This window comes from Cronobacter sp. HA18003 (genome assembly GCF_011605905.1).
GTDB lineage: Bacteria > Pseudomonadota > Gammaproteobacteria > Enterobacterales > Enterobacteriaceae > Cronobacter > Cronobacter sakazakii.
In genome coordinates, this window is the sequence record NZ_JAANQO010000024.1 from 173,015 (window position 1) to 230,685 (window position 57,671).

Sequence of the window (57,671 nt, forward strand, 5' to 3'; positions counted from 1 at the left end):
GACCAATCTGCGCGACGGTGCCTGGCAGGTGGATCGTTTCGCGGTCACGCTGCCGGTGGCGGAACGGGCGTTTGAAGTGATGGCGTTTCATGGCCGCTGGATACGTGAGTTCCAGCCGCACCGCGTAACGTTAAGCCACGACGGCTTTGTGCTGGAAAACCGCCGCGGGCGCACCTCGCACGAGCATTTTCCGGCGCTTATCGCCGGTACGCCGGGTTTTGGCGAGCAGCACGGCGATGTCTGGGGCGTGCATCTTGGGTGGAGCGGCAACCACCGGCTGAAGTGCGAAGCGAAAACCGACGGGCGGCGCTATCTCCAGGCCGAGGCGCTCTATCTGCCGGGTGAAATGGCGCTGGCGACCGGCGAGACGCTGCACACGCCGTGGCTCTACGCGAGCCACTCCACGCGCGGTCTGAACGGTATGAGCCAGCAGTTTCACCGCTTTCTGCGTAAGGAAATCATCCGTTTTCCTGGCAACAAACCGCGCCCGGTGCACCTCAACACCTGGGAGGGGATCTACTTCGACCATCAGCCGGAATACATCATGCAGATGGCGACCAGAGCTGCGGCGCTCGGTGTGGAGCGCTTTATCATTGACGACGGCTGGTTTAAGGGCCGCAACGACGACCACGCGGCGCTCGGCGACTGGTATCTCGATGAGCAGAAATACCCGGACGGCCTGATGCCGGTGATTAATCACGTGAAAAGTCTCGGGATGGAGTTCGGCATCTGGGTGGAGCCGGAGATGATCAACCCCGATTCCGATCTTTACCGCGCGCACCCGGACTGGGTGCTGGCGCTGCCGGGCTACCCGAAAACCACCGGACGCCATCAGTGGGTGCTTAATCTCAACATTTCTGCCGCCTTCGATTACCTGCTGGAACGCATGAGCTGGCTTCTGGGCGAGCATCCGGTTGATTACGTGAAGTGGGACATGAACCGCGAGCTGGTGCAGCCGGGCCACGCGGGCAAAGCGGCGGCAGACGCCCAGACGCGTCAGTTCTATCGCCTGCTGGATGTGCTGCGCGCGCGTTTCCCGCACGTTGAATTTGAGTCCTGCGCGTCCGGCGGCGGGCGTATCGATTTCGAAGTGCTGACGCGCACGCACCGCTTCTGGGCCTCCGACAACAACGACGCGCTGGAGCGCAACACCATCCAGCGCGGCATGAGCTACTTCTTCCCGCCGGAAGTGATGGGCGCGCATATCGGCAACCCGCGCTGCCACGCGACGTTCCGCCAGCACAGCATTGAATTTCGCGGCCTGACGGCGCTGTTCGGTCATATGGGCCTGGAGCTGGACCCGGTCAGCGCTGGCGAGCAGGAGGCGGCGGGCTATCAGCGCTATGCCGCGCTTTATAAGGAATGGCGTGAGCTGATCCACACCGGAGACCTGTGGCGCGTAGAGATGCCGGACGCCGCCACGCAGGTGCAGGGCGTCGTCAGTCAGGATAAGACGCAGGGGCTGTTTCTGGTAAGCCAGCTGGCGATGCCGGATTACACGCTGCCAGGCGCGCTGCGCGTGCCGGGGCTCGATCCGCAGGCCCGTTACCAGGTGCGGCTGGTGGATCATCCGAATATTCAGTTGACCGGCGAAGGCGGCCACACCATGCGCAAACTGCCGGGCTGGATGAGCGAGCCTGTCAGCGCCAGCGGCGAATGGCTGGCGCAGGCGGGGCTGCAACTGCCGGTGCTCGACCCCGAAACTGCGATGCTTATCGCGTTTGAGCGCGTGTAACAGGCGGGTGCCGTGAAAGCGGCACCTCGATGGTCTGGTCTTCTAAGGGCGACAATAATGAAAAATACCGTCTGTACCCCAAAACATAACCCGAACTTCTGGATCTTTGGTCTCTTCTTCTTTTTCTACTTCTTCATCATGGCCACCTGCTTTCCGTTTCTGCCTATCTGGCTGTCGGATGTGATTGGCCTGAACAAAACCGATACCGGCATTGTGTTCTCCTGTATGTCGCTGTTTGCTATTGCGTTTCAGCCGGTGCTGGGCGTGATTTCCGACAAGCTGGGCTTAAAAAAACATCTGCTGTGGATTATCACCACCTTGCTGGTGCTGTTCGCGCCGTTCTTCCTGTGGGTGTTCGGGCCGTTGCTGAAGGTGAATATCTGGCTCGGCGCGCTGATGGGCGGGCTGTATATCGGCTTTTGCTTCTCCTCCGGTGCCGGGGCGATTGAGGCATACATTGAGCGCGTGAGCCGCAGCAGCGGTTTTGAATATGGCAAGGCGCGCATGTTTGGCTGCCTCGGCTGGGGGCTGTGCGCCTCGACGGCGGGGATGCTGTTTAACGTCAACCCGGCCATCGTGTTCTGGATGGGTTCCAGCGCGGCGCTGGTGCTGATGGGGCTGCTGCTGTTCGCGCGCCCTCGCGCGAATCAGACGGCGCAGGTGATGAACGCGCTCGGTGCCAACCAGCCGCAGGTGACGGCGAAAATGGCGCTGGGCCTGTTCCGCCTGCCGAAGCTGTGGATGTTTATTCTCTATGTGGTCGGCGTGGCGTGCGTGTATGACGTGTTCGACCAGCAGTTCGCCACGTTTTTTAAATCGTTCTTCCCAACGCCGCAGGCGGGCACGCAGGCGTTTGGTTTCGCCACCACAGCCGGTGAGTTGTGTAACGCCATCATTATGTTCTGCTCACCGTGGATCATTAACCGCATCGGCGCGAAGAACACGCTGCTGATTGCGGGCACGATTATGGCCACGCGTATTATCGGCTCGGCGTTTGCCACGAACGTTTATGAAATCGTGGCGCTGAAAATGCTGCACGCGCTGGAAGTGCCGTTCCTGCTGGTGGGCGCGTTTAAATACATTACCGGCGTGTTCGACACGCGCCTGTCGGCGACCATTTATCTGATTGGTTTTCAGTTTGCCAAGCAGATGGCGGCGATTTTTCTCTCCGCCTTCGCCGGTACGATGTATGACCGGATAGGGTTTCAGGATACGTATCTGATTCTCGGCAGCTTTGTGCTGGCGATAACGGTGGTGTCGGCGTTTACGCTCACAAACACGCGGCAGGCGATGGTGTCAGAAGAGACGGTGAAGGCGTAAGGTTGGCGTTTATCATTTATAACCGTAATGACGGCGGGTGCGCGTTGCTTACCCGCCCTACATCACACACGGCATTGCATTAACCGTAGGGCGGGTAAGCGCCAGCGCACCCGCCAGTTCCCAAATTAAATCTCTCGCAGGGCGGGTAAGCGAAGCGCACCCGCCATTCCCCCGCTTAAATCTCTCGTAGGGCGGGTAAGCGAAGCGCACCCGCCATTCATACACACCCACGCTCACTCCAGATAAAACACGTTTTTCAACTCCTGGCTCACCGGGCTGTTATCCGGGTTGGAAGGCATAATCTCGCGCATATGCTTCCACCAGCGCTGGCACACCTCGGTTTGCGCCACGGCGTTCCAGCGCGCCTCGCTCTCTATCTCGACCGTCGCGAAGAGCAAATGACGCTGCGCATCAAGCCAGATGGCGTAATGGTGCGCGCCATGCTGTTTCAGCACCGCCTCCAGCTCCGGCCAGATGGGGGAATGGCGGCGCTGATACTCCTCGTGCGCGTCGGGGTTGACCTGCATTACAAACGCTTTGCGGATCATAACGCCTCCAGATAGAGCTCGCGGACCTCGTCGCGTGAAGCGACACGCGGGTTGCACGGCGCGCAAGGGTCAGCCAGCGCGTTATCAAGCCAGCCTTCGATATCCGCTTTCGTCACACCAAGCTGGCTGAAGCCGGAAGGAATGCCGACACGCGCCGACAGCGCGCGGATCGCGTTGATGGCTTCATGGCTCGCCTGTTCATCGCTCATGTCACGGGTATCGACGCCCATCGCCTGCGCCACGCGCGCAAACCGCTTCACGGCGCGCGGGCGGTTAAAATTTTCAATAACGGGTAGCAAAATCGCGTTGCAGACGCCGTGCGGCAGGTTGTGCGTCGCGCCCGGCTGGTGCGCCAGCGCATGTACCAGGCCTAAGCCCGCGCTGTTAAACGCCATGCCCGCCAGATACTGACCGCACGCCATCTGCTCGCGCGCCTCCAGATTGTGCCCGTCCTCCACCGCCTTTGGCAGCCACTCGTTAATCAGGCGAATCGCCTCCAGCGCGTTGGCGTCGGTCAGCGGGTGCGCACCCACCGAGACAAACGCCTCGACCGCGTGGGTCAGCGCGTCCATGCCGGTCGCGGCGGTGATGGCGGGCGGAATATCCAGCATCACGCTTGCGTCATCCACGGCGATATCGGGGATCAGATTCGGGTCGATAATCACCTCTTTGACCCGTCGCGCCTCGTTGGTGATCACCGCATTGCTGGTCATTTCCGCCGCCGTTCCGGCCGTGGTGTTAATCGCCACCAGCGGTGCGCCAGGGTTTTTGACATGACCTACGCCCGCGTAATCGATGGATGCGCCTGGATTGGCGGTGAGAATTTTGATGGCTTTAGCGGTGTCGATGGGGCTGCCGCCGCCGAAGGCAATCAGGTAGTCGCATTGCGCATTGCGCCAGATTGCGAAGCCGCGCTGCACCAGCGCTTCGGTGGGGTTCGGAAAAACGTCATCAAACAGCTCGTATGAAAGCTGATGCGTATCCAGTGCGGCAAAGAGGCTATCGAGCAGGCCGAGTTTAACCAGTTGTCCGTCGGTGACGATAAGCGCCTTGCCCCAGGCTTTATTCGCCACCAGTTTCACCATGTCTTCGATAGCGCCTGCGCCATGCAGGCTAATTTTGGGCAGTGCCAACATAAAGCTCATGCAGCTTCTCCTTGCTTTTACGGTAATGGCGGGTGCGCGTTGCTTACCCGCCCTACGGGTGTATTCACGCTGGCGGGTGCGCGTTGCTTACCCGCCCTACGGGTGTATTCACGGCGGCGGGTACGCGTTGCTTACCCGCTTTACGGTTGTATTCACGGCTGCGGGTGCGCGTTGCTTACCCGCCCTACGGGTGTATTCACGGCTGCGGGTGCGCGTTGCTTACCCGCCCTACATTGAGGATGGGTAGGGTGGGTAAGCGCAGCGCACCCACCGTTCAACCGGCTAACGCCCGCCCGGTTACAACGCGATGGCACCCGCGTGCGGCGTCACGCCAAAACGCTCGCCGAGCGCAATCAACTCCTCGCGCGTGATGGTCTGCTTCATGCCGCCCATCGACAACACCTTGACCAGGATCTCGGCGGATTTCTCGGCGGTATCGATAAGCCCGAACGCCTCATCAAGCGTCGGCCCGGTGCCGAAAATCCCGTGATGCGGCCACAGCACCAGCGTGTGGGTTTTCATCTGCTCCGAGGTGGCGCTGCCGATGCCATCGGTGCCCGGCACCATCCACGGCACAATGCCGATGCCGTCCGGGAACACCACCAGGCATTCGGTGCTGCCTTCCCACAACAGGCGCGTAAAGCGCGCTTCATCCAGCTCCAGCACAAAGCTCAGCGCAATCAGGTTCGTGGCGTGGCAGTGCATAATCACGCGGTCCTTGCCGCCGGAGACCGCTTTGCGCACCGCGTGCGACTGAAAATGCGACGCCAGCTCCGATGTCGGCAGGCCGCCGTTACTGAGCCCCCAGTGAATGTGATACGCCATACCGTCATCGGTGATTTGCAGCAGCACCAGCGTGTCTGCCGGGTCGAGCTGCACGTTACGGAAAAACTTCCCGGAGCCGGTCACGAGAAACCAGCAGCCCGCGAGTTCCGTGCGCGGCTGGCTCAGCTCCACGCAGCGTGGCGCGGGGTAAAACTCGTCGCGGTAAGGCTCCACGTCGGCTGCGTCAAGGCGCAGGCTCACGTTGCCGCCGTTGCGTTCGTCCCAGCCTTTCAGCCACATATCGCTGGTGGCTTTAACCATTCCCTGAACAAACCAGGAAGAGAGAATGCGTTGCATGAGTGCTCCTTAGCGCGTGCTTAATACGTGTTGTTCAAAGTGGCGGACGGCGGAGAGCCACGCGGCATCGGCTGGCGTGTCGTGGCGCTCGCAATACATCTCCCATACGGCCTGCCACGGCAGCGATTTTTGCTCTTCGAGCAGCGCCAGACGCGCGGTGTAATCGCCGTCAAGCTCCAGCTGACGCAGTTGCGCGGTCGGCTCCAGCAGCGCGCGCAGCAGCGCTTTCTTCATATTGCGGGTGCCAATCACCCATGCCGCGATGCGGTTGATGGAGGCGTCGAAGAAATCGAGGCCGATATGCACGCGGTCAAACAGGTCATGGCGAATAATTTCACCGGCGATAGCCTGGGTTTCGTCATCCAGCAGCACGACATGATCGCTGTCCCAGCGCACCGGGCGGCTCACGTGCAGCAGCAGGCGCGGCACGTAGAGTATCGCGGCGGAGATTTTGTCGGAGATCACTTCCGTCGGGTGGAAATGGCCGGCGTCGAGGCACAGCGCGGTCTGGCGGCTTGCGGCATAGCCCAGGTAAAACTCGTTCGAGCCGACGGTGTAGCTCTCCGCACCGATGCCGAACAGCTTGCTCTCTACCGCGTCGATGTGGTGCGCCGGGTTGAGTTTTTCGCGGATAACCTCATCCAGCGCGGCGAGCAGGCGGCGTCGCGGCGCCAGGCGGTCCACCGGCGTATCTTTCATGCCGTCCGGGATCCAGATGTTCATTACCGACGGCGTGCCGAGCTGTTCGCCAAACGACGCCGACACGCGGCGGCTCGCCTGGCAGTGCTCAATCCAGAACTGGCGAATTTCCGGGTTAGGGTGCGAGAGCGTAAAGCCGTCGGCGCTCAGCGGGTGAGAGAAGCACGACGGGTTGAAATCCAGCCCCAGCTGGCGCTCGCGCGCCCACGCCACCCAGTTTGCGAAGTGTGCCGGTTTAATTTCATTGCGGGCGACCGGCGTGTCGGATTCCAGATAGATGGCGTGCAGGTTAAGGCGTTTGGGGCCGGGGATCAGGCGCAGCGCCTGGTCGAGATCGGCGCGCAGCTCTTCGGCGTTACGCGCCTTGCCCGGATAGTTGCCGGTCGCCTGAATGCCGCCGGTGAGCTGCCCCTGCGGATTTTCAAACCCGGCCACGTCGTCGCCCTGCCAGCAGTGCATGGAAACCGGCAGGCGGTCGAGCTGGTTTAGCGCGGCTTCGGCATCGACGCCAACGGCGGCGAAGCGCTGCTTCGCCAGTTCCCAGGCCTGATGAATGTGAGTGGTCATGCGTAAAGCTCCTTCCTGATTTGACGGGACGGCGATACCCGCGCCGCGTGGCGCGCTATTTCGCTGTCCGTCTGAGGGTGAAATGGGGTCAGCGTCTGGCTGGCTATGACAACGCGGCGAAACGCATCGACATCGGCGATATCATCCAGCGCCATCAACTGGCAGCCGATATTGCCGAGCGTGGAGGCTTCCACCGGGCCTGCCAGCACCGGAATGCCGCAGGCATCGGCGCAGAGCTGATTCAGCAGCGGGTTCTGGCTGCCGCCGCCGACAATGTGCAGCACCGTGAACGGCCGCCCGCGCAGGGCGGTGAGCTCGTCCAGCACGCGGGCGTAGAGCAGCGCCAGGCTGTCAAAAACACAGCGCGCCAGCTCTGCCGCGCTTTGCGGCGCAGGCTCGCCGCGCTCAAGGCAGGCGGCCTGAATTTCGCGGCTCATGTTTTCCGGATTGATAAAGCGGTCGTCATTGGGGTTCACGACAAAGCGGCAGGGCGCAAGCGCGCGCGCCTCGTCGATAAGCGCGGGCAGATCGGTAATCTGTTGCTCCTGACAGACGCGCTGCAACAGCCACAGCCCCATGATGTTTTTCAGCACCCGGTAGCGCCCTTCGGCACCGCCTTCGTTGGTGATATTGGCTGCGAGCGCGCGGTCATCGGTGTACGGCGTTTTACTCTCAAAGCCCATCAGCGACCAGGTGCCGGAGGAAAGGTACGCCGCGTCCGGCGTCGCCAGCGGCGCGGCGATCACGGCGCTGGCGGTGTCGTGCGTCGCCACAGAAACCACCGGCACTTCGACGCCCTGCGCGCTGCGCCAGTGGCCGATCACGTTGCCCGGATGCGTCGGCGCGCCGAGCCAGTGGTGCGGCACACCCGCCCAGTCGAGCAGCGTCTCATCCCAGTTATCGGTGTTGATATTGATAAGCTGCGTGGTGGTGGCGTTGGTGTAATCCCAGTTCAGCGCGCCGGTGAGCCGGTAGCAGAGGTAATCCGGGATGAGCAGCGCATGCGCCACGCGGTCAACCAGCTCCGGCTGCTGCTCCACCAGCGCACGAAACTGATACAGCGTGTTAAACGGCAGAAACTGAATGCCGGTGCGGCGGTAAATCGCCTCGCGGCCCATTTGCTGCTCCGCGCGGGCCATGATGCCGTCGGTGCGGCTGTCGCGATACGACACCGGCAGGCCGACGCGCTCGCCGCGCGCATCCAGCAGCACATAATCGACGCCCCAGGTGTCGATGCCGATGCTGTCCATAGCGACGCCGCGCGCGCAGGCTTTCTCCAGACCCGCGCGCACTTCGCACTCCAGCGCATCCACATCCCAGGTGTCGAAGCCGTCCACGCGGCGCAGGCCGTTGGCGAAGCGGTGTATTTCCTCAAGCGTCAGGCGCTGTCCGTGGCTATCGTAGCGGGCCAGCATCACGCGGCCGCTGGACGCCCCCAGATCGACCGCGACGCTATGGCGAATAGTCATGGTTGGGGTCCTTGTTGGAATCTCTGACGCCAGTCTAGGGAGCGGCGCGGCGGCGCACCTTCACTCCACGGACAGTGCGTTAAACGCGCTGGCAAGGAGGCAAAGATGAACGTGAGGGAGTTCACAAAATGGCGTCTGGCCGCCTGGCTGACCGGGGTGTGAGCCGCGCCGCATTTCCAGAAATTTCACGGTGTTTCTTAAAAAACCGACAGGCTTTGCGCGTTTTGGCGTCGAAAATTTAAGGTGTCAGTGAGAACCGTTATCTACTATCAGGCAGGTTTCACAGAATGCGGGGGCAATGATGACGGTACTACAGAGCGTTGATTTTTTCCCATCCGGCGCGGCGTCGGTGACCATTGAACCGCGTCTTCCGCAGGCGGCTTTTCCTGAACATCATCATGATTTCTATGAAATTGTCATCGTTGAGCACGGCACCGGCACGCATGTGTTTAATGGTCAGCCGTATACGCTCAGCGGCGGCTCCGTCTGCTTTGTGCGCGACCACGATCGTCATCTCTACGAGCACACCGAAAACCTCTGCCTGACCAATGTGCTGTATCGCTCGCCGCAGGCGTTCAGTTTCCTGTCGGGGCTTGAAAAGCTTCTGCCGCAGGAGCAGGACGGCCACTACCCGTCGCACTGGCGCGTCAGCCAGCAGACGCTGCATCAGGCCCGCCCGCTGGTCGGGCAATTGGAAGCGCTGCGAGAAAGCAGCGACGTCCACGCCATCGCCAGCATGGAGATGCTCTTTATGCAGCTGCTGATTTTGCTGCGTAGCGGCGCGCATGCGCAGGGCGACGGCCGCCCTGATGAACGGCTGAACCAGCTTATCGCCTGGCTTGAGGAACATTACGCGGAAGAGATTTGCTGGGAGCAGCTCGCCGACCATCACCGGCTGTCGCTGCGCACGCTGCACCGCCAGCTTAAGCAGCGCACCGGGCTGACGCCGCAGCGCTACCTTAACCGTCTGCGCCTGATGAAAGCGCGCTATCTGTTGCGCCACAGCGAAGAGAGCGTCACGGATATCGCCTATCAGTGCGGCTTTGGCGACAGCAACCACTTCTCCACGCTCTTCCGGCGCGAGTTTTCGTGGTCGCCGCGTGAGATTCGTCAGGGGCGCGACGGGCAAATCCAGTAACGCGAAGGAAATCACCGTTTTCCGCGGCGAAAAAACGCATACTTTGCAGCCATTTGCCCCGGAGATACGCTGTGGCCTCTCAGTTAGTGCTCAGGAAAGCGGATTTCTTCGCGACACCCACCCAGCCGGTCGTCGTGGCTGACCGCTACCCGCAAAACGTTTTTGCCGAGCATACCCACGAGTTCTGCGAACTGGTGCTGGTGTGGCGCGGCAACGGGTTGCATGTGCTGAATGACAGGCCTTACCGCATCACCTGCGGCGATCTCTTTTATATCCGCGCAGAAGACCGCCACAGCTACCAGTCGGTTAACGATCTGGTGCTACATAACATCATCTATTGCCCCGAACGGTTGCAACTGAACGTCAACTGGCGCGATCTACTGGAAAACCCGCGCGGCGTGAACGGCGACCCGCGCTGGCGGCTCAGCAGCCAGGGCATGGTGCAGGCGCGCCAGGTGATTGATCAGCTTGAGCATGAAAGCCCGAAGCAAGACGCGCTCTCGCACTGCCTGGCCGAAAGCCTCTTTTTACAGCTGGCGATTACGCTGCGCCGTCATCGTTACCAGCCATCGGGCGGTACGGGGCCGGGCGAGGGCGAAACGCTGGATCTGCTGATGGCCGCACTCGGCAACAGCCTCGACGTGCCGTTCGATTTACAGCACTTTTGCAGTCATTATCAGATTGCCGAACGTCCGCTGCGCCAGCTGTTCCGCCAGCAGACGGGCATGACCATCAGCCAGTACCTGCGCCAGTTACGCATTTGCCAGGCGCAGTATCTGCTGCGCCACTCCTCGTTGCTGATAAGCGAGATCGCCGCGCGCTGCGGCTTTGAAGACAGTAACTATTTCTCGGTGGTGTTTACCCGTGAAACGGGCGTGACGCCACGGGTGTGGCGTCAGCAGTGGGGTGCTCTGGCCGGTTAGTTGGTCGCCATGCCCAGCCCGACGATATTCGCCGCCACAATAATTACCACGCAGCCCAGGCTCAGCACGCTGACCGGGCGACGCCCGGCGGTTTTCCACTCGCGCAGCAGCAGCCCGACGATGCCGCCGCACAGCACGTAAAAACTCATGTGCAGCATCCAGCTGATGTAGTCATACTGCGCCGGGATGCGCGCATGGCCCCAGGCGTAGAAAAAGAACTGCAAATACCACATCAGCCCGCCCAGCGCCGAGAGCAGCACATTGCTGATAAGCAGCGGTTTCGCCAGCGAGAAATCGGCTTTAATCGACAGATTTTTCACCTTCGCGAGGCGGATAAAACAGAAGCCGAGGTTAATCAGCGCGCCGCCGCCCATGATAACGACATAGCTTGGCAGCGCGACGTAGAGCGGATCGACGCCCAGCGCGGCAGCGGCTTCATGCATCGGCTTCGCGGCGTCCATCGCAAACGACATGCCTGCGGAGAACACGCCGCACAGCACCGCCAGCACCAGGCCTTTCTTCAGGTTAAACTCTTCGGCTTTGATGCCCATCTGGCGCTCTTTCAGCTGGCCTGCGCGGGTGACAATGGCGACGCCAACGAGCGCGACGAACACGCCAAGCAGCGTCATCCGCCCGCCGGCGGTGCCGACGAGCACACCGAATTTACCGTTCAACAGCGGCGTCATCAGCGTACCGACAATCAGCGTGATACCAATCGCGATGCCGATGCCCATCGACATACCGAGATAGCGCATGGTCAGGCCGTAGTTAATGTTGCCGATGCCCCACATCGCGCCAAACAGAAACACCGGCAGCAGCGTGGCGGCGCTGAACGAGCGGTAGTAGGCCCAGAAATCGGGCAGCAGCAGCGCGCTGACCACCCAGGGTAAAATCAGCCAGGACACCACGCCGCCCACTGACCACATGGTCTCCCAGGACCAGTGCCGTACCTTCTTAAACGGCGCATAAAAGCAGGCGGCGCTCGCCGCGCCAATCAAGTGCCACAGTATGCCCATGGTTATTGCGTTACTCATGCTGTCGTCCTCGTTTCCGTCATAGCACCAGACAGGAGCGAAAGCCGCCCCCTAACCGAATCGAGTCTATTGAGGCGCTCACGCTTTCACCTTCGGGGCGCTGCCGCGAAGCGTTAACGGGTGGCAAAAAACAGCGAGTAAGCCGAACGGGGATCACACTTTATGGTGAATTCAGACGATGCCTAAGCGTTGGAAATATGTGCGAAAAACGGCGCAGGGTGTCCATTTTTGGCTAATATTGCGTTAAGTTATAACCATATAAAAACTGCGGCATTGATAAACATTTTCAATATCATTTAATTAACTATAATGAACCCACTGCTTACGCGGCGTTAACACCTATGCCGCCCGACAATAATGGAGATGATGAATATGAGTTACACACTGCCATCCCTGCCGTACGCATACGACGCCCTGGAACCGCATTTCGACAAGCAGACGATGGAAATCCATCACACCAAACACCACCAGACCTACGTCAACAACGCTAACGCGGCGCTGGAAAGCCTGCCGGAGCTGGCGAATCTGCCGGTTGAAGAGCTGATCACCAAACTGGATCAGGTTCCGGCGGACAAGAAAACCGTTCTGCGTAACAACGCGGGCGGCCACGCGAACCACAGCCTGTTCTGGAAAGGCCTGAAAAAAGGCACCACCCTGCAGGGCGACCTGAAAGCGGCTATCGAGCGTGATTTCGGCTCCGTTGAGAAATTCAAAGAAGAGTTCGAGAAAGCAGCAGCGACCCGTTTCGGCTCTGGCTGGGCGTGGCTGGTGCTGAAAGGCGACAAACTGGCTGTTGTTTCCACCGCAAACCAGGATTCCCCGCTGATGGGCGAAGCTATCTCCGGCGCTTCCGGCTACCCGATCCTGGGCTTGGACGTGTGGGAGCACGCGTACTACCTGAAATTCCAGAACCGCCGTCCGGACTACATCAAAGAGTTCTGGAACGTGGTTAACTGGGACGAAGCCGCAGCGCGTTTCGCTTCTCAGAAATAAGGTTGCAACCTGACCTGTAAAAAGCGAGCCTGATGGCTCGCTTTTTTTATATCCGCAAAAGGAGGCGCGTATGTATTTCCCGGTGCAGGTGTATCTCGGCAAAATCCGCGACTATGAAGGCAGCAGGCCCAGCGCCATCGGCAAAGTGCAGGTGGAGGGCGAGTTGTCGCTCACCAGTCGCGGGCTGGTTGGCGATCAGCAGGCGGAGAAGAAAATTCACGGCGGGGTGGACCGCGCGCTGTGCCACTACCCGCGCGAGCATTACGCCGTCTGGGCGCGTGAATACCCGGAACAGGCGGAGTGGTTCGCGCCGCCCGCGTTTGGCGAGAATCTCTCCACGCTGGGGCTTACGGAAGAGAACGCGTTTATCGGCGATATCTTTCGCTGGGGCGAGGCGCTGATACAGATCACCCAGCCGCGTTCGCCGTGCTTTAAGGTTAATTTTCACTCGGGGATTAGCGAGCTTTCCGGCCGGATGCAGGATACCGCGCGCTGCGGCTGGCTCTACCGGGTGATCGGCGAAGGGAAGGTGTTTAGCGACGCGCCGCTGGAGCTGGTGTCGCGGGTGAGCGCCATTTCCGTGCGCGAGGCCGCCGCGATTGCGTGGCATACGCCATTCGATGACGAGCAGTATCACCGGCTTCTGAGCGCAGGTGGCCTTTCCGCCAGTTGGGCGAAAACGCTGCAAAACCGGCGTCTTAATGGGAAGATCGAGAGTTTTTCGCGCAGGTTGTGGGGTAGAGGGTAGCAGGCGGGTTATCCGAAAATCGTTGGTGGGTGCGCTTCGCTTACCCCCCCTACAGGAAACACTTCTCTATGGGGGGAGCGTGGTAGGGCGGGTAAGCGAAGCGCACCCGCCGCCGCCACTTACCCGATACTACTTACCCCGCCACCCTCACATCACCAACTTTTACGCCGCGTCATCCTGCTTAGGCTTCGCGCTGGCGGCGGGCAGATCCGCTAAAACGGACGTAAATTCCGGCGACGGCACCAGCGATTCACGGGTGATCTCCTTAATCGACTTCGCGCCGGTCAGCGTCATCGCCACCCGCATCTCCTTCTCAATCAGATTCAGCAGGTTCGCCACGCCTTTCTCGCCGTGGGTCGCGAGCGCGTAAAGGTACGCGCGGCCCAGCAGCACGCTGTCGGCACCGAGCGCAATCATGCGCACCACATCCAGCCCGTTACGGATGCCGCTGTCGGCGAGAATGGTGATGTCACCCTTCACCGCATCGGCGATGGCGGGCAGCGCGCGGGCGGACGAGAGCACGCCGTCAAGCTGGCGGCCGCCGTGGTTGGAGACCACAATCCCGTCGGCACCGAAGCGCACCGCGTCGCGGGCATCTTCCGGGTCGAGGATCCCCTTGATCACCATCGGGCCGTCCCAGAATTCGCGGATCCACTCCAGGTCTTTCCACGAGATAGACGGGTCGAAATTGTTCGCCAGCCAGCCGATGTAATCCTCAAGCCCGGTCGGCTTGCCAAGGTACGCGGAAATATTGCCGAGATCGTGCGGGCGGCCATTCAGGCCCACGTCCCACGCCCACTGCGGGTGCGTCACTGCCTGCCAGTAGCGGCGCATGGCGGCATTGGTGCCGCTCATACCGGAATGGGCGTCGCGGTAACGCGCGCCGGGTGTGGGCATATCAACGGTAAACACCAGCGTTGAACAGCCCGCCGCCTTGGCGCGCTCCAGCGCGTTACGCATAAACCCGCGGTCGCGCAGCACGTAGAGCTGAAACCACATCGGGCGATTCATCACTGGCGCGACTTCCTCAATGGGGCAGACGGACACCGTCGAGAGCGTAAAGGGAATGCCTTTCGCCGAGGCCGCGCGCGCCGCCTGAACTTCGCCGCGACGCGCGTACATGCCGCACAAGCCGACCGGCCCCAGCGCGACGGGCATCGAGAGCGTTTCGTTAAACAGCGTCGTCTCAAGGCTCAAATCCGACATATTTTTCAGCACGCGCTGGCGCAGCGCTACCTGCGAGAGATCTTCCACGTTGCGCTTAAGGGTATATTCCGCGTAGGCCCCGCCGTCGATATAGTGAAACAGAAACGGCGGCAGGATACGCTGCGCCGCTGCGCGATAGTCGCTGGCTGCGGAAATAATCATTCTTTATTCTCCCTGGAAGGTTGCATTACGTCGTCGGGCAGGCGGGTGACACGCGCCTGGCGGGCGACATCTTCATCAAGCTGTTTAATCGTGGAGTGGACAAAGCCGAGGTGGCGCAGCGTCGCGTTGCGCGCCCGTTCGGCATCGCCGGTTTCGATCGCCTCCAGCATCTCGCGGTGCTGACCGGTGAGCTGCGCGAAAATCGGCTGCTGCTGATACATCCGCTGACGGCTCTCCATCACCGACGATTGCAGCAGATCGAAAAAGCCGCGCATGGTCTGGAGCAGCACCACGTTGTGCGACGCCTCGGCAATCGCCAGGTGAAAGCGCACGTCGGCCTGCGAGGCGAGATCCGGGTCGTCGCGCTCGGTAAACTGCAGCATCGCGTCGAAGCAGTAGCGCAGCTTTTCTTTATCCTGCGCGGTGGCGCGCAGCGCCGCATACCACGCGGTGCTGGCCTCAATGGCGTGGCGTGCTTCTAAAATGTCGTAGCGATAACCCGGATCGTCCGCCATCAGGTTACGGATGGGCTGGACGATGCGCTGTTCAGACCACGGCTCCAGCTGATAGCGCACAAAAGTGCCGCCGCCGCGACGGCTTATCAGCAGCCCGTCGCGAATCAAAATCTGTAACGCTTCGCGCAGTGAATTACGCGAGACGCCAAGCTCCTGCGCGAGCTGTCGCTCAGAGGGCAGGCGCATTCCGGCTTCCAGCCCGCGCTCGGTAATGAGCGCACGAATGCGCTCCACCAGATGGTCGGCCAGTCGCCGGGTCATCAATGTCATGGGATCATCCAGGTAAAGTAATAAGCCTGAAGCAGCGTGATAAGCCCCACCATGCAGGTGAACGCCAGGCTGTGCTTCACGGTAAAACGGAAAAGATCGGACTCTTTGCCCACCAGCCCCACCGCCGCGCAGGCGATAGCAATGGACTGCGGCGAAATCATCTTGCCGGTCACGCCGCCGGTGGTGTTCGCCGCCACCATCAGAATATCTGAGACGCCGGTCTGCTGCGCCGCCGTGGCCTGGAGCGCCGCAAAGAGCGCGTTCGACGAGGTATCTGAGCCGGTCAGGAACACACCAAGCCAGCCGAGGAACGGCGAGAAGAACGGAAACGCGCTGCCGGTGTGCGCGAGTGCGAGCGCCAGCGTCGAGGAGAGCCCGGAGTAGTTAGAGATAAACGCGAACGCCAGCACCATGCCGATGGAGTAAATCGGCAACGCCAGCTCTTTCATGGTCTGGCCGAAGGTTTCTACAGCGGCTTTCGGCTTCATGCGCAGCCAGATAATCGAAATGATAGCCGCCACGAAAATCGCGGTGCCGGTGGCGGAGAGCCAGTCGAATTTATAGACCGCGGCATAGGACGTGGCTTTTGCGACGACCGGCGGCATGCGGGCCACGAGACCATCGAGATACGGCACGGAGACGTTAAACACCAGGTCTGAGAGCGGGCCGCCTTTGGCGAACAGCGCTTTAAACGGCGGAATGCTCCAGAGCGTCACCGTGGCGGTCAGGAACAGGAACGGCGTCCAGGCGCGTACCACCTGGCCTGCGGTGTAATGCTTGCGCGCCAGCGTCTGATCGACCACCGAGGCGCCCATATCGCCGAAGCGGAAAATACGCACCGGCTGCCAGCGTTTAAGAAACAGCGTCAGGCAGACCAGCGACACCAGCGAGGAGATAATGTCCGGCAGCTCCGGCCCGATAAAGTTCGAGCTTAAATACTGGGCGATGGCGAACGAGCCGCCTGCCACCAGCACCGCGGGCCAGGTCTCTTTAATGCCGCGCCAGCCGTCCATAATCGCCATGATCCAGAACAGTACGATAATGGTCAGGAACGGCAACTGACGGCCGACCATCTGGCCAATCTGGAAGCTGTCGAGGCCGGTCACCTGGCCTGCCACCAGAATCGGAATGCCCATCGCGCCAAACGCTACCGGCGCGGTATTCACAATCAGGCACAGGCCCGCGGCGTAAAGGGGGTTAAAGCCCAGCCCCACCAGTAACGCGGCGGTGATCGCCACCGGCGCGCCGAAGCCTGCGGCCCCTTCCAGAAACGCGCCGAAGGAGAAACCGACAATCAGCATTTGCAGACGCTGGTCCGGCGTGATGGAGAGTATCGAGGAACGGATGATGTCAAACTGCCCGGTTTTCACCGAAATTTTATAAACGAACACCGCGGCGATGATAATCCACGCGATAGGCCACAGGCCGTAGAAGAAGCCGTAAATCACCGACGCGAACGCGCGCTCCGCCGGCATTTTGTAGAAAAAGAGCGCCACCAGCAGCGCGATGGCGACGGTAATGGTCGCCGCCATGTAGCCTTTCAGCTTGAGCTTAATCAGCGCGAAAAAGAAAAACAGGATCGGCAAAGCGGCAATCAGGCTCGAAAGCCAGAGATTCCCTGCCGGGTCGTAATTCTGCTGCCAGAGGTGCATAGCGAATCTCCTGCGGGCCTTCATTCGTGCCGGAAGTCTGTGCTTCTGTTAGCGCGGATTTGTAAAAGTGGCCCAACCAATGTGTTGTTATAGGGTGAATGACAACAAAAGGTTAACTATTTGTTAGGTGTCGGCAACACGTTGGTTGCGCTTTTTTGGGGTTTTGTGAGTGGGTGGTAAGTTTGCGAGGGAATTGGTTGGGCCAATTCAGGCGGTGTCTGGCGAGTTATCATCACTCGCGCCGGGAAACGAGAAAACGTGGAAGACGTCTCGCAATACCTACACATAAACCGCTTCGCTCTCGTTGATAGCAGTAAAAACATCTTCGATTCCAGCGGCGGGAAGCCCGGAAGGTATGACAGAGAATGATGCCGGAGTGTGACTATGTGCAGGGAAGCGCGTCATGTTTGAATTAATTTTTCATCCGGTCGCGGCGGAAGAACTTTACGCGCTTGATCCCGTCATGCAGGCGAAAGTATTGAGAGGGCTGGAAAAGCTTGAACGAGAAGGCTTCCGGCTGCGTTATCCTGATTCGCGTGCGCTGAGCGGGGGCTTGTACGAACTACGGGTTGGCGGTAAAGATATTGCTCGTACGTTTTTTGCTTATGCAGCCGGCCAGCGTATTTTTATTTTGCGTACTTTTATAAAAAAGACGCAAAAAACGCCGCTACGTGAATTCGAAATTGCACTCAAACGATTGGAGGAGCTCAGCCATGACGGTTAAAGGTATCACCTTTGCACAGGTGAAAGCGCGCGCCTTTGAAAACGCAGCGGTTCAGGCAGCTTACGAGCAGCAAATACGTGAAGAAGAGCTAAGCGCCCTGCTTATTGCGATGCGTACACAGGCAGGCCTCACAAAAAACGATGTGGCTGAAAAAATGGGTGTTTCACTGCCGGAGGTCAGCCAGCTTGAAGATAATGCGCATGGGGCAAGCGTCGACACGCTTCGGAATTATGCTCAGGCTTGTGGCGTTACGTTAAAACTTTCTCCTGGTTAAACACGGCCGCCAGGTGGCGGCCCGCCGATCAAAACTCGCTTTTCGCAAAGCCGGTCATCTCTTTCAGGCCCATTTCACGGCCCAGCGCGGTCATCGGGTGAACGACGACCAGCCCGCGCACGCTTTTCTTCAGCTTGCCCATATCGGCCTGCTCTTTTTTGGTGATGGGGCGTTTAAACGGCATCGCCATCAGCTTCTGCGCTTCTTTGCTGAGCTTGTCAGTACGCACGTCTTTCAGGCGCGCGATTTCCGTTTCCAGCGTGGCGATCTCCTGCTCCAGCTCCGCGTATTTATCGGCGGCTTCCGTCAGGGAAACGGCGGCCTGCTGGTGACGCAGGGCATCAAGGCGGTCGCTCAGGCGTTTAATTTCAGCTTTTTCGATCTCTTTCATTCACACAAACCATCAGAAAAGGGGGATTGCTGCAAAGGATACACTAATTGCGGGGGACGAATGAAAAAAGCGGGAAAAGTCTCCCGCCCGAAGGCGGGAGAAAAGGGAGATTCCAATGAGGTTAACGCTTACTCTTTGTCGTGCTCTTCCCAGGCCATAGCGCGTTTAACCGCCTTGCGCCAGCCTTCGTAGCGGTAGTTACGCTCGGTGGTTTCAATACCCGGGCGGAATTCACGCTCAATTACCGCTTTTTCCTGCAGTTCGTCCAGATTCTGCCAGTAGCCGACCGCAAGACCCGCCAGATAGGCTGCGCCCAGCGCGGTGACTTCACGGACTTCCGGGCGCTCCACGCGGGTGCCGAGAATGTCAGACTGGAACTGCATCAGGAAGTTGTTCGCCACCGCGCCGCCATCCACGCGCAGGGCGTGCAGACGAATGCCGGAGTCGGCCTGCATCGCTTCCAGCACGTCGCGGGTCTGGTAGGCGATGGATTCCAGCGTGGCGCGAATGATGTGATTCGAGTTCACGCCGCGGGTGAGGCCGAAAATCGCGCCGCGGGCATACGGATCCCAGTACGGTGCGCCGAGGCCGGTAAACGCCGGTACCACATAGACGCCGTTGGTGTCTTTCACTTTGGTGGCGAAATATTCGGAGTCAAACGCGTCGCTGATGAGCTTCATCTCGTCGCGCAGCCACTGAATTGACGCGCCCGCCATAAACACCGCGCCTTCCAGCGCATAGTTCACTTCACCGCGCGGGCCGCAGGCGATGGTGGTCAGCAGACCGTGGGTGGAGGCCACCGCTTTTTCGCCGGTGTTCATCAGCATAAAGCAGCCGGTGCCGTAGGTGTTTTTCGCCATGCCTTCTTTCACGCAGAGCTGGCCAAACAGCGCCGCCTGCTGGTCGCCCGCGATACCGGCGATAGGAATACGGGTGCCGCCTTTACCGCCGATGTTAGTCTGGCCGTACACTTCAGACGACTTACGCACCTGCGGCAGCATGGCGCGCGGAATATCCAGCGCCTCCAGCATTCTGTCATCCCAGTCAAGCTCATGGATGTTGAACAGCATGGTGCGCGAGGCGTTGGTGTAGTCGGTCACATGCACGCGGCCCTGGGTCATTTTCCAGATAAGCCAGGTGTCGACGGTGCCGAACAGCAGTTCACCGCGCTTCGCGCGCTCGCGGGCACCTTCGACGTGATCAAGAATCCACTTCACTTTGGTGCCGGAGAAGTACGGGTCAATGACGAGGCCGGTCGCCTGGCGCACGTAATCTTCCATGCCGTCGCGTTTCAGTTTTTCGCAAATCTCTGAGGTACGGCGGCACTGCCAGACAATAGCGTTATGAATCGGTTTGCCGGTTTCACGCTCCCAGACCACCGCCGTTTCGCGCTGGTTGGTAATGCCGATAGCGGCAATCTGATCGGAACTGATATCCGCTTTCGCGAGGGCTTCTACCAGCGTGGAGCTCTGGGAGGCCCAGATTTCCATCGGGTCGTGTTCTACCCAGCCTGGACGCGGGTAGATTTGTTCAAATTCACGCTGGGAGACGCTGACGATGTTGGCGTCATGATCCAGCACAACGGCGCGGGAGCTGGTCGTGCCCTGGTCGAGCGCAACGATATATTTTTTTTCTGTAGTCATCATTTTTATCCCGTAAATCGGTTACAGCGAAGCTTTCTGTTGTGCGCTGCTGGCAGAAGGTTTATCCGCTTCTGGCTCGCAGGTGTCGCACGGTAAATGGCGGCCAATCAGTTTGCGGTAGCCAAACGCGCCAAGCGCCGCGCCGACGACCGGGCCCAGGGCCGGCACCAGGAAGTAAGGAATGTCACGCCCGCCGGTAAAGGCCACGTTACCCCAGCCAGCGAGCCACGCGAACGCCTTCGGTCCTAAATCGCGCGCCGGGTTCATGGCGAAGCCGGTGAGCGGGCCCATTGACGCGCCAATAACCGCAATCAGCAGGCCAATCAGCAGCGGCGCCAGCGGACCACGCGGAATGCCGTTGCCGTCGTCGGTCAGCGCCAGGATAACGCCCATCAGAATGGCGGTAATGATCATTTCAACCGCAAACGCCTGAACCAGGTTGATGTGCGGGTTTGGATAAGTCGAGAAAATACCGGCCAGATCGAGACTTTCGACGCTGCCGCGAACCATGTGGTGAGTCTGTTCGTAATCGAGGAAAAGATTGTAGTAAAGCCCGTAAACTAACGCCGCTGCGCAAAAGGCGCCGGCAAACTGAGAAATAATAAAAGGAACCACTTTGCGCCCGTCGAAACAGGCAAACAGCCACAACGCGATGGTTACCGCCGGGTTAAGATGCGCGCCGGAAACGCCTGCGGTCAGGTAGATGGCCATCGCCACGCCCAGACCCCAGATGATGCTGATTTCCCACTGACCGAAACTGGCTCCTGCCACTTTCAGCGCCGCCACGCAGCCCACACCGAAGAAAATCAACAACCCGGTACCGAGGAATTCGGCGATGCACTCGCCTTTTAAGGTTGATGTTTGACTCATAATCGGGTCCTGAAGGCTAATTGATGATTATTGTAAGCATGGTGTCGAAGACGACCACGATGTCATGTAGACATGGTGTTAACTTATCGTTAACGAACAAAAACGAGAAATATCGAAATTAAAATGTGTGTGTCACGTCAAGAAAATGAGCGTTTTCGCGCTCGATAGCGTGTTTTTCGGACAGGGTGAAGTGAGAGCTGAATCATTTCATTAACGCATATGTTAACAATTTACCGTAGCGTGTCGCGAATACACTCGGTTTAGACTGAAAAAGCGCGCAAACCGCAATCCGTGCGGGTTGTCGCTGGACAGGGGCACAAGGGCTTCATACAATCGGGACTAGTGTTGTGCGCACAGATTAATTTAAGGCGTCGCCGGGCACCGGGACGAGGATAGTTATCCATCAACGCCTTGCAATTCAGGAGAGGTAGGACGATGTCATTTGAAGTGTTTGAGAAACTGGAAGCCAAAGTACAGCAGGCTGTTGATACTATCACCCTGCTGCAGATGGAAATCGAAGAGCTGAAAGACAAGAACAACCAACTTGCTCAGGAAGTTCAGAACGCCCAGGGCAGCCGCGAAGCGCTGGAGCACGAAAACCACCAGTTGCGCGAACAGCAGCATGTCTGGCAGGAGCGCCTGCAGGCGCTGCTGGGAAAAATGGAAGAAGTGTGATTACCGCACTTTGAACCAAAAAGAACGGGCGCTCAGGGCGCCCGTTTTTGTTACTCGATATCCAGCGGATCTTCAGAAAGAATAATACCGGTATTGTCGGCGTAAAGATGGTCGCCGGAGAAGAAGGTCACGCCGCCGAAATTGACGCGCACGTCGCTTTCGCCGATGCCTTCGCCCGCAGCACCCACCGGGATCGCCGCCAGCGCCTGGATGCCGACATCCAGCTCCGCCAGATCGTCCACCTGACGCACCGCGCCGTAGACGACAAGCCCTTCCCATTCATTCTGCACCGCAAGGCGCGCCAGTTCCGCATCGATCAGGGCGCGGCGTACCGAACCGCCGCCATCAACCAGTAAAACGCGTCCGCGGCCATTTTCTTCGAGCAGCTCATACAGCAACCCGTTGTCCTCGAAACATTTCACCGTGATGATTTGCCCGCCAAAAGAAGAGCGACCGCCGAAGTTGGAGAACAGAGGCTCCACAACGTTGACCTCTTCCTGGTAGATGTCACAAAGCTCAGAAGTATCGTATTTCATAGGTTTAACGTTCAGTTGCTGCAAGAACTGTCAGTATATCGCTTAACGCGCGCTGTTGGCAAAATCATCAATTGTTAATTGATGCGGGTCAGTTAACGCAGCTGCTGACTGATGATAAGCCCGATGATAAACAGCAGATTCACCAGCAGCGCCGCTTTCAACGTGCGCTCAAGCATTGGGCGCATCGCCGCAGGCTCGGTTTCGCGCAGCACAAAGCGCGCCTGACGCGCCAGCAGCGGGCTAGCGAGCAGGAACAGCCAGCCCCACAGGCTGTGCAGCCACAGCAGATTAAACACGGCGAGACAGACCAGCGCGCCCGCCAGAAGCCCCACGTGGTAACGGCGGGCGACGACGGGCCCGAGGCGCACCGCCAGCGTGTTTTTGCCGTTGCGGCGGTCACTGTCGATATCGCGCAGGTTGTTGATATTAAGCACTGCCGCGGCCAGCAGTCCGCAGGCGGTCGCAGGCAGCCAGACCGGCGCAATCAGCGTGTGAGCCTGGAGATACCAGCTGCCGAGCACGCTCAGCCAGCCGAAGAAAATCAGCACCGAGACATCGCCAAGCCCCATATAACCGTAAGGACGCGTGCCGACGGTGTAGGTAATGGCGGCGAGGATAGAGAGCGCGCCAAGCGCCAGAAAGCCGAGCACGTCCGCCATGCTGCGGCAGGCGACATAGACCAGCGCCAGCCCGGACACGCAAATCAGCGCCACGGTGAGCTGAATGGCGCGCTTCATCTGCGGTGCGGTAATCGCGCCTTTCTGCATGCCGCGCAGCGGGCCGAGGCGGTCCGGCTGGTCGCTGCCTTTGACGGCGTCGCCATAATCGTTGGCCAGGTTGGAGAGAATTTGCAGCAGCCCGGCGGTCAGCAGCGCCAGCAGCGTAATCACGGGGTCGAAATAGCCCTGCCAGCTGGCGAGTGCGCTGCCGACGAGAATGGCGGAAAATGCCAGCGGCAGCGTGCGTGGCCGCAGGCTTTCAAGCCAGGCCTGAGTGCGATTTACTGCGTGTGTCGATGTATTCATAAGCGGATCTGAGCCAATAAAAATGAGGGCTTGCCTGCCTGACGAAGCTGCGGATGGCTGGCGTCGTCTGCATAACCCGGCGCAAACGCCGGGAACAGACTGACCGCCTTACCGCACCTCACATCGGCGGGCAAAAGCCCTCACCAAAAGTGATGAAAATGCGTTGAGCGCGATTATAAGATAAAACGGCTCAGATCTTCATCTGCGACCAGCGCATCCAGGTGTTTGCTCACATAATCCGCGTCGATAGTAATCGTCTGGCCGCCCAGATCGCTCGCGTCATAGGAGATATCTTCCATCAGACGCTCAAGCACCGTATGCAGACGGCGCGCGCCGATGTTTTCCGTGGTTTCGTTCACCTGCCACGCTGCCTGCGCGATGCGCTTGATGCCGTCGTCGGTGAATTCAATATGCACGCCTTCGGTTTCCATCAGCGCTTTGTACTGCACGGTGACAGAAGCGTTCGGCTCGGTCAGGATGCGCTCGAAATCTTCCGCGGTCAGCGCCTGCAGCTCAACGCGGATCGGCAGACGGCCCTGGAGTTCCGGGATCAGATCGGACGGGCTCGCCACCTGGAACGCGCCGGAGGCGATAAACAGGATGTGGTCGGTTTTCACCATGCCGTGTTTGGTAGAGACGGTGCAGCCTTCCACCAGCGGCAGCAGGTCGCGCTGTACACCTTCGCGGGAAACGTCCGGGCCGGAGACATTGCCGCGCTTACAGATTTTATCGATCTCATCGATAAACACGATGCCGTGCTGCTCAACGGCTTCGATAGCCTGCTCTTTCAGCTCCTCCGGGTTCACCAGTTTGGCGGCTTCTTCTTCCACCAGCAGTTTCATCGCATCTTTGATTTTCAGCTTGCGCGGTTTTTGCTTCTGGCCGCCCAGGTTCTGAAACATAGACTGCAACTGGCTGGTCATCTCTTCCATGCCCGGAGGCGCCATGATTTCAACGCCCATCGGCGCTGCGGCGAGATTGATTTCAATCTCTTTGTCGTCGAGCTCGCCTTCACGCAGTTTTTTACGGAACGCCTGACGCGCGGCGGACGGCTCCTGCTGCTGCTCCGGCTGGCCCCAGTTGTTTTTAGCCGGCGGGATAAGCACGTCGAGAATGCGCTCTTCGGCCATCTCTTCGGCGCGGTAGCGGTTTTTCTCGATCGACTGCATGCGCACCATTTTGATGGCGGAATCGGTCAGATCGCGGATGATGGAATCCACTTCTTTACCGACATAGCCCACTTCGGTAAATTTCGTCGCTTCCACTTTGATGAACGGCGCGTTGGCGAGTTTCGCCAGACGACGGGCGATTTCGGTTTTACCGACGCCGGTCGGGCCAATCATCAGGATGTTTTTCGGGGTCACTTCATGACGCAGCTCTTCGTTAAGCTGCATACGGCGCCAGCGGTTACGCAGCGCGATAGCGACAGAACGCTTCGCCGCGTCCTGGCCGATAATGTGTTTGTCGAGTTCGCTGACAATCTCGCGTGGGGTCATTTCAGACATGTGAGGTCCTTACGCTTTGGAGTTCAATTCTTCGATAGTGAGGAAGTGGTTGGTGTAGATGCAGATATCGCCTGCAATCCCCAGCGACTTCTCGACGATATCACGAGCGCCAAGCTCGGTGTTTTCCAGCAGCGCGCGTGCCGCAGCCTGCGCGTAAGGCCCGCCGGAGCCAATGGCGATCAGATCGTTTTCCGGCTGCACGACGTCGCCGTTGCCGGTAATAATCAGCGAGGCGTTTTCGTCGGCCACCGCCAGCAGCGCTTCGAGGCGGCGCAGCATACGGTCGGTACGCCAGTCTTTCGCCAGTTCCACGGCGGCTTTCACCAGATGGCCCTGGTGCATTTCGAGTTTACGTTCGAAGAGTTCAAAGAGGGTAAAGGCGTCGGCGGTGCCGCCCGCGAAGCCCGCGATAACTTTATCGTTATACAGACGGCGGACTTTTTTCACGTTGCCTTTCATTACGGTGTTGCCCAGGGTGGCCTGGCCGTCGCCACCGATCACTACCTGGCCGTTGCGGCGCACACTTACTATTGTTGTCACGAGCAAACCCCTTATTGCATAAGCTGAAGACAGCGCCCTGCGGGTGATGCAGGGCAGAATGCAATTATAGATGGGGGATGTTTCGGGGGTTTCAACCCCCGGAGGCGAGACGAATGCAGTTTGAGTGACCCGCCATCTTCAGGCGATTGAGCGTGCCGTCGGCGTTGTCTTTACCTTTGATAGGGCCAATGACCACGCGGTTCCAGCCATTGTTGGACGTAATACGGGAGTCGAATCCTTCAAACGCCAGCTGCGCGCGCACGGTTTCGGCCTGCTCGGTGCCTTTAAACGAACCGCACTGCACCATCCAGCGGCGCTCGTCTTTCTTCTCGGCGGGCTTCGCGGCTTCCGTTTCTCGCGTTACCGGCGCGGTTTGCGCGGGCTTGCTCTGGGCGGTTTCACGCTGCGTGGTATGCGGCGGCGTCTGGAGCAGATCCTGATACGGCGCGTTGGTTGTCTGCTGCTGGCGCGGCGGTTGAGCAGGCTGCGTGGTGGCACGCGCGGGCTGCTGCGTCTGCACGGTGCGGGTCTGCGGCTGCTGATATCGCGTTTCTGTGCGCGGGGCTTCCGTGCGCGGCGTTTCCACACGCGGCGCGGTGCGTACCGGCTGCTGTGCGGTGTTATTCCACTGCTGCATCTGCTGCTGTTGCTGAAGCTGCTTCTGGCGTTGCAGCGTCTGCTGGCGCTGCGCCGGGGTCTGTTCGTTCCACGGCACTTCGCTAAGCTGCGTCGGCTGACGGCGCATATCCGCCTGCATCTGGTCGAGCAACTGACGCTGTTCGTCTGTCAGCTGATCCTGATTCATGATTTCGCCACCCGCGGATGGCTCGGTCGGCTTCAGCACGCCTGGCTGGCGGCTTTCCAGCTCTTTGATATAGCGCCAGCGCTCTTCAGGCTTGGGCGGCAGGCCGTTGCCGGTGACTTTATGGCCCGGCAGAGTTTCCGACTCTTCTTTTTTATGATGCGTAATAAAGTACAGACCGCCAATAAAGGCGACCAGCGCCGCCGCTGCGATAGCGACCATCGCCGGTGAAACAGCAGGCAGGTTACGTTGCTTTTTGCGGGTGTTAGTTTTCTTGCGCCGCGCGGGCGTCGGCTGTCCGCGGCGTACATAATCTCGTTGTGCCACTATCGTTTCGCTGTATCCATTCGTTAACAGCCCGCCATGTTACTTAAGGGACGGGCCTTTGACCAGATAAGGAGTCTTAAAGGCGGTTAATTTCGCGGCTTAGGCGCGCGCGTGGTGCCGCGTAGCACCAGTTCGCAGTCCAGCAGACGCGAACCGCTGCTGACGGTGTGTCCGTTGAGCTGGCTGAGCAACAGCAGCATCGCCTCCCGACCAATATCAAAACGCGGCTGCGCCACGGTGGTGAGCGGCGGATCGCAAAACTCGGCTAACGCAATGTTATCAAAGCCAATAATGGAGAGATCGTCAGGCACGCGAAAGCCGCGGCGTTTCGCCATCGACAGCGCGCCGAGCGCCATCACGTCGCTGTGGCAGAAAATCGCCGTCGGCGGTTGCGGCAGGCTTAGCAACTGTTCCAGCGCGTTCGCGCCCGCTTCATAGGTAAAATCGCCGCGGGCGATATAGTGCGGATCGACCGTCATACCGCTGCGGCGCAGCGCCTGAACGTAGCCCTGCAAACGGTAATGACACAGCGGCATCTCTTCCGGCCCGGCGATACAGGCGATGCGCTGATGCCCCAGTTCATGCAGATAATTGACGGCGTTGAACGCGGCGGTGAGGTTGTCGATATGCACCGTCGGCAGCTCCAGTTCCGGCGCGAATTCGTTCGCCATGACCATGGGCGGCAGATTGCGCTGCTCTTCTTTGCTGGCGTCAAACGGCAGGCGCGAGCCCAGCAGCAGCATGCCGTCTATCTGTTTGGTGATGATGAGGTCGATGAAGGTTTTTTCCTGCTGATTCTGGTGCGCGCAGTCGCCAATCAGCACCAGATAGCCCTGGTCCGCCGCGGTGACTTCTATGCCGCGAATGATTTCGCTGAAAAACGGATCGCAGATGTCCGGGACAATCACCAGAATGGTGCGCGATTCGTTGCGCTTCAGGTTGCGGTTGAGCGAACCGGGCAGATAACCCACGTCAATGGCGGCCTGCTCCACACGGTTGCGGGTGGCCTGTGAGACTTTCTCGGGATTCATTAACGCACGGGATACCGTCGCCGTTGAAACCCTGGCACGAACGGCGACATCTTTCATGGTTGCAGCAGCAACCTGCTTTCTGGACTTCACTTCATCTCCTCGTAGCGGTCCGCGGGCGCAGACTCGTCCTGTAATCTGACACGCCTCACATTCTTATCAGATATTAGGCGTGTCGGTTACAAAAATTACATCGGAGATGTGACGGATATTAAATTTTACGATCCGTTTCGCAGAAGCGGGGCGCGGTTCAGCCTTCGGTCGGGTCGACGTCGAGCGTCCACTTCACTTTACGCGCGGCGGGCAGCGTACCTATCAGCGGCAGGCTGCCGGAGACAATACGCTGGAGCTGCAAACGCGACGGGTGTTGCAGCAGCAACTGCCAGCGATAGCGTCCGCCGCGTTTGGGCTGCAGCGCAGGCACCGGGCCGAGCAGCCAGAGTTTCTGATCCGCAAGCGGGCTTGCCTGGAGCAGATTGCGCAGTTGCTGGAGAAACGCGGGAGCGTCCTGGTTATGGTGATCTTCCGCGCGGATCAAAATATGGCTGCTGTAGGGCGGAAGCGAGACGCTGCCGCGTTCGGCGAGCGCCTGATCGGCAAAGGCGTCATAACCCTGATGCAGCAGCGTCTGCAATAAAGGATGTTCCGGGTGGTGCGTCTGGAGAACCACTTCGCCCTGTTTCCCTGCGCGCCCGGCGCGGCCCGCCACCTGCGTGTAGAGCTGGGCGAAACGCTCCGCCGAGCGGAAATCGGCGCAGAACAGCGCGCCGTCGACATCCAGCAGCGCCACCAGCGTGACATCCGGGAAGTGATGGCCTTTGGCGAGCATCTGGGTGCCGATAAGAATACGCGCGCCGCCACGGTGAACTTCCGCCAGTTGCTCTTCAAGCGCGCCTTTGCGGCTGGTGGTGTCGCGGTCGATACGCGACAGCGGCACGCCGGGGAACAACGGCGCCAGGCTCTGCTCCAGCTGTTCGGTGCCAAGCCCTACCGGCACCAGATGCGTGGAGCCGCACTGCGGGCACTGGCGCGGCACGGGGCGCTGGCTGTCACAGTGGTGGCAGCGCAGCTGATGCTGTGACTGATGCAGCGTGTAGTAGTGATCGCAGCGGGGGCATTCGGCTATCCAGCCACAGTCGTGGCAGAGCAGCGCGGGCGCGAAGCCGCGGCGGTTAAGAAACAGAATGACCTGATTATCCGCCTGCAAATGCTGGCGCATCCGGGCGACCAGCGCAGGCGCAAGGCCCGCCTGTAACGGCTGGCCTTTCAGATCCAGCACGTGCTGCTGCGCCGGGCGCGCGTTGCCCGCGCGGTGCGTCAGCTTCAGCACGCGGTATTTACGCTGGCGCACGTTGTGCAGCGTTTCGAGAGCGGGCGTCGCGGAGCCTAAGATAATCGGGATCTGCTCGCTGTGCGCCCGGTAGACTGCCAGATCGCGCGCGTGATAGCGCCAGCCTTCCTGCTGTTTATAAGAGCTGTCGTGCTCTTCATCGATAACAATCACGCCGAGATTTTTAAAGGGCGTGAACAGCGCCGAGCGCGTGCCGATGACAATCGCCGCCTCGCCGCTTTTGGCTTTCAGCCAGGCCGCCAGCCGTTCGCTGTCGTTGAGCGCCGAGTGCAGCACTTCGACGGGCGCGTTGAAACGCTCGCGAAAGCGGGCGATGGTCTGGGGTGTCAGGCCGATTTCCGGCACCAGCACCAGCGCCTGTTTGCCCTGCGCGAGCGTGTTTTCGAGCACGCTTAAATAGACTTCGGTTTTGCCGGAGCCGGTCACGCCCGCCAGCAGCCAGGCGCAGAAGTTATCGGCTTCGCCGCGAATGGCACCGACCGCCGTCGCCTGCTCGGTGTTAAGCCGCAGCCTGTCGCCGGATACCGAAAACTGACCGCGCCAGTCGGCGACCGGCGGCAGCTCGCTGCCCAGTTCGCACAGCCCTTTGGCGCGCAGCGCCTGCAGCGCGGCGTCATTAAACGCCATCTGCGCCACTTCATGCCGCCAGAGTCTGCCCTGGCGCAGCGCCGCCAGCGCCTGCTGCTGCTTTGGCGAACGCTTCAGGCTGTTGAGATCGACCGCCTGGCCCTCTTCGGTGGCGAACCAGTACCAGAGCGGCGCGTGGCTTGCGGGTTTGCCCTGGCGCAACAGCACCGGCAGCGCGTGGAAGAGTACTTCGCCAATCGGGTGATGATAATAATCGGCCGCCCACAGCAGCATGCGCCAGAGCACCGGCGGGTAGAGCGATTCGCTGTCCAGCACCTCCACCACGCTTTTCAGCTCATCAAGCGGCAGCTCGCTCTCATCGCCTACCGCCACGACCACACCGACGCGCTGCTGGCGACCGAACGGCACGCGCACGCGACAGCCTGCCGCCGCCGTCATGGCATCGGGCAGCCGATAGTCAAAGGTGCGGGCAAGCGGAACGGGCAGAGCGACGCGGGCGACAGGCATGAAGGCATCCGGGCTGATAAAAGTAGCGTGATAGTGTACACTGTGTGTTCATAAATTTGCGGATCAGTTTGCATGAGGCGGTTATTTTCTGTATGATTCGCCGCCTTTGATGCCCTTTAAAAGTATCAAACCGACTTTATCAACATCGCGTGGTGTCTGGCGTAAGGGCTGGAAGAGCGACGCGGCCTTAACTGAGGTTTCCCATGAAAAAAGATATTCACCCGAAATATGTTGAAATCACCGCTACCTGCTCTTGCGGTAACGTGATCAAAACTCGCTCCACCGTTGGCCACGACCTGAACCTGGACGTGTGCGGCAACTGCCACCCGTTCTTCACTGGTAAACAGCGTGTTGTTGATACCGGTGGTCGTGTTGAGCGTTTCAACAAACGCTTCAGCATCCCGGGCAGCAAATAAGTTTCCCGAAAAAAGGCGCCAGACGGCGCCTTTTTTGTTGCTCCCGAGCATAAAACAAAGGCGCCTGTGGGCGCCTTTGTCGTTGATGCGAATCAGTATTCCCAGGTATCCGGGTCGATACCCATTTCACGCATGATTACCTTGGCCTCTTCGGGGATCTCATCGCTGCGCTCTTTGCGCAGGTCATCGTCGTCCGGCAAGGGCTGGCCGGTAAAGGCGTGAAGGAAAGCCTCGCACAGCAGCTCGCTGTTAGTGGCATGGCGCAGGTTATTCACCTGACGACGGGTGCGTTCATCGGTGAGGATTTTTAACACCTTCAGAGGAATGGAAACCGTAATTTTTTTGACCTGTTCACTCTTCTTGCCGTGCTCAGCGTAGGGGCTGATATATTCGCCGTTCCATTCAGCCATGAGATACCTTTAATCCTCTCAGTCATTAGAAAAAGATTAAAACCGGATAGGTCTCACGGTCTTAACCCGATAGTCTGTTGTTCAGCAGCGTAGAATAATACCGTGACTTCCGTACCGATGCTGCATCACTACCCTATAAAACACATAATTTTAACGGCTAATCCTGTTTTGCTCAATCTATACGCAAAGAAGTTTAGATGTCCAGATGTATTGACGTCTATATTGGCAATGTTTACTCTGTCCCTCACTTTTCTCCGATAATGCCAGGAAACGACTCCTCATGACGCGTAAACAGGCCACCATCGCAGTGCGCAGCGGGCTCAATGACGACGAGCAGTACGGCTGCGTCGTTCCGCCGATTCACCTCTCCAGCACCTACAACTTCACCGGTTTTAATGAGCCGCGCGCGCATGACTACTCCCGTCGCGGCAACCCGACGCGCGATGTGGTTCAGCGCGCGCTGGCGGAGCTGGAAGGCGGCGCGGGTGCCGTGCTGACTAACACCGGCATGTCGGCGATCCATCTGGTGACGACCGTTTTCCTGAAGCCTGGCGATCTGCTGGTGGCCCCGCACGACTGCTACGGCGGCAGCTATCGCCTTTTTGACAGTCTCGCGAAGCGCGGCTGTTATCGCGTCAAATTTGTCGATCAGGGTGATGAGGCGGCGCTGAAAGCGGCGCTTGCCGAGCAGCCGAAACTGGTGCTGGTGGAAAGCCCGAGCAATCCCTTGTTGCGTGTGGTGGATATTGCGAAAATTTGCGAACTTTCGCGCGCGGCCGGAGCCATAAGTGTGGTGGATAATACGTTCCTGAGTCCGGCGTTGCAGAATCCGCTGGCGCTGGGGGCCGATCTGGTTCTGCACTCCTGCACCAAATACCTCAACGGGCACTCCGATGTGGTGGCAGGCGTGGTGATTGCGAAAGATCCGGACACCGTTACCGAGCTTGCCTGGTGGGCCAATAACATTGGTGTAACCGGCGGCGCGTTCGACAGCTACCTGCTGCTGCGTGGCCTGCGTACATTGAGCCCGCGTATGGAAGTAGCGCAGCGTAACGCCAGCGCGATTGTCGATTTCCTTAAGCAGCAGCCGCGGGTGAAAAAGTTGTATCATCCGTCGCTGCCGGAGAATGCGGGGCATGAGATAGCCGTACGTCAGCAAAAGGGCTTCGGCGCGATGCTGAGTTTTGAACTGGATGGTGACGAACAGACGCTGCGCCGTTTCCTCGGCGCGCTGGAGCTGTTCACGCTGGCAGAATCGTTAGGCGGCGTGGAGAGCCTGATTTCCCACGCCGCGACGATGACCCACGCGGGCATGGCGCCGGAAGCGCGCGCCGCGGCGGGGATTTCCGAGACGCTGCTGCGTATTTCGACCGGTATTGAAGATAGCGAAGATTTAATTGCCGACCTGGAAAAAGCATTCCAGGCGGCGGGCTAAGGGGTAAGCATGAGTGTTACAGCGCCTGCAGGGACGAACGGTCGTCAGCTGCACAAATTTGGCGGCAGCAGTCTCGCCGACGTGAAATGTTACCTGCGCGTTGCGGGTATCATGGCCGACTATTCCCGTGCCGGGGATATGATGGTGGTGTCCGCGGCGGGCAGCACGACCAACCAGTTGATCAGCTGGCTGAAATTAAGCCAGAGCGATCGTCTCTCCGCGCATCAGGTGCAACAGGCGCTGCGCCGTTATCAGAGCGAGCTTATCGCCGGGCTGCTGCCTGCGGCGGTTGCCGACGGGCTTATCAGCGAATTTATTCACGATCTTGAGCGCCTGGCCGCGCTGCTGGACGGCACTATCACCGACGCGGTTTACGCCGAAGTGGTCGGCCACGGCGAAATCTGGTCCGCGCGCCTGATGGCCGCCGTACTCAATCAGCAGGGCATTGACGCCGCCTGGCTCGACGCGCGTGATTTTCTGCGTGCGGAGCGCGCCGCGCAGCCGCAGGTAAACGAAGGCCTTTCTTTCCCGCTGTTGCAGCAGTTGCTGGTTCAGCACCCGAATAAACGTTTAGTCGTCACCGGGTTTATCTGCCGCAACGACGCGGGCGAAACCGTGCTGCTCGGCCGTAACGGCTCAGACTATTCAGCAACGCAAATCGGCGCGCTGGCGGGCGTCTCACGCGTCACCATCTGGAGCGACGTGGCGGGCGTTTACAGCGCCGACCCGCGCAAAGTCAAAGATGCCTGCCTGCTTCCGCTGCTGCGCCTTGACGAAGCGAGCGAGCTGGCGCGTCTGGCCGCGCCTGTGCTGCACGCTCGCACGTTGCAGCCGGTTTCCGGCAGCGATATCGATTTACAGCTGCGTTGCAGCTACAGCCCGGAGCAAGGCTCCACGCGCATTGAGCGCGTGCTGGCTTCCGGCACCGGCGCACGTATCGTCACCAGCCATGACGACGTCTGCCTTATCGAATTTGAAGTGCCGTCGCACCAGGATTTCAAACTGGCGCATAAAGACGTTGATGCGCTCTTAAGACGCGCCCAGCTTCGTCCGCTGTCGGTCGGCGTGCATCCCGACCGCCGCCTGCTGCAACTCTGCTATACCTCAGAAGTGGTTGGCAGCGCGCTCAAACTGCTGGAAGACGCCGCGCTGCCGGGCGAGCTGCGCCTGCGTGAAGGGCTGGCGCTCGTGGCGCTGGTAGGGGCGGGCGTGTGTCGCAACCCGCTGCACAGCCATCGTTTCTGGCAGCAACTCAAAGATCAGCCGGTAGAGTTTATCTGGCAGTCGGAAGAGGCCATTAGCCTGGTGGCGGTGCTGCGTACCGGCCCGACGGAGAGCCTGATCCAGGGGCTGCACCAGTCGCTGTTCCGCGCGGAAAAACGTATCGGGCTGATGCTGTTCGGTAAAGGGAATATCGGCTCGCGCTGGCTGGAGCTGTTCGCGCGCGAGCAGGAGACGCTCTCTGCCCGCACCGGCCTTGAGTTTGTGCTGGCGGGCGTGGTGGACAGCCGCCGCAGCCTGCTCAATTACGACGGTCTCGATGCGAGCCGCGCGCTGGCGTTCTTTAATGATGAAGCGGTGGAGCAGGATGAAGAGTCATTGTTCCTGTGGATGCGCGCGCACCCGTATGACGATTTAGTGGTGCTGGACGTAACCGCAAGCCAGGATCTGGCGGACCAGTATCTCGATTTCGCCAGCTACGGTTTCCACGTCATCAGCGCCAATAAACTGGCGGGCGCGAGTAACAGCCAGAACTACCGCCAGATCCGCGACGCGTTTGCGAAAACGGGCCGTCACTGGCTCTATAACGCGACCGTTGGCGCCGGGCTGCCGGTCAACCACACGGTGCGCGATCTGCGCGACAGCGGCGATTCGATTCTCTCCATCAGCGGGATTTTCTCCGGCACGCTGTCGTGGCTGTTTTTGCAGTTCGACGGGACAGTGCCGTTTACCGAGCTGGTGGACCAGGCGTGGCAGCAGGGGCTGACGGAGCCAGACCCTCGCGTGGATCTCTCCGGTAAGGATGTGATGCGCAAGTTAGTTATCCTGGCGCGTGAGGCGGGCTACGATATCGAGCCCGATCAGGTGCGCGTGGAGTCGCTGGTGCCTGCCGGGTGTGAAGAGGGCTCGGTGGATCATTTCTTTGAATATGGCGACGCGCTGAACGAGCAGATGGTGCAGCGTCTTGAGGCGGCGCGCGAGCTGGGCCTGGTGCTGCGTTATGTGGCGCGCTTTGACGCCAACGGCAAGGCGCGCGTCGGCGTCGAGGCGGTGCGTCCAGAGCATCCGCTGGCGTCATTGCTGCCGTGCGATAACGTGTTCGCCATTGAAAGCCGCTGGTATCGCGATAACCCGTTAGTTATCCGCGGGCCCGGTGCCGGGCGCGACGTGACCGCCGGGGCGATTCAGTCGGATCTTAACCGTCTGGCGCAGTTGCTCTGATTTTATTGTGGTGGGTGCGCTGCGCTTACCCACCCTACCTAACTCATACGTTTTGTTGTGTAGGGCGGGTAAGCGCAGCGCACCCGCCATGCCAGATAACCCCCCATGCCTTTCTTCCGCTGTACAACCTTTGCGCATTTCCCCGTCATGAAGCTTTTTCAACTTCGCTGAAAAATACTCACATCAAGTGATGATTTACCTGTTGACGCCATCCGGCTTTTCCGTCATTTTTACATCTGGACGTCTAAACGTATAGAAGTCAACACACGCGACCACGACACAGCGATTGATGAGGTAAGGTATGAGCTTTTTTCACGCCAACCAGCGGGAGGCCCTGAATCAGAGCCTCGCAGAAGTGCAGGGACAGATTAACGTCTCCTTTGAGTTTTTCCCGCCGCGCACCAGTGAAATGGAGCAGACCCTCTGGTCCTCTATCGATCGCTTAAGCAGCCTGAAGCCGAAATTTGTGTCGGTCACCTACGGTGCTAACTCTGGCGAGCGCGACCGCACCCACAGCATCATCAAAGGCATTAAAGACCGCACCGGCCTTGAAGCCGCGCCGCACCTCACCTGCATCGACGCGACACCTGATGAGCTGCGCTCCATTGCGCGCGACTACTGGAACAACGGCATTCGCCACATCGTCGCGCTGCGCGGCGACCTGCCTGCTGGCAGCGGCAAGCCGGAAATGTACGCCAGCGATCTGGTGGCGCTGTTAAAAGAGGTGGCCGATTTCGATATCTCCGTCGCGGCGTACCCGGAAGTGCACCCGGAGGCGAAAAGCGCGCAGGCGGATCTGCTGAATCTGCGCCGTAAAATCGACGCGGGCGCTAACCGCGCCATCACACAGTTCTTCTTTGATGTCGAAAGCTATCTGCGCTTTCGCGACCGCTGCGCGGCGACAGGCATTGATGTGGAAATCATCCCTGGCATTCTGCCGGTCTCTAACTTTAAGCAGGCGAAAAAGTTTGCCGACATGACCAACGTGCGCATTCCGTCCTGGATGTCGCAGATGTTTGCCGGGCTTGATGACGACGCCGAAACCCGCAAACTGGTTGGCGCTAACATCGCGATGGACATGGTGAAGATTTTAAGCCGCGAAGGCGTGAAAGATTTCCACTTCTATACCCTTAACCGCGCGGAAATGAGCTACGCCATCTGTCACACGCTGGGCGTGCGTCCGGCGCTGGAACTGAAAACAGCGTAATGCTATTGCGAGGATGACAAGGAGGCGCGAGCCTCCTTTTTTGTCTGGCGCTAACCAGAGTGTTACAAAATATATATTTCAGGGTTTTTATAAACCTGTACAAGAGAAATATGCATTGTACAGGTTATTTTTTCTTAAGCTAAATCACCGTGCTTTTTACCTTTGCGGGCAGGCGTTTTAAACCCGTCACTGCTATTTATGACGCTTAGCCTGCATATTATTATTGCTGGTTTTTTATTATTAAAAATACCAGGGCTGGTAGCTATCGTAGCGATATAAAAATACACGTTATGCCTTATTCATTATTGCCGATATGCTGTGTAAGAAACCTTCCTGGACAGCAATAATGATTAGCAAGATAACGAATATTTTAAAAAACGACGCGGCGTTCTCAGCGATAAAAGCGCATATGGCGGTTATTCTTTTCCGCCCCGACGGCACGATTGTGGAAGCGAATCCAGCTTTCCAGGCGGCTATGGGATATTCGCTTAATGAACTGGTGGGTAAGCATCATCGTATGTTCTGCGCGCCGGAATATGCCGCCAGCCTTGAATATAAGCAGTTCTGGCAACGGCTTGGGCGCGGCGAAACCTTCAGCGATAAATTCCAGCGCTATAAAAAAGATGGCAGCGAAATGTGGCTGGAGGCGAATTATATTCCGGTCCTCGGTAAAAATAACAACGTAGAGTATGTTCTTAAACTGGCGCGTGATATCTCAGGAAGGATCCATGACGCGCTGAACAAAGACGCCATCCTCAAGGCGGCGCACCGCTCTATGGCAATCATTGAATTTACGCCGGACGGACATATTGTCTCGGCGAACGAGAACTTCTGTAAGGCTTCCGGATACACGCTGAACGAAATTATCGGCAAGCATCACCGTATCTTCTGCGAGCGTGACTACGCGATGAGCGCAGAGTATGCCGATTTCTGGCGCAAACTGAACCACGGGGAATTCGCCTCCGGGGATTTTCGCCGCGTCACTAAACATCGTCATGAACTCTGGCTGCGCGCCAGTTACAGCCCCGTTTTTGACGATAAAGGCCGCCTTTATCGCGTGGTGAAATTCGCCTATGACGTGACGGCGGAAGTACAGAAAAGCCGCGATGAGCGTCAGGCGACGGAAAGAGCGGAAGCGGTCTCCCGCGAGACGCTGACCAAAACGGTTGAGATCAGAAAGACCTTAGATGACTGCGTCACGGCAATGGAGAATATCCAAAGCAATATGGAGCAGGTTATCGGCATCGTCACCAACCTGAAAAACGACTCGGAAAGCATTATGGACCTGTCATCGGTGATTGCGCAGATAGCGACGCAGACCAAATTGCTGTCACTCAACGCCTCGGTGGAAGCGGCGCGCGCGGGCGATTCTGGTAAAGGTTTTTCTGTGGTCGCAACCGAAGTGAAATCACTGGCTGACCGTATCGATGACGCGACCGGGAAAATAACGCGCATCACCGAGAAAAACGATAACCTGACGAAAAGCGCGCTGGATTCTATCTGCCGCAGCGGTAAAGAGGTGGCGTCCACGACGGCTATTTCGCGCGAGGCGCTGATGCTGACCAAAGAGATTGAAGGCTACGCTAAAAATATTCTCGAAGCCGTTAACGCGATTGGCAAAGTCATTAACGCCTGACGCCAGCCCGCGTCGTCGCGCATAACCGTCATGTCTGTCGTGGCATAACGACTTATTTTGTCAGTGCGAATCGTCAACATCTCGGTTCCGTTTATCACCGGAACCGGTTGTTTATTTTAACGAAATGATTCGTCGCTATTTGTGTATTTTTCTGCGAAACGTCTGATATAACCGCACGCTTTTTGCGGTTGTTAATTTTTTGTTTTAATAATTTTAAAAGTTTAATTGATGCGTTAAAATAATCAGCTAAATTTTCAATGATAGTTGATTGTGATGTCTAAAATAACGCTCAGCAGAAAGCACGCACCGGCTTTCTCGCTTATTGCTTTACTTGTCAGTTCAGCCGCTTATGCGGAAAACACCACGGAAAAAACCGATGTCCTGCTGATTGGCGGCGGCATCATGAGCGCGTCGCTCGGTACGGTCCTTCAGGAGATCCAGCCAGACTGGAAACAGCTGATGGTGGAAAAACTGGACGGCGTGGCGCTTGAATCTTCCAACGGCTGGAATAACGCAGGCACCGGCCACTCCGCGAACATGGAGCTGAACTATACGCCGGAGCGTGAAGACGGTTCGATTGACGTGACCAAAGCGCTGGAAATCAATGAAGCGTTTATGATTTCTCGTCAGTTCTGGTCTTCTCAGGTGAAGCGCGGTGTGCTTAATGATCCGCATTCCTTTATTAACTCCACGCCGCACATGAGCTTTGTCTGGGGCGATAAAAATGTGGAGTACCTGACCAAACGTTACCAGGCGTTGCAGCAGACCACGCTGTTCCAGGGAATGCAGTTCTCTACCGATCAGCAGCAAATCAAAAAATGGGCACCGCTGATTATTGAAGGCCGCGATCCGAAGCAGAAAGTCGCTGCGACCTGGACGCCGGTCGGCACCGACGTCAACTACGGCGAAATCACCCGTCAGCTGGTGGGCAGCCTGAAAAAAACCAGCAACTTCAAACTGGAAACTTCCTCTGAAGTTACTGATTTCAAACGCAACGCCGATAACTCCTGGCACGTCACGATCACCGACGTGAAGAGCGGGAAAGAGCACGCCGTGGACGCGAAATATGTGTTCATCGGCGCAGGCGGCGGCGCGCTGAAGCTGCTGCAAAAAACCGGTATTCCTGAAGCGGATAACTACGCAGGCTTCCCGGTTGGCGGCTCGTTCCTGGTATCTGAGAACCCGGAAATCGCCCGTCAGCACGGCGAGAAAGTCTATGGCCAGGCGTCCGTTGGCGCGCCGCCGATGTCCGTGCCGCACCTCGACGCCCGCTTCCTGGACGGCAAGCGCGTGGTGCTGTTCGGCCCGTTCGCGACGTTCTCCACCAAATTCCTGAAAAACGGTTCGTTCTTCGATCTGCTGAGCACCACCACCACCAGCAACTTTATGCCGATGACCGATGTGGGCCTCGATAATTTCGATCTGGTGAAATACCTGATTGGTCAGGTCATGCTGAGCGATGAAGACCGCTTTGAAGCGCTGAAAGAGTACTACCCGACGGCGCGTAAAGAGGACTGGAAGCTTATCCAGGCGGGTCAGCGTGTCCAGATCATCAAGAAGGATCCTGAGAAAGGCGGCGTGCTGAAGCTGGGCACCGAAATCGTCACCGACCAGCAGAAAACCCTGGCGGCGCTGCTTGGCGCGTCTCCGGGGGCGTCCACCGCGGCCCCTATCTCTATTAACGTTATCAAGCAGCTCTTCCCGGAGCAGTTCAAATCTGAAGCCTGGCAGAGCAAACTGCGTGAGATCGTGCCGAGCTATGGTCAGAAGCTGAACGGCAACGTGGCGCTGACCCAGCAGGTATGGGACGAGACGGCAGCGACGCTGCAGCTCACCAAACCGCCGGTTATCCAGATGAAAGATGCGAAGCCCGCCACACCGGAAGCCAAACCGGCGCAGGCGTCCAGCCCGCAACACGATATGGCGCTGTAACCCTAAGCGTGTAATGCAAAAAAGGAGGCCACGGGCCTCCTTTTTTATGGTGCGCATGTTATTAGGGGTTGTTGTTAGATAAACAACGAAAAGATTAACCCGCTATGCCTGGATTTTCTCATTTCTCGTTCTGACTTCTATTCAGAATAAAAATAATATGCTTTTGCTGGTGCGTTAATATTTTTAAATTTGCGCGTTATTGCCCGTGCATTCAGTGTTAATTCTGCTGTGTTTTATTTTTTTATGATTAATAAGGGTTGTGATTTCCTGGTATTTAGGAAATTGGCTCGGTATTTTTCATGCCGTTATTTTTAAAGATCTTTTTTAGCGTGACTGTATCTAATCATCGAACCTGTTATAGGTTCGTCTATTGTTGTTGGAAGTGGGCTTTTTATAATGCCACCATCATCGTAACGCGGTTAATAACGTTGCTTATTAGCATTGCCCTGACGCTCTAATGATAACGAATCCATTAACCGTCCAGGGCGGAATTTTATAGCAGATGATCACCAGCTTTGTCCTGATACGCAGGGCGCATTCGGGGCGAAAATTATATTCACAGGCTGTGAATATAGTCCGGCTATTTTGATAAATAGCTTAACTTTTAATGTAATTAGGATGATATATGAAAAAGTTAGCACTTGGCCTTTCTTTAGCTGCGGCAATGGGATTTGCCGTGACCGCGCAGGCTGCTTCCACCGGCACAATTACCTTTGAAGGAGAGCTGACCGCAACTTCATGCGACGTAAATGTTGACGGCCAGGGTTCTGATGCGACCATTACACTGCCAACCATGGGGATTAATCAGCTTGATGCGGCCGGTAAAACGGCGGGCCGCACCAATTTTGTGATGGATCTGACTAACTGTGCGGGCACGCTGAAAACCGTGGCGGCCTACTTTGAAGCAGGTGCGTCTGTCGATCCGGTCACGGGCCGTCTGAAAAACACCATTGACAGCACCACCGGTGGAGGTGCCAGCAAAGTCAGCCTCCAGCTGCGCGACGGCTCCAGCACTTCCTACGACGTGATTAAAGCGGGCGACGCCAGCCAGTCCACCAAAACCACCTTTGTCACGTATGACGCCACCGAAGGCACCGCCACGCTGCCTTACGCAGTGGAATATTACGCAGAAGACGCCACCACGGCCGGTAAGGTTAACAGCAGCGTCGTTTATTCACTGATGTATAAGTAAAAATGCGACAGGAGGGGCATCCCTCCTGTATTTCTTCAAGGGAGTGAATCACATGGCGAATACCCTTTCCTGGAAAAGCGCATTCTTCATACTGGTGATGGGGTTCGCCTGCCCGGCGGCCATCGCCAGTATCGTTATTACCGGTACCCGCGTGATTTATCCGAGCGATGCGCCAGAGGTTAGCGTAAAACTCGATAATAAAGGCACCTCGCCCGTATTGATTCAAAGCTGGATCGATAACGGCAATGCCGACGCCGCGCCGGAAACCATACAGGTGCCGTTTATTTTAACCCCACCGATTAACCGGGTTGAGCCAGATAAAGGCCAGACGCTGCGTATTACATTTACCGGTAAATTATTGCCCGCCGATCGCGAATCGGTTTACTGGCTTAACGTGCTGGAAATTCCTGCTAAAAAAGCGACGCTCAGCGATAACTATTTACAGGTCGCGTTTCGCTCGCGCATTAAATTATTCCTTCGCCCTGCAGGGCTTGAAGGCAATGCCAATGACGCTGTTAACCATGTCACCTGGCGCGCCAATGGACAGACTATCGAAGCGGCAAACCCCACGCCCTATTTTATTTCCCTGGTCAATCTGACAGTGAACGGGAAAACCCTCGATGCCGACATGATTGCGCCGAAATCGACCATGACAATAAAACTGCCTGGCAGTCCGGGAAATAAACTCGCAGGCGTCTTTGTGAATGATTATGGCGCGCTGAATGAATTCGAGGCGACGCTGAAATAAGCCGTCGCTCTGTTTATTCACTTATCACCGTAAAAGAGAAGCGCGATGAAAAACAGGTTTCGCCAGGGAGAGGCAGCGACGTTCTCTCCAGGCATAATGGCTGTGATTATTTGTCTGCTGGCGACGCCGGGGAAGGCACAGGAGTTGCCGGGAAAGTCTGAACAAGAACCGGTCGATATTGCTGAGCATGTCGAATTCGATAATATCTTCCTCAACCTGGAAAATAAAAATGCGGTGGATTTAAGCCGTTTCGCTAATGGCGCGGCGGCGCTGCCGGGACGCTATCGTGCGCTGGTTTATATCAACGGCCAGGCGACGCTCACCAGTGAAATCGATGTCGTGGCGCAGCCGGATAAAACCAGCCGGGTGTGCCTGACATCTGACCTCATTAAAACGATCCCGTTTAATTATGAAAAGCTGCCTAAGGATTTCCTGACGCCGTTTCAGCAGGGTGAACAGTGCCTTGATCTGGAGAAAAAGCTTCCGCATTCGGAAATCGCCTTTGATACCAGCGAACAGCGGCTCGATATTTCCGTGCCGCAAATCTACCTGCTGCATAACGCGCGCGGCAGCGTTAACCCGGAGCTATGGGACAGCGGTATTCCTGCGCTGATGCTCGGCTATAACATGAATGGTTATTCCAGCCACGCGAATGGCAAAACGCTCGACTCCTTTTATTCAAGCCTTGAAGGCGGCCTGAACGTCGGTGCCTGGTATCTTCGTCATAACGGCTATTACAGCTATATGGAAGAGGGTGAGCGGCAATACAGCAGCATCAGCACCTATTTGCAACGCGATATTCCGGTTATCAAAGGACGCGCGTTGATCGGGGAAACCAGCACCCAGGGGCAGGTGTTTGACACGCTGCCTTTCAAAGGCATGCAGATCGCGAGCGACGAGCGGATGCTGCCGGAATCGCAGCGCGGTTACGCGCCGGATATCCGCGGCGTCGCCCGTACTAACGCCCGCGTGACGGTGCGTCAGAGCGGGCAGACCATTTATGAAACCACCGTCGCGCCCGGCGAATTCGCGATTAACGATCTCTACCCGACCGGCTACGGCGGCAATCTTGACGTAACGGTTTATGAAGCCGACGGCAGCGAACAACATTTCCAGGTGCCTTATGCCTCGGTGGCGCAGCAGTTACGCCCCGGCGCGCTGCGTTATTCCGTGGTCGCAGGCGAATATCGCAACGATTCGCTGCGCACCAAACCGGCGCTGTATCAGGCCACTTACCAGTACGGGATCTCCAACCGCCTGACGAGTTACGGCGGCGTGCAGGTGAGCCAGGGCTATTACGCGCTGCTGTTCGGGATGGCTTTCGGTACGCCCATCGGCTCGCTGGCGCTGGACGTCACGCAGGCGCGCACGCATCTGGATAACGGCACCTCTTTCCTGGGCCAGCGTCGGGCCGACAGCCTGAGCGGGCAGAGCTATAAAATCAGCTTCAGCAAAGATATCACGGAGACGCGCAGCAACATTTCGCTGGCGGCGTATCGCTTCGCGACCAGTCAGTATATGGATTTCCAGACCGCCATGCTGACGCGCGACGCGGTCGATCGCGGCGAGTCGCCAGACAATATCCTGCGCATGAAAAATCAGTTCGTGGCAACGGTCAGCCAGGGGCTCGATGACGGCTGGGGACAGTTTTATCTCAGCGGCTCGTTACAGGATTACTGGAATAAAGCGGGCTCCGATAAACAGTTCCAGGTCGGTTACAACAACAACTATAAAAGCCTGACGTATGGCGTGACGGTGAGCCGCACCTACAGCAAAGAGAACGAAGGGCAGACGAACTATTTGCTGACGATGAGCTTCCCGCTGGGCGAGGGCTTCGAACAGCATACGCCACACGCGCATATCGATTTGACGCGCGACAGCAACGGCCACGACGGGCAGCAGGTCGGCGTTTCCGGTTCGCTTGGCGATTATAACCAGATGAACTACAGCGTGACCGCGATGAACGGCGATCAGGGACAAGGCACCAGCGGTTCGTTTAACGCCGATTACCGCAGCCAGGTTACCTCAGTGAGCGGCGGCTACAGCGTGGGCGATCACTACAGTAGCGTGTCGCTTGGTGCGACCGGCACCATTCTTGGCCATTCCGGTGGGCTGACATTTACACCCTATACCTCGGACACTTTCGCGCTGGTTGAGGCGAAAGGCGCGCGCGGCGCGGCGGTGTCGTCCTATCCTGGCGTGTTTGTGGATGGACGTGGCTATGCCGCCGTGCCGTATCTCGACCCGTACCAGTTCAACGACATTACGGTCGATCCGAAAACCGCGCCGGTGAATGTGGAGCTGGAGAACACCTCGCAGAAAGTAGCGCCGTATCTTGGGGCAGTGGTGAAGCTCACCTACAAAACCAATACCGGCACACCGGTACTTATCGCGTCGAACTATCAGGGCGAACCGGTGCCGTTCGGCGCGGTGGTGTTTGATGCCGAAGGCAATCAGGTGGGCTCGGCAGGACAGGGCGGGCTGGTTTATGCCCGCGTTGGCAACAACCAGGGCCAGCTTACGGTTAGGTGGGGCGAGAGCGTAGGGATGCAGTGTCTTATCAGCTATTTGCTGATGCCGCAGGCGGAGGGGCAGCGTCAGTCGATTCAGCGTTTCGATACGCCGTGTCTGCCGCCCTCAGGCGTGGCGTCGTCTTCATCGCCGCTGCAACTCTCCACCGACCGGCGGCGGCAGGCTGCGCTCACGGCCGGATAACGTCGGCCTGACGGGCCGGCCAATCACCTATTTCCTGTGACGGGAATGATGCACTGTAAAGAGGGAATTATGGCTGTAAGGAAAACCGTTTTATCTCTCGGAGCCGGGATGCTTCTGCTGCTGCTATTCAGCAGAGACGCGCTGGCTTCTACCTCCTGTTCTTATCACACCGGATCGCACGCGGTGAACGTGACGCTGCCGATTAACGGGACGATTTCCGTCGGCTCTGACGCCTCTGACGGGCGCACGCTCTACCGGTTGCATTACATGCCCAGCGCGCCGGTCAAGATTGACTGTCTCTCGACCGACAGCATTCCGTACGACGTTTCGTATGATTATCACTGGACCAGCACGCCGCACGCGCTCTCACCGTGGAGCGGCTCGCCGTTCCCCAACAAAGTCTGGGACACTAACCTGCCGGGCGTGGGGGTCGCGGTATGGGCGCAGGGTGACAAAAACATCGCTATTCCGGGAACCTATTACATCGATACCATTCGGCCTGAACCCAATCAGAACGTGAACCATACGGTAAACAGTGAGTTCTGGCTCTATCTCATCAAAACCGGCCCTATTCAGCCGGGATATGTGAACGGCCAGGATCTGCCGTCGATGGCGATTGACTTCATCGCGTCAGGCGCCGCTGGCAGTCCGCTTAACGCGCTGAAAATCAATTTTACTGGTTCGGTCAATATCGCCGCGCTCTCCTGTACCACGCCGGATGTGAACGTGAAGCTTGGCACCTGGAGCGCGGAGAATGATTTCAGCGGCGTAGGAAGCGGGACAGAGTGGCGCGATGCGTCGATTACCCTGACCAACTGCCCGCGCGCCTGGGGTATTCGTACCAATATTGACGCGAATGATAGCGGCATCACGACGATGGGTAACGCCTCGCCAAACCCGGTGTGGATCACGATGAAGCCTTCCACGACGGTGATTGATGCGAACAACGGTATCTTCTCCGTGACGCCTGGCAGCGACAGCGCCAGCGGGATCGGGATTCAGATAGCCAAAGGCAATGTGTCGGATGCGACGCATGAGCCAATGGCGCTGAACACCTATACCAATAACTACTGGAATCTGAGCACGGATGATGTCAACACGCACCGCATTCCGTTTGTGGCGCGTTATGTCCAAACGGAAGACCGTATGCGCCCCGGCAAAGCAAACGGCGCGATTACGTTTACGGTGCTCTATTACTGACGCTGACCGTTGCGCCCATAAAAAAGCCCCGGCATGCCGGGGCTTTTTATCCTCTGAGGCGCGACATCAGCCCGTGTTGCGCATCCCTGCCGCGACGCCTGCGATGGTGACCATCAGCGCCTGTTCAACGCACGGATCGGCGGGTTTGCCTTCTTCTTCCGCCAGGCGTGAACGGTGCAGCAGCTCTGCCTGAAGCACGTTCAGCGGGTCGGTGTAGATATTACGCAGCTGGATGGACTCGGCAATCCACGGCAGGTCCGCCATCAGATGCGAGTCGTTGGCGATATCCAGCACCACTTTGATGTCGGCTTCCAGCAACTGGCGCAGCTCACGGCCGAGCGGCCAGAGTTCCTTTTTCACCAGGCGCTGATCGTAGTATTCCGCCAGCCACAGATCCGCTTTGGCGAAGACCATTTCCAGCATGCCGAGGCGCGTGGAGAAGAACGGCCAGTCGCGGCACATGGTTTCCAGCTCGTCCTGTTTGCCGTCTTCCACCACTTTTTGCAGCGCGGCGCCCGCGCCAAGCCAGGCGGGCAGCATCAGACGGTTTTGCGTCCAGGCGAAAATCCACGGAATGGCGCGCAGCGATTCCACGCCGCCGGTCGGGCGACGCTTGGCCGGACGTGAACCGAGCGGCAGTTTGCCAAGTTCTTGTTCTGGCGTTGCCGAGCGGAAGTACGGCACGAAATCGTTGTTTTCACGCACATAGCCGCGATACATGGTGCAGGAGATGTCGGAAAGCTCATCCATGATGTGACGCCAGGCGGCTTTCGGCTCCGGCGGCGGCAGCAGGTTGGCTTCCAGAATGGCGCTGGTGTAGAGCGACAGGCTGCTGATGGTGACTTCCGGCAGACCATATTTAAAGCGGATCATCTCGCCCTGTTCGGTCACGCGCAGGCCGCCTTTCAGGCTGCCCGGCGGCTGGGAGAGCAGCGCCGCGTGGGCCGGCGCGCCGCCGCGGCCAATAGAGCCGCCGCGACCGTGGAACAACGTCAGCGCGATACCCGCTTTCTCGCAGGTTTTGATCAGCGCGTCCTGCGCCTGGTACTGTGCCCAGGACGCGGCCATCACGCCCGCGTCTTTCGCGGAGTCGGAATAGCCAATCATCACCATCTGTTTGCCCTGAATAAAGCCGCGATACCAGTCGATATTCAGCAACTGGGTCATCACGTCGTTGGCGTTGTTCAGGTCGTCGAGCGTTTCAAACAGCGGAGCCACCGGCAGCGCAAAGCCAATGCCCGCTTCTTTCAGCAGCAGGTGAACGGCCAGCACGTCGGACGGCGTTTTCGCCATGGAAATCACATAAGCGGCGATCGAGCCTTTCGGCGCTTCGGCGATCACTTTGCAGGTTTCCAGCACTTCGCGGGTGTTGTCGCTCGGCTCCCACTGGCGTGGCAGCAGCGGACGTTTGGAGTTCAGTTCGCGGATCAGGAACGCCTGTTTGTCGGCTTCCGACCAGCTTTCGTAGTCGCCAATGCCGAGATAACGTGTCAGCTCGCCCAGCGCTTCGGTGTGGCGGGTGCTCTCCTGACGGATGTCGATACGCACCAGCGGCACGCCGAAGGCTTTCACGCGGCGCAACGTGTCGAGCAGTTCGCCGTTGGCGATGATCCCAAGACCACAGGCGACGAGCGATTCATAACAGGCGTAGAGCGGCTCCCAGAGCTGTTCGTTCTGCGTCAGCAGGCCCTGCGGCTTCGGCAGCTTCTGGCCTTTCAGGCGCGCTTCAAGCCAGGCCTGGGTCGCGAGCAGCTGCGCGCGCAGCCCTTTCAGCAGGTAACGGTAAGGCTCCTGTGCGCCCTCGGTGCCGACATATTCGCGCAGCGCGTCGCTGCACTCGACCATCGAGAGCTCGGAAATCAGCACCTGAATATCTTTCAGGAACAGGTCGGTCGCTTTCCAGCGGCTCAGCAGCAGGACGTGACGGGTGATATCCGCGGTGACGTTCGGGTTGCCGTCGCGGTCGCCGCCCATCCAGGAGGTGAAACGCACCGGCACAAAATCCACCGGCAGTTTGTAATCGAGATGCGCTTCCAGCTGTTCGTTCAGCTCGCGCAGATAATTCGGTACGCCTTCCCAGAGGCTGTTTTCCACGACGGCGAAGCCCCACTTGGCCTCGTCTACCGGGCTTGGGCGGTTTTTGCGAATTTCGTCGGTGTGCCAGGACTGCGCGATAAGCTGGCGCAGGCGACGCATGATCTGGTTGCGCTCGTAATCGGCGATATCTTTGTGGTCGAGCTGTTTTAAACAGTTGTTCACTTCGACCATTTTGTGGATCAGCGTGCGGCGGGTGATCTCGGTCGGGTGCGCGGTCAGCACCAGTTCCAGCGACAGCGATTCCACGGCCTGACGGATGGCGGTTTCGTTAATATCAGGCTGGTCTTTAAGCTTACGCAGGGTGCGGGCGATAATTTCCGGATTGCTGGCGGCTTCGCCTTTCGGCGAAATGCTGTGGTATTGCTCGGCGGTGTTGGCCAGGTTCAGGAACTGACTGAACGCGCGGGCCACCGGCAGCAGTTCATCGTTGGAAAGGTTTTGCAACGTGGTTAACAGCGCCTGGCGGTCTGCTTCATTGCCAGCACGGGACGACTTCGACAACTTGCGGATTGTTTCTACGCGGTCAAGGATGTTTTCTCCCAGCGCATCCTTGATGGTATCCCCGAGCAACTTGCCGAGCATACTGACATTGCTTCGCAAAGCGGAATATTGTTCGTTCATATAACCCCAGACACCCCATCTCACTTGTAAATGTCCTGTATCTTTCAAGCCGCAGCTGTGTTGGCTGCACTCGCCCACCCAGGTCACTTACTTATGTAAGCTCCCTGGGATGGGCTCGTTTGCCGCCTTGCTGCAACTTGAAATCTTTCGGACATAGCTCTTTGTCGTCTTTTATAAAGCCACGCGAAATCCCGTTCGTCAATTGCTGCGAAATCGCTTCAGCAGGTGAATAAAGTGCGGCAATTTATGAAAGTTAATTCACGTTATTGCAGATAAGTAACGCTTATGAAGATAGCGTGCAGGCGAGCGGCGCGATGTGCAGTCACACGCGCTGCGGCAGGGCGTAAAAGCAGTGAAATGGGCTGCATGTGACGAGCGGACTGGCGGGTGCGCATGGCTTACCCGCCCTACGGTGAAACGGTGGTGTTACAACGGCGGGTGCGCTTTGCTTACCCGCCCTACGGTGAGGCGGTGGCGCTACAACGGCGGGTGCGCTTTGCTTACCCGCCCTACGGTGAAAGGGCGGTGTTACAACGGCGGGTACCCGCCCTGGGGGATGAGATATGGATTTTCGTAGGGTGGATAAGCGCAGCGCATCCACCGTGATATTCAGGGCATTCAGTGCCAGCAGAAGTGATGCACCACCTGCGAAATCAGCTCACGGGTCGGCTTGATAAACCGCGTTTCCAGATATTCATCCGGCTGGTGAGCCTGATTAATCGAGCCGGGGCCTAACACCAGCGTCGGGCAAATCGTCTGAATAAACGGCGCTTCGGTGCAGTAGTTCACCACATCGGTTTGCGCGCCGAGCAGATTTTCCACCACCTGCACCAGCTTATGATCCGGCGGACATTCGTAGCCAGGGATTGGCGGATGCAGATCAAACACCGTCAGACGGCCCGGCCAGCGCAGGCTTACCGGCTCCAGCGCCTCGTTCAGAAGCCCGCTTAAATCGTCGAGCGTCATGCCCGGCAGCGGACGAATATCCATATGCAGCTCGCAGCAGGCGCAAATACGGTTCGACGCATCGCCGCCATGAATGTGGCCGAGGTTAAGCGTCGGGTAAGGCACCGTAAACGCGTCATAGTGATAGCGTTCTTTGAGCGAATCGCGCAGCTGCATAATGCGCCCGATGGCGTCATGCATCAGCTCGATGGCATTCACGCCGCGCTCCGGGTCGCTGGAGTGACCGGATTGCCCCTGCACGCGGATAGCGCTGGAAATATGGCCTTTATGGGCGCGGATGGGCTGGAGCGACGTCGGCTCGCCGATGATGGCGCAGTCCGGGCGAAGCGCAGTGGTTTCAGCGAAATAGCGCGCGCCCGCCATGCTCGTCTCTTCATCAGCGGTCGCCAGGATGTAGAGCGGTTTTTTCAGCTGCGTCACATCCACGTCACGCAGCGCATCAAGAATAAACGCGAAAAAGCCTTTCATATCGGCGGTGCCAAGCCCGAACAGTTTGTTGTCATGCTCGGTCAGCGTGAAAGGGTCGCGCGTCCAGCGTCCGTCGTCGAAAGGCACGGTATCGGTATGCCCGGCCAGCAACAGACCGCCCGCGCCGCTGCCGGTGCTCGCCAGCATATTGAATTTATTGCGCGTACCGGGAACCGGCTGCACTTCGACCTGGAAGCCGAGACTGCCAAACCAGCCCGCCAACAAATTGATTAAAGTCGCATTACTCTGATCGAGCGCGCTGTCGGTGGCGCTGATGGAAGGTGTGGCGATAAGCGCGCGGTAAATCTCGATAAATGGCGGTAATTTCATTTTCACTGTTGACAGACCTCAGGTCGTGATAGTATCAATATTCATGCAGTATTTATGAATAAAAATACATTAACGTTGAGCGTAAGGGAACCGCCGGGTTCCGGTGAAGACGATACGCTCGCGGACGCGGCAACGGCCCGGAGGCCCGCGCCTGAAATACATGACGGTAGAAGGTATCCAGCCCCGATGTTGAACACGCTGATTGTTGGCGCCAGTGGTTATGCCGGCGCAGAGCTTGCGACCTATGTGAATCGCCATCCGCATATGAACATAACCGCATTGACGGTCTCAGCGCAAAGCAATGATGCGGGAAAGTTAATCTCCGATCTGCATCCGCAGCTGAAAGGCGTGCTTGACCTGCCGCTGCAGCCGATGAGCGACATTCGCGAGTTCACCGACGGCGTGGATGTGGTGTTTCTCGCCACCGCCCATGAGGTCAGCCACGATCTCGCGCCGCAGTTTCTTGATGCGGGCTGCGTGGTGTTTGACCTTTCCGGCGCCTTTCGCGTTAACGACGCCGCGTTCTACGACAAATTTTACGGATTCACGCACCAGCACCCGGAGCTGCTGGCGCAGGCGGTGTATGGCCTGGCGGAGTGGAACCGCGATGCGCTGAAGGAAGCGACGCTGGTGGCGGTGCCGGGATGCTACCCGACCGCGGCGCAGCTTTCGCTGAAACCGCTGATTGACGCCGGTTTGCTGGATCTCAACCAGTGGCCGGTGATTAACGCCACCAGCGGCGTGAGCGGCGCGGGACGGAAAGCGGCTATCTCTAACAGCTTCTGTGAAGTGAGCCTCCAGCCTTACGGCATTTTTACGCATCGCCACCAGCCGGAAATCGCGAGCCACCTGGGCGCGGAGGTGATCTTCACGCCGCACCTCGGCAGCTTCCCGCGCGGCATTCTGGAAACCATCACCTGCCGCCTGAAGCCGGGGGTGAGCGCGCAGCAAGTCGCCGCCACCTTCCAGGACGCTTACGGCGACAAACCGCTGGTGCGGCTGTATGACAAAGGCGTGCCCGCGCTGAAAAACGTGGTGGGTCTGCCGTTTTGCGATATCGGCTTCGCCGTGCAGGGCGAACATCTGATCGTGGTCGCCACGGAAGATAACCTGCTGAAAGGCGCCGCCGCGCAGGCGGTGCAGTGTATGAATATTCGTTTTGGCTTCGCCGAAACGCAGTCACTTATTTAACCGAGTCAGGTGTGATGATGAACCCGTTAATCATTAAGTTAGGCGGTGTGTTGCTCGACAGCGAAGAGGCGCTGGAGCGTCTTTTTACCGCCCTCGTTAACTACCGCAAGGAGCATCAGCGCCCGCTGGTCATCGTTCACGGCGGCGGCTGCCTCGTTGACGACCTGATGAAACAGCTCAACCTGCCGGTGAAAAAGAAAGACGGCCTGCGCGTCACGCCTGCCGATCAAATCGACATTATTACCGGCGCGCTGGCGGGCACCGCCAACAAGACGCTCCTCGCCTGGGCGAAAAAACACGGTATTGCCTCCGTCGGCCTGTTCCTGGGCGACGGCGACAGCGTCAGCGTGACGCCGCTGGATGAAGAACTGGGCCATGTGGGCCAGGCGCATCCGGGGTCGCCGAAGCTGATTAACACGCTGCTGGAAAACGGCTTTATGCCGGTGATTAGCTCGATTGGCGTCACCGATAGCGGCGACCTGATGAACGTGAACGCCGACCAGGCGGCCACGGCGCTTGCGGCGACGCTTGGCGCGGATCTGATTCTGCTCTCCGACGTGAGCGGCATTCTGGACGGCAAAGGCCAGCGCATCGCTGAGATGACCTCTGCGAAAGCCGAGCAGCTTATCGCCCAGGGCATCATCACCGACGGGATGATCGTTAAAGTGCATGCGGCGCTGGACGCCGCCCGCACGCTGGGCCGCCCGGTGGACATCGCCTCCTGGCGCCACGCGGAGCAGTTGCCCGCCCTGTTTAATGGCGTGTCCATCGGCACGCGCATTTTGGCCTGATTACAAATTTTTAAAGGAAAAAGACAATGCAAAATCACGGCATCAAAAAAGTGGTTCTCGCTTACTCCGGCGGCCTCGACACCTCTGCCATCATTCCGTGGCTGAAAGAAAACTATGAAGGCTGCGACGTAGTCGCCTGCGTGGTCGATATCGGCCAGGATCGTGACGATCTGAAAGGCGTTGAGCAGAAAGCGCTGCGCTCCGGCGCGTCCGAGTGCTATGTGGTCGATGCGCGTGAAGAGTTCATCAAAGATTACGTGTACCCGGTGCTGCAAACCGGCGCGCTGTACGAAGGCAGCTATCTGCTGGGCACCTCAATGGCGCGTCCGCTGATCGCCAAAGCGCTGGTGGACGTGGCGAAGAAAGTGGGCGCCGACGCGCTGTGCCACGGCGCGACGGGTAAAGGCAACGACCAGGTGCGTTTCGAATCCGCCTGGGCGGCGCTGGCCCCGCACCTGAAAGTTATCGCCCCGTGGCGTGAGTGGAACCTGCGTTCCCGTGAAGCGCTGCTGGATTACCTGAAAGCGCGCGATATCCCGACCACCGCGTCGCTTGAGAAAATCTACAGCCGCGACGAGAACGCCTGGCATATCTCCACCGAAGGCGGCGTGCTGGAAAGCCCGTGGAATGCGCCGAACCAGGATTGCTGGGTCTGGACGGTCGATCCTAAAGACGCGCCGGATGAGGCGGAGCAGGTGACCGTGACCGTTGAGAAAGGCAACGTGGTTGCGGTTAACGGCGAGCAACTGACCCCGTTTGGCTGCCTGGAAGTGCTGAACAAAATCGGCGCGAAACATGGCGTGGGCCGTATCGATATCGTGGAAAACCGTCTGGTGGGTATTAAATCCCGCGGCTGCTACGAAACCCCGGGGGGCACCATTATGATGGCGGCGCTGCGCGGCGTTGAGCAGCTGGTGCTGGATCGCGACAGCTTCAAATGGCGTGAGCAGGTAGGCCTTGAGATGTCTTACGTGGTGTACGACGGCCGCTGGTTCGCCCCGCTGCGTCAGTCCCTGCAGGCGGCGGCGCAGTCGCTGGCTGAGCAGGTGAGCGGCGAAGTGGTGCTGGAACTCTATAAAGGCCGTGTGACCGCGATTCAGAAGAAATCGACCAACAGCCTGTATAACGAAGAGTTTGCGACCTTCGGCGAAGACGAAGTGTATGACCACAGCCACGCGGGCGGCTTTATCCGTCTGTTCTCCCTCTCTTCACGCATCCGTGCGCTGAATGAGCTGAAGAAGTAATCTGCCGTTGCGTGGATGGCGGGTGCGCTGACGCTTACCCGCCCTACGCCCGGTAAGGGGAGCACAGGTAAGCGAAGCGCCCCGTCGCATAAAAGCAGCACAACATTTGTAGGGCGGGTAAGCGAAGCGCACCCGCATTTAAGAGATAACCAGAACAGTCGTAGTGCGGGGAAGCAAAGCACCCCCGCCATTGCAAGACAGATAACGGAGCGGATTATGGCACTTTGGGGCGGACGTTTTACTCAGGCGGCAGACGGGCGGTTTAAACAATTTAATGACTCTCTGCGCTTTGATTACCGACTCGCCGAGCAGGACATTATCGGCTCCGTGGCCTGGTCTAAAGCGCTGGTTACGGTCGGCGTACTGACCGCGCAGGAGCAAAGCCAGCTTGAAGGCGCGCTCAATACGCTGCTGGAAGAGGTGCTGGAAAACCCGCACGCGATTCTGGAAAGCGACGCGGAAGATATTCACAGCTGGGTGGAAGGCAAGCTTATCGACAAAGTCGGCCCGCTCGGCAAAAAACTGCATACCGGACGCAGCCGTAACGATCAGGTCGCGACTGACCTGAAGCTCTGGTGCAAAACCCAGGTGCATGCGCTGCTGAGCGCCACGCGTCAGCTCCAGCAGGCGCTGGTGGTCACTGCCGAGGAAAACCAGGACGCGGTGATGCCGGGTTACACCCATCTGCAACGCGCCCAGCCGGTGACGTTTGCGCACTGGTGCCTGGCGTATGTCGAAATGCTGGCGCGCGATGAAAGCCGCCTGAAAGATACGCTGAAACGTCTGGACGTCAGCCCGCTTGGCAGCGGCGCGCTCGCCGGTACGGCGTATGAAATCGACCGTGAACAACTGGCGGGCTGGCTCGGCTTCGCAAGCGCCACGCGCAACAGCCTGGACAGCGTTTCCGATCGCGACCATGTGCTGGAGCTGCTGTCGGACGCCGCCATCAGCATGGTGCATCTGTCGCGTTTCGCCGAAGACCTGATTTTCTTTAACTCCGGCGAAGCGGGGTTTGTCGAGCTGTCCGATCGCGTGACGTCCGGCTCCTCGTTAATGCCGCAGAAGAAAAACCCGGACGCGCTGGAGCTTATTCGCGGCAAGTGCGGCCGCGTTCAGGGCGCGCTCACCGGCATGATGATGACGCTCAAAGGCCTGCCGCTCGCGTACAACAAAGACATGCAGGAAGATAAAGAAGGGCTGTTCGACGCGCTCGACACCTGGCTTGATTGCCTGCATATGGCGGCGCTGGTGCTGGACGGCATTCAGGTGAAACGTCCGCGCTGCCAGGAAGCCGCGCAGCAGGGCTACGCTAACGCCACGGAACTGGCGGATTATCTGGTCGCTAAAGGCGTGCCGTTCCGCGAAGCGCACCACATTGTGGGCGAGGCGGTGGTGGAGGCGATTCGTCAGGGCAAACCGCTGGAAGATCTGGCGCTCGGCGACCTGCAAAAATTCAGCCCGGTAATCAGTGACGATGTGTACCCGGTGCTGTCGCTCCAGTCGTGTCTTGATAAGCGCGCGGCGCAGGGCGGCGTGTCGCCGGTGCAGGTGGCGCAGGCCATTAGCGCGGCGAAAGCGCGACTGGCATAATAGCGAATGGCTGAAGAAAGCCCGGCGGATGTCGGGCTTTTTTTATGCGTCCCGAAACGCAGGCAAAAAAAAGCGGACTTACTGTCCGCTAAATAGTTCACGTTGGCTTTAGTTATACGGCTAACAGAGAGACTCTGTGTGCGGGTTATCACTCAGTGAGGGTAAGGAGTGATGTTCTCCGCGGCTGAGGCTATTATTCACTTTCGTGCTTGATAGGGATAATCGTTGGTTGCTATGCTATCTATCGCCATGAACTATCATGGCGGCGGAGGATGAAGAATGAATATTCGTGATCTTGAATACCTGGTGGCCCTTGCCGAACATCGCCATTTCCGGCGTGCGGCGGACGCCTGCCACGTGAGTCAGCCAACCCTGAGCGGTCAAATCCGTAAGCTTGAAGATGAACTCGGCGTAATGCTGCTGGAACGCACCAGCCGCAAAGTGCTGTTCACGCAGGCGGGGCTGCTGCTGGTAGACCAGGCGCGTACCGTTTTACGTGAAGTTAAAGTGCTGAAGGAGATGGCGAGCCAGCAGGGCGAAACCATGTCCGGCCCGCTGCATATTGGCCTTATCCCGACCATCAGCCCTTATCTGCTGCCGCAAATCATCCCGATGCTGCACCAGACGTTCCCCAAACTCGAAATGTATCTGCATGAAGCGCAGACGCATCAACTGCTGGCCCAGCTCGACAGCGGTAAGCTCGACTGCGCTATTCTTGCGCTGGTCAAAGAGAGCGAAGCCTTTATCGAAGTGCCGCTGTTTGATGAGCCGATGCTGCTGGCGGTCTATGAAGATCACCCGTGGGCCGGACGCGACCGCGTGCCGATGGGCGAACTGGCGGGCGAAAAACTGCTGATGCTGGAAGACGGCCACTGCCTGCGCGATCAGGCGATGGGCTTTTGCTTCGAAGCGGGCGCGGATGAAGACACGCATTTCCGCGCGACCAGCCTTGAAACGCTGCGCAATATGGTGGCGGCAGGCAGCGGCATTACGCTTTTGCCTGCGCTCGCCGTACCGCCGGAACGCCATCGCGACGGCGTCGTTTATCTGCCTTGCGTGAAGCCGGAACCGCGACGCACCATTGGTCTGGTGTATCGTCCGGGCTCGCCGCTGCGCAGCCGCTATGAGCAGCTCGCAGAGGCCATCCGCAAACAGATGGATGGCCGTTTCGACAGCGCGTTAAAACAGGCGGTTTAAGCCGTTCAGCGCGGCGACCCGATAGGCTTCCGCCATCGTCGGGTAGTTAAAGGTGGTGTTAACGAAGTACTCAATGGTGTTACCGCCACCTTTCTGCTCCATAATCGCCTGGCCGATATGAATAATCTCGGCCGCGCGCTCCCCAAAGCAGTGAATTCCCAGAATCTCTTTGGTTTCGCGGTGGAACAAAATCTTCAGCGTGCCCACGTTCATGCCCACAATTTGCGCACGCGCCAGGTGTTTAAACTGCGCGCGACCCACTTCGTAAGGCACTTTCATGGCGGTGAGCTGCTGTTCGGTTTTGCCGACGGAGCTGATTTCCGGAATGGTGTAGATGCCGGTTGGAATATCTTCCACCAGGTGCGCCGACGCTACGCCCTGCACTAATGCCTGCGCGGCGATGCGGCCCTGATCGTAGGCGGCGGAGGCCAGGCTCGGATAACCGATCACATCGCCCACGGCATAGATGTGCGGCAACGCGGTCTGGTACATGCTGTTCACTTTCAGTAGCCCGCGGCCATCGGCCTCCAGCCCGATATTCTCCAGCGCCAGCGAATCGGTGTTGCCGGTGCGTCCGTTGGCATAGAGCAGGCAGTCAGCTTTCACTTTCTTGCCTGATTTCAGGTGCACAATCACGCCGTCATCCACGCCCTCGATACGCTCATACTCTTCGTTGTGGCGAATCACCACGCCGCTGTTCCAGAAGTGGTATGAGAGCGAATCGGACATCTCCTGATCGAGAAACGCCAGCAGACGGTCGCGGGTGTTGATGAGATCCACCTTGACGTTCATCCCGCGGAAAATCGACGCATATTCACAGCCGATGACGCCCGCACCGTAAATAATCACGTGGCGTGGCTCATGGTGCATGCTGAGGATGGAGTCGCTGTCGTAGATGCGCGAGTGGGTGAAATCCACATCGTCCGGGTGATAGGGACGCGAACCGCAGGCAATCACGAATTTTTCTGCGGTCAGGGTCTCTATCGAGCCGTCGTGACAGGTCAGCTCAATCGTATGCTCGTCAATAAAACGCGCGTCGCCTTGCAGGATCTGGCAGCGGTTGCGCTCATAAAAGCCCTGGCGCATGTTGGTCTGCTGATTGATCACGTTGTCGGCGTGGTTGAGGATGTCGGCGAAAGAGGAACGGAGAGGACGGGAGTGGGCGCTGTATAACGGGTTCTGGTTAAATTCAATGATACGGCTGACGGCGTGGCGTAGCGCTTTCGACGGGATGGTGCCCCAGTGGGTGCAACCGCCGCCGACATTATGGTAGCGCTCTATCACGGCTACCGTGGCGCCCTGTTTCACCAGGCCCATTGCAGCGCCTTCGCCGCCAGGGCCAGAGCCAATCACTATTACATCATAATCGTAGGTTTGTGGCATGGTAAGGCTTACCTTGTTCTTATACATAAAAGCAACAGAATAGTAACATCACCCAAAGAATAACCCAATTCTCCCTGTGCGTTTTGCCATCTCTGGTAGCCTCCGCTTCGTAAACAATCATTCACAATCCGTTATAAACCCGGTAGTTTTAAAACTGGTATAGTGCCGTTTCAACAGGAAGGAATCAGGCAACGTGATGGGCGTCAGAGCGCAACAAAAAGAACGGACCCGGCGGTCGCTGGTGGAAGCCGCGTTTAGTCAGCTAAGCGCGGAAAGAAGTTTTGCCAGCCTGAGCCTGCGCGAAGTGGCGCGCGAGGCCGGTATCGCGCCGACCTCGTTTTACCGGCACTTTCGCGATGTGGATGAACTGGGTCTGACGATGGTGGATGAAAGCGGGCTGATGCTGCGCCAGCTGATGCGCCAGGCGC

Annotated in this window: 48 protein-coding genes (2 of these 48 running past the window's edge); 25 read left to right on the top strand and 23 right to left on the bottom strand. The window is 58.4% G+C overall.

Annotation, left to right across the window (positions count from 1 at the left end; genetic code table 11):
* Together G6041_RS17345 and G6041_RS17350 are read left to right on the top strand one after the other, a co-directional pair.
* Positions 1–1,735, top strand: partial view of an alpha-galactosidase gene (locus G6041_RS17345; protein WP_012126100.1) — the 3' portion only. The gene continues 389 nt to the left of window position 1, outside the view; only the last 1,735 of its 2,124 coding nucleotides appear in the window; its start codon lies off the left edge, out of view; its stop codon occupies positions 1,733–1,735.
* Between the two features lie 57 nt (positions 1,736–1,792).
* Complete coding sequence (locus tag G6041_RS17350; protein WP_012126099.1) at positions 1,793–3,055, top strand: MFS transporter; 1,263 nt, start codon at positions 1,793–1,795, stop codon at positions 3,053–3,055.
* A gap of 233 nt (positions 3,056–3,288) precedes the next feature.
* Here the strand turns inward: G6041_RS17350 and rhaM are convergent, their stop codons facing one another.
* The 5 genes from rhaM to rhaB all read right to left on the bottom strand — a co-directional run bounded on the left by rhaM (position 3,289) and on the right by rhaB (position 8,605).
* Positions 3,289–3,603, bottom strand: coding sequence for an L-rhamnose mutarotase (rhaM, locus tag G6041_RS17355; RefSeq protein ID WP_012126098.1), 315 nt, complete (start codon positions 3,601–3,603; stop codon positions 3,289–3,291).
* Positions 3,600–4,748, bottom strand: coding sequence for a lactaldehyde reductase (gene fucO / locus G6041_RS17360; protein WP_004385152.1), 1,149 nt, complete (start codon positions 4,746–4,748; stop codon positions 3,600–3,602). The genes rhaM and fucO overlap by 4 nt, the downstream gene beginning before the upstream one ends.
* A 297-nt stretch (positions 4,749–5,045) precedes the next feature.
* A complete protein-coding gene (rhaD, locus tag G6041_RS17365) occupies positions 5,046–5,870 on the bottom strand; it encodes a rhamnulose-1-phosphate aldolase (RefSeq protein WP_007871997.1) in 825 nt (274 codons plus the stop codon).
* Positions 5,871–5,879: 9 nt separating this feature from the next.
* Positions 5,880–7,136, bottom strand: coding sequence for an L-rhamnose isomerase (locus G6041_RS17370; RefSeq protein WP_166491672.1), 1,257 nt, complete (start codon positions 7,134–7,136; stop codon positions 5,880–5,882).
* Entirely contained in the window at positions 7,133–8,605 is a 1,473-nt protein-coding gene (gene rhaB / locus G6041_RS17375; protein WP_054628582.1) for a rhamnulokinase, read from the bottom strand. Before rhaB ends, G6041_RS17370 begins: the two co-directional genes overlap by 4 nt.
* Positions 8,606–8,906: 301 nt before the next feature.
* Here rhaB and rhaS point away from each other — a divergent pair, with 301 nt between their 5' ends.
* Both rhaS and rhaR read left to right on the top strand, forming a co-directional pair.
* Positions 8,907–9,743: an HTH-type transcriptional activator RhaS gene (gene rhaS, locus G6041_RS17380; protein ID WP_015387090.1), complete on the top strand. Its 837-nt coding sequence runs from the start codon at positions 8,907–8,909 to the stop codon at positions 9,741–9,743.
* A 71-nt stretch (positions 9,744–9,814) separates the two neighbouring features.
* On the top strand, positions 9,815–10,666 hold the full coding sequence (gene rhaR, locus G6041_RS17385) for an HTH-type transcriptional activator RhaR (protein ID WP_012126093.1): 852 nt from the start codon (positions 9,815–9,817) through the stop codon (positions 10,664–10,666).
* Here rhaR and rhaT read toward each other — a convergent pair.
* Positions 10,663–11,700, bottom strand: a complete 1,038-nt coding sequence (gene rhaT, locus G6041_RS17390; RefSeq protein WP_012126092.1) for an L-rhamnose/proton symporter RhaT — start codon at positions 11,698–11,700, stop codon at positions 10,663–10,665. The two genes, rhaR and rhaT, sit on opposite strands and share 4 nt — an antisense overlap.
* A gap of 372 nt (positions 11,701–12,072) precedes the next feature.
* On the opposite strand from rhaT, the gene sodA reads away from it, so the two are divergent.
* Both sodA and yiiM read left to right on the top strand, forming a co-directional pair.
* Positions 12,073–12,693, top strand: a complete 621-nt coding sequence (gene sodA, locus G6041_RS17395; protein ID WP_015387089.1) for a superoxide dismutase [Mn] — start codon at positions 12,073–12,075, stop codon at positions 12,691–12,693.
* Between the two features lie 70 nt (positions 12,694–12,763).
* Positions 12,764–13,441 (top strand): 6-hydroxyaminopurine reductase, encoded by a 678-nt coding sequence (gene yiiM, locus G6041_RS17400; protein ID WP_012126091.1) that lies wholly within the window; start codon positions 12,764–12,766, stop codon positions 13,439–13,441.
* A 162-nt stretch (positions 13,442–13,603) separates the two neighbouring features.
* Here the strand turns inward: yiiM and lldD are convergent, their stop codons facing one another.
* From lldD to lldP, 3 genes are read right to left on the bottom strand one after another with little or no spacing between them, the layout of a single operon-like run.
* The gene (lldD, locus tag G6041_RS17405) at positions 13,604–14,809 is read right to left on the bottom strand and encodes an FMN-dependent L-lactate dehydrogenase LldD (RefSeq protein ID WP_012126090.1); all 1,206 of its coding nucleotides are present in this window, start codon (positions 14,807–14,809) and stop codon (positions 13,604–13,606) included.
* The gene (gene lldR / locus G6041_RS17410) at positions 14,806–15,594 is read right to left on the bottom strand and encodes a transcriptional regulator LldR (protein ID WP_007704167.1); all 789 of its coding nucleotides are present in this window, start codon (positions 15,592–15,594) and stop codon (positions 14,806–14,808) included. The genes lldD and lldR overlap by 4 nt, the downstream gene beginning before the upstream one ends.
* On the bottom strand, positions 15,591–17,246 hold the full coding sequence (gene lldP / locus G6041_RS17415) for an L-lactate permease (protein ID WP_015387088.1): 1,656 nt from the start codon (positions 17,244–17,246) through the stop codon (positions 15,591–15,593). The genes lldR and lldP overlap by 4 nt, the downstream gene beginning before the upstream one ends.
* Positions 17,247–17,649: 403 nt before the next feature.
* Here lldP and G6041_RS17420 point away from each other — a divergent pair, with 403 nt between their 5' ends.
* A complete protein-coding gene (locus tag G6041_RS17420) occupies positions 17,650–17,970 on the top strand; it encodes a type II toxin-antitoxin system RelE/ParE family toxin (RefSeq protein ID WP_004385741.1) in 321 nt (106 codons plus the stop codon).
* On the top strand, positions 17,960–18,244 hold the full coding sequence (locus G6041_RS17425; protein WP_007853687.1) for a helix-turn-helix domain-containing protein: 285 nt from the start codon (positions 17,960–17,962) through the stop codon (positions 18,242–18,244). Before G6041_RS17420 ends, G6041_RS17425 begins: the two co-directional genes overlap by 11 nt.
* A 28-nt stretch (positions 18,245–18,272) precedes the next feature.
* On the opposite strand, the gene G6041_RS17430 is transcribed toward G6041_RS17425, so the two are convergent.
* The 3 genes from G6041_RS17430 to G6041_RS17440 all read right to left on the bottom strand — a co-directional run bounded on the left by G6041_RS17430 (position 18,273) and on the right by G6041_RS17440 (position 21,148).
* Positions 18,273–18,635, bottom strand: coding sequence for a YibL family ribosome-associated protein (locus G6041_RS17430; RefSeq protein ID WP_007779260.1), 363 nt, complete (start codon positions 18,633–18,635; stop codon positions 18,273–18,275).
* Positions 18,636–18,763: 128 nt separating this feature from the next.
* Complete coding sequence (gene glpK, locus G6041_RS17435) at positions 18,764–20,281, bottom strand: glycerol kinase GlpK (RefSeq protein WP_012126088.1); 1,518 nt, start codon at positions 20,279–20,281, stop codon at positions 18,764–18,766.
* Positions 20,282–20,299: 18 nt separating this feature from the next.
* The gene (locus tag G6041_RS17440) at positions 20,300–21,148 is read right to left on the bottom strand and encodes an MIP/aquaporin family protein (protein ID WP_004385737.1); all 849 of its coding nucleotides are present in this window, start codon (positions 21,146–21,148) and stop codon (positions 20,300–20,302) included.
* 435 nt (positions 21,149–21,583) lie between these two features.
* Here G6041_RS17440 and zapB point away from each other — a divergent pair, with 435 nt between their 5' ends.
* The gene (zapB, locus tag G6041_RS17445; RefSeq protein ID WP_007779254.1) at positions 21,584–21,823 is read left to right on the top strand and encodes a septal ring assembly protein ZapB; all 240 of its coding nucleotides are present in this window, start codon (positions 21,584–21,586) and stop codon (positions 21,821–21,823) included.
* Positions 21,824–21,873: 50 nt separating this feature from the next.
* On the opposite strand, the gene rraA is transcribed toward zapB, so the two are convergent.
* The 7 genes from rraA to priA all read right to left on the bottom strand — a co-directional run bounded on the left by rraA (position 21,874) and on the right by priA (position 30,032).
* Entirely contained in the window at positions 21,874–22,359 is a 486-nt protein-coding gene (gene rraA / locus G6041_RS17450; protein ID WP_004385735.1) for a ribonuclease E activity regulator RraA, read from the bottom strand.
* 92 nt (positions 22,360–22,451) lie between these two features.
* Complete coding sequence (menA, locus tag G6041_RS17455) at positions 22,452–23,384, bottom strand: 1,4-dihydroxy-2-naphthoate polyprenyltransferase (RefSeq protein WP_012126087.1); 933 nt, start codon at positions 23,382–23,384, stop codon at positions 22,452–22,454.
* A gap of 173 nt (positions 23,385–23,557) precedes the next feature.
* Positions 23,558–24,889 carry an HslU--HslV peptidase ATPase subunit gene (gene hslU, locus G6041_RS17460; RefSeq protein WP_004385733.1) on the bottom strand — a complete coding sequence of 444 codons (1,332 nt, stop codon included), beginning with the start codon at positions 24,887–24,889 and terminating at the stop codon, positions 23,558–23,560.
* Positions 24,890–24,898: 9 nt separating this feature from the next.
* Positions 24,899–25,429, bottom strand: coding sequence for an ATP-dependent protease subunit HslV (gene hslV / locus G6041_RS17465; RefSeq protein WP_004385732.1), 531 nt, complete (start codon positions 25,427–25,429; stop codon positions 24,899–24,901).
* 91 nt (positions 25,430–25,520) lie between these two features.
* Positions 25,521–26,558 carry a cell division protein FtsN gene (ftsN, locus tag G6041_RS17470; RefSeq protein WP_041460632.1) on the bottom strand — a complete coding sequence of 346 codons (1,038 nt, stop codon included), beginning with the start codon at positions 26,556–26,558 and terminating at the stop codon, positions 25,521–25,523.
* 86 nt (positions 26,559–26,644) lie between these two features.
* A complete protein-coding gene (gene cytR, locus G6041_RS17475) occupies positions 26,645–27,679 on the bottom strand; it encodes a DNA-binding transcriptional regulator CytR (RefSeq protein ID WP_007872118.1) in 1,035 nt (344 codons plus the stop codon).
* Positions 27,680–27,836: 157 nt separating this feature from the next.
* Entirely contained in the window at positions 27,837–30,032 is a 2,196-nt protein-coding gene (gene priA, locus G6041_RS17480) for a primosomal protein N' (protein WP_012126083.1), read from the bottom strand.
* Positions 30,033–30,235: 203 nt separating this feature from the next.
* Here priA and rpmE point away from each other — a divergent pair, with 203 nt between their 5' ends.
* Complete coding sequence (gene rpmE / locus G6041_RS17485) at positions 30,236–30,448, top strand: 50S ribosomal protein L31 (protein ID WP_004385728.1); 213 nt, start codon at positions 30,236–30,238, stop codon at positions 30,446–30,448.
* A gap of 92 nt (positions 30,449–30,540) precedes the next feature.
* On the opposite strand, the gene metJ is transcribed toward rpmE, so the two are convergent.
* Entirely contained in the window at positions 30,541–30,858 is a 318-nt protein-coding gene (metJ, locus tag G6041_RS17490; protein WP_004385727.1) for a met regulon transcriptional regulator MetJ, read from the bottom strand.
* A 280-nt stretch (positions 30,859–31,138) separates the two neighbouring features.
* Between metJ and metB the strand changes: the two genes are divergently transcribed.
* The 9 genes from metB (at position 31,139) to G6041_RS17535 (ending at position 45,365) form a co-directional block, all read left to right on the top strand.
* Entirely contained in the window at positions 31,139–32,293 is a 1,155-nt protein-coding gene (metB, locus tag G6041_RS17495) for a cystathionine gamma-synthase (protein ID WP_012126082.1), read from the top strand.
* Between the two features lie 9 nt (positions 32,294–32,302).
* Positions 32,303–34,735: a bifunctional aspartate kinase/homoserine dehydrogenase II gene (locus G6041_RS17500; protein ID WP_012126081.1), complete on the top strand. Its 2,433-nt coding sequence runs from the start codon at positions 32,303–32,305 to the stop codon at positions 34,733–34,735.
* Positions 34,736–35,036: 301 nt separating this feature from the next.
* On the top strand, positions 35,037–35,942 hold the full coding sequence (metF, locus tag G6041_RS17505; protein ID WP_012126080.1) for a methylenetetrahydrofolate reductase: 906 nt from the start codon (positions 35,037–35,039) through the stop codon (positions 35,940–35,942).
* 346 nt (positions 35,943–36,288) lie between these two features.
* Positions 36,289–37,578, top strand: a complete 1,290-nt coding sequence (locus G6041_RS17510; RefSeq protein WP_012126078.1) for a methyl-accepting chemotaxis protein — start codon at positions 36,289–36,291, stop codon at positions 37,576–37,578.
* A 273-nt stretch (positions 37,579–37,851) separates the two neighbouring features.
* Complete coding sequence (gene mqo, locus G6041_RS17515; protein WP_012126077.1) at positions 37,852–39,510, top strand: malate dehydrogenase (quinone); 1,659 nt, start codon at positions 37,852–37,854, stop codon at positions 39,508–39,510.
* A gap of 625 nt (positions 39,511–40,135) precedes the next feature.
* Complete coding sequence (locus G6041_RS17520; RefSeq protein WP_012126076.1) at positions 40,136–40,702, top strand: fimbrial protein; 567 nt, start codon at positions 40,136–40,138, stop codon at positions 40,700–40,702.
* Between the two features lie 52 nt (positions 40,703–40,754).
* Complete coding sequence (locus G6041_RS17525) at positions 40,755–41,450, top strand: fimbrial biogenesis chaperone (protein ID WP_007892486.1); 696 nt, start codon at positions 40,755–40,757, stop codon at positions 41,448–41,450.
* Positions 41,451–41,495: 45 nt separating this feature from the next.
* The gene (locus tag G6041_RS17530; RefSeq protein ID WP_012126075.1) at positions 41,496–44,165 is read left to right on the top strand and encodes a fimbria/pilus outer membrane usher protein; all 2,670 of its coding nucleotides are present in this window, start codon (positions 41,496–41,498) and stop codon (positions 44,163–44,165) included.
* 108 nt (positions 44,166–44,273) lie between these two features.
* On the top strand, positions 44,274–45,365 hold the full coding sequence (locus tag G6041_RS17535; protein WP_007892490.1) for a fimbrial protein: 1,092 nt from the start codon (positions 44,274–44,276) through the stop codon (positions 45,363–45,365).
* A gap of 66 nt (positions 45,366–45,431) precedes the next feature.
* Here the strand turns inward: G6041_RS17535 and ppc are convergent, their stop codons facing one another.
* The gene (ppc, locus tag G6041_RS17540) at positions 45,432–48,083 is read right to left on the bottom strand and encodes a phosphoenolpyruvate carboxylase (protein ID WP_029039319.1); all 2,652 of its coding nucleotides are present in this window, start codon (positions 48,081–48,083) and stop codon (positions 45,432–45,434) included.
* 618 nt (positions 48,084–48,701) lie between these two features.
* A complete protein-coding gene (gene argE / locus G6041_RS17545; protein WP_007892500.1) occupies positions 48,702–49,853 on the bottom strand; it encodes an acetylornithine deacetylase in 1,152 nt (383 codons plus the stop codon).
* Between the two features lie 180 nt (positions 49,854–50,033).
* Here argE and argC point away from each other — a divergent pair, with 180 nt between their 5' ends.
* From argC to oxyR, 5 genes are all read left to right on the top strand, one after another.
* Positions 50,034–51,038: an N-acetyl-gamma-glutamyl-phosphate reductase gene (argC, locus tag G6041_RS17550; protein ID WP_014729831.1), complete on the top strand. Its 1,005-nt coding sequence runs from the start codon at positions 50,034–50,036 to the stop codon at positions 51,036–51,038.
* 14 nt (positions 51,039–51,052) lie between these two features.
* Entirely contained in the window at positions 51,053–51,829 is a 777-nt protein-coding gene (gene argB, locus G6041_RS17555) for an acetylglutamate kinase (RefSeq protein ID WP_012126070.1), read from the top strand.
* Positions 51,830–51,855: 26 nt separating this feature from the next.
* Positions 51,856–53,073 (top strand): argininosuccinate synthase, encoded by a 1,218-nt coding sequence (locus G6041_RS17560; RefSeq protein ID WP_012126069.1) that lies wholly within the window; start codon positions 51,856–51,858, stop codon positions 53,071–53,073.
* Between the two features lie 216 nt (positions 53,074–53,289).
* The gene (argH, locus tag G6041_RS17565; protein WP_007892504.1) at positions 53,290–54,663 is read left to right on the top strand and encodes an argininosuccinate lyase; all 1,374 of its coding nucleotides are present in this window, start codon (positions 53,290–53,292) and stop codon (positions 54,661–54,663) included.
* A gap of 279 nt (positions 54,664–54,942) precedes the next feature.
* Positions 54,943–55,860, top strand: a complete 918-nt coding sequence (gene oxyR / locus G6041_RS17570; protein WP_004386937.1) for a DNA-binding transcriptional regulator OxyR — start codon at positions 54,943–54,945, stop codon at positions 55,858–55,860.
* Here oxyR and sthA read toward each other — a convergent pair.
* On the bottom strand, positions 55,843–57,243 hold the full coding sequence (sthA, locus tag G6041_RS17575; RefSeq protein ID WP_007779293.1) for a Si-specific NAD(P)(+) transhydrogenase: 1,401 nt from the start codon (positions 57,241–57,243) through the stop codon (positions 55,843–55,845). The two genes, oxyR and sthA, sit on opposite strands and share 18 nt — an antisense overlap.
* Before the next feature lie 193 nt (positions 57,244–57,436).
* Here sthA and fabR point away from each other — a divergent pair, with 193 nt between their 5' ends.
* Positions 57,437–57,671 carry the beginning of an HTH-type transcriptional repressor FabR gene (gene fabR, locus G6041_RS17580; protein WP_007779290.1) on the top strand. It continues 404 nt past the right edge of the window, so the window shows 235 of its 639 coding nt (coding positions 1–235); it begins with the start codon at positions 57,437–57,439; its stop codon lies off the right edge, out of view.

Bases quoted from the DNA above. Each gene is read 5' to 3' on its own strand.
- G6041_RS17350 (WP_012126099.1), top strand. From the start codon at position 1,793: ATGAAAAATACCGTCTGTACCCCAAAACATAACCCGAACTTCTGGATC.
- rhaM (WP_012126098.1), bottom strand. From the start codon at position 3,603: ATGATCCGCAAAGCGTTTGTAATGCAGGTCAACCCCGACGCGCACGAG.
- fucO (WP_004385152.1), bottom strand. From the start codon at position 4,748: ATGAGCTTTATGTTGGCACTGCCCAAAATTAGCCTGCATGGCGCAGGC.
- rhaD (WP_007871997.1), bottom strand. From the start codon at position 5,870: ATGCAACGCATTCTCTCTTCCTGGTTTGTTCAGGGAATGGTTAAAGCC.
- G6041_RS17370 (WP_166491672.1), bottom strand. From the start codon at position 7,136: ATGACCACTCACATTCATCAGGCCTGGGAACTGGCGAAGCAGCGCTTC.
- rhaB (WP_054628582.1), bottom strand. From the start codon at position 8,605: ATGACTATTCGCCATAGCGTCGCGGTCGATCTGGGGGCGTCCAGCGGC.
- rhaS (WP_015387090.1), top strand. From the start codon at position 8,907: ATGACGGTACTACAGAGCGTTGATTTTTTCCCATCCGGCGCGGCGTCG.
- rhaT (WP_012126092.1), bottom strand. From the start codon at position 11,700: ATGAGTAACGCAATAACCATGGGCATACTGTGGCACTTGATTGGCGCG.
- sodA (WP_015387089.1), top strand. From the start codon at position 12,073: ATGAGTTACACACTGCCATCCCTGCCGTACGCATACGACGCCCTGGAA.
- yiiM (WP_012126091.1), top strand. From the start codon at position 12,764: ATGTATTTCCCGGTGCAGGTGTATCTCGGCAAAATCCGCGACTATGAA.
- lldD (WP_012126090.1), bottom strand. From the start codon at position 14,809: ATGATTATTTCCGCAGCCAGCGACTATCGCGCAGCGGCGCAGCGTATC.
- lldR (WP_007704167.1), bottom strand. From the start codon at position 15,594: ATGACATTGATGACCCGGCGACTGGCCGACCATCTGGTGGAGCGCATT.
- lldP (WP_015387088.1), bottom strand. From the start codon at position 17,246: ATGCACCTCTGGCAGCAGAATTACGACCCGGCAGGGAATCTCTGGCTT.
- G6041_RS17420 (WP_004385741.1), top strand. From the start codon at position 17,650: ATGTTTGAATTAATTTTTCATCCGGTCGCGGCGGAAGAACTTTACGCG.
- G6041_RS17425 (WP_007853687.1), top strand. From the start codon at position 17,960: ATGACGGTTAAAGGTATCACCTTTGCACAGGTGAAAGCGCGCGCCTTT.
- G6041_RS17430 (WP_007779260.1), bottom strand. From the start codon at position 18,635: ATGAAAGAGATCGAAAAAGCTGAAATTAAACGCCTGAGCGACCGCCTT.
- glpK (WP_012126088.1), bottom strand. From the start codon at position 20,281: ATGATGACTACAGAAAAAAAATATATCGTTGCGCTCGACCAGGGCACG.
- G6041_RS17440 (WP_004385737.1), bottom strand. From the start codon at position 21,148: ATGAGTCAAACATCAACCTTAAAAGGCGAGTGCATCGCCGAATTCCTC.
- zapB (WP_007779254.1), top strand. From the start codon at position 21,584: ATGTCATTTGAAGTGTTTGAGAAACTGGAAGCCAAAGTACAGCAGGCT.
- rraA (WP_004385735.1), bottom strand. From the start codon at position 22,359: ATGAAATACGATACTTCTGAGCTTTGTGACATCTACCAGGAAGAGGTC.
- menA (WP_012126087.1), bottom strand. From the start codon at position 23,384: ATGAATACATCGACACACGCAGTAAATCGCACTCAGGCCTGGCTTGAA.
- hslU (WP_004385733.1), bottom strand. From the start codon at position 24,889: ATGTCTGAAATGACCCCACGCGAGATTGTCAGCGAACTCGACAAACAC.
- priA (WP_012126083.1), bottom strand. From the start codon at position 30,032: ATGCCTGTCGCCCGCGTCGCTCTGCCCGTTCCGCTTGCCCGCACCTTT.
- rpmE (WP_004385728.1), top strand. From the start codon at position 30,236: ATGAAAAAAGATATTCACCCGAAATATGTTGAAATCACCGCTACCTGC.
- metJ (WP_004385727.1), bottom strand. From the start codon at position 30,858: ATGGCTGAATGGAACGGCGAATATATCAGCCCCTACGCTGAGCACGGC.
- metB (WP_012126082.1), top strand. From the start codon at position 31,139: ATGACGCGTAAACAGGCCACCATCGCAGTGCGCAGCGGGCTCAATGAC.
- G6041_RS17500 (WP_012126081.1), top strand. From the start codon at position 32,303: ATGAGTGTTACAGCGCCTGCAGGGACGAACGGTCGTCAGCTGCACAAA.
- metF (WP_012126080.1), top strand. From the start codon at position 35,037: ATGAGCTTTTTTCACGCCAACCAGCGGGAGGCCCTGAATCAGAGCCTC.
- G6041_RS17510 (WP_012126078.1), top strand. From the start codon at position 36,289: ATGATTAGCAAGATAACGAATATTTTAAAAAACGACGCGGCGTTCTCA.
- mqo (WP_012126077.1), top strand. From the start codon at position 37,852: ATGTCTAAAATAACGCTCAGCAGAAAGCACGCACCGGCTTTCTCGCTT.
- G6041_RS17520 (WP_012126076.1), top strand. From the start codon at position 40,136: ATGAAAAAGTTAGCACTTGGCCTTTCTTTAGCTGCGGCAATGGGATTT.
- G6041_RS17525 (WP_007892486.1), top strand. From the start codon at position 40,755: ATGGCGAATACCCTTTCCTGGAAAAGCGCATTCTTCATACTGGTGATG.
- G6041_RS17530 (WP_012126075.1), top strand. From the start codon at position 41,496: ATGAAAAACAGGTTTCGCCAGGGAGAGGCAGCGACGTTCTCTCCAGGC.
- G6041_RS17535 (WP_007892490.1), top strand. From the start codon at position 44,274: ATGCTTCTGCTGCTGCTATTCAGCAGAGACGCGCTGGCTTCTACCTCC.
- ppc (WP_029039319.1), bottom strand. From the start codon at position 48,083: ATGAACGAACAATATTCCGCTTTGCGAAGCAATGTCAGTATGCTCGGC.
- argC (WP_014729831.1), top strand. From the start codon at position 50,034: ATGTTGAACACGCTGATTGTTGGCGCCAGTGGTTATGCCGGCGCAGAG.
- argB (WP_012126070.1), top strand. From the start codon at position 51,053: ATGATGAACCCGTTAATCATTAAGTTAGGCGGTGTGTTGCTCGACAGC.
- G6041_RS17560 (WP_012126069.1), top strand. From the start codon at position 51,856: ATGCAAAATCACGGCATCAAAAAAGTGGTTCTCGCTTACTCCGGCGGC.
- argH (WP_007892504.1), top strand. From the start codon at position 53,290: ATGGCACTTTGGGGCGGACGTTTTACTCAGGCGGCAGACGGGCGGTTT.
- oxyR (WP_004386937.1), top strand. From the start codon at position 54,943: ATGAATATTCGTGATCTTGAATACCTGGTGGCCCTTGCCGAACATCGC.
- sthA (WP_007779293.1), bottom strand. From the start codon at position 57,243: ATGCCACAAACCTACGATTATGATGTAATAGTGATTGGCTCTGGCCCT.